Genomic DNA, 55555 nt, shown 5'->3' with positions numbered 1-55555 from the left:
AGTCGCCTCGCACGAGGGTGGCGAGGCGTGCGTCTGCGACATCTCCGACGTGGGCGTCTCCCAGCCGACCGTCTCCCATCACCTGAAGAAGCTCAAGGAAGCCGGACTGCTCTCCTCCGAGCGGCGCGGCACCTGGGTCTACTACCGGGTGGAGCCTACGGTCCTCGCGGCCATGGCCCAGCTTCTGACCCGCGCAGCCAGCGTGTAGGTCGCTGCCCACTGCCGGTCAGTCGTGACGGGCGAGCTTGACCGCGGAAGCGAGAAGGGTCAAGGCCAGCGCGGGGATGAGCACGAGGTCCGGGAACACGCCGAGGAGCAGCCCGCCCAGCACCGCCCCGGCGATGGAGCCTGCGGCCATGACCAGGGTGAAGCGGAGGTTCGCGCCGAGCACCGCGAAGCTGCCGTCACGGCTGTAGCGGGCGAAGGCCACGAGCATGGTCGGCAGGGATACCAGCAGGGATAGGCTTCCGGCGGTCTTGATGTCGACGCCGAACAGCAGCACGATCGTCGGGATCAGCAGCTCGCCCCCGGCCACGCCCATGATCGCCGCGACCACCCCGGCCGGCCACGACGGGCTCCGGGAGAGCCTCTCCGGGCCCTTGACGTTTCCCAGGTATGACCAGCTGGGGTCAGCTTTGCCTGGACCAATGCTGACTTTGGTGACAGCCCATCAGGTCGACGGATGTCTTCCGATGGTCTCGAAGGAGCCGTGGACAGGCGTCCTCGGGGCCCGGTGCAGCAGGTTGTACGGAGCGTAGTCGTCACAGGTTTCGTCGTACGGCCTGGAGAGAGGGCGCGTGCGGCGTTCGAGTGGTCACGCGCGTAGGCCGTCGCTTTCGGATCATCCTTGGCCGCGTAGCTGACGATCACGGCAGCGTCGGAGCGGGCAGCCCGTCCCGTGGTGGGTCGGATGCGGGTTACCCGGGAGGAGATGGCGATGCACCGCGCGGTCGAAGAGCTCGTACGACTGCTTCCTCCGCCATCCAGCGGCGGTGACATGGTGGACTGCGCGCGGATCCACGCTGGCGGGGTTGGGGATGTCGATGAGGTTCCCCTGGTCCAGCACGTCTGGGGCGAGGTGTCCGTTCATGTCTGCGTGGATGAGGCCGCCGAGGGGGGCGTGGATGTGGCGTGGGCGGGTGTCGGCCGTCGGCGCGGCGTATGGAGAAAGAATCGATTCATCCAATTCGCCCTGCTCTAGCCTCCTCTTGGGCGTTTGCCCTGGGTATCGGATGAGGGGCCGTTATGGCCGCGAGGAGCCGGCACGGCAAGACGTGTCGACCGTTGTGCAAGACGGGGACAGGCATAGGGCTCGGTTCCTGGACTGACGGTCGCCACAACCGACGTGGCCAACCTCCCGGCTTCGATGGCAGCACGCCCCCGGGGCGTGCCGCACGGCCTACCACTCCGCCACTGCCCGCCGGGCCGCCTTCGGCATGACCAGCCACACACGCTAGGAGTCGTCGCACTATGTCCACGCCTGTTGTCAACATCTGGGACGCCCGTACCCCGGGAGCCCGATCCACCTCCTCGAAAGCACCCGCGAGCGACGCGACCTGGAGGCTCGAGAGTTCCAGGGCCCAGGGGACAGCCTGGGTGTACTACAGCTCACCGGAGCAGAAGCACCTCAGGCGGCCGGTGATCCTGGCCGACGGCTTCTCCATGGGCGCCAGCAGCCTCGACATGCTGTGGGACGGCCTGGAGAACGGGCAGTACCCGTTCGTGTCCAAGCTGCGCGAGCAGGGCTTCGACGTGATCCTCCTCGGATTCGACGAGCGCTCCGCGTCCATCCTCGACAACGCCGAGGTCGCAATCGGCTGCATCCGCAAGGCGATCGCCGAGCGCGAGGGATCAGCCAAGCTGACGGTGGGCGGCTTCAGCATGGGAGGGCTGGTCACCCGCTACGCCCTGGCCAAGATGGAGACCAACAACGAGGAGCACGAGACCTCCACCTACCTCTCCTACGACACCCCGCACCGCGGCGCGTGGCTGCCCATCGCCGTCCAGGCGTTCGCGCACTTCGTGAAGGACAACTGGGGCGACACCCCCAACTACGGCGAACACCTCAGCCGCTTCTCCCACATGGTCAACAGCCCGGCCGCACGCCAGCTGCTGCGCTGGCACATCGCCACGGTCGGCGCCGAGGCAGGCCAGGACCAGGAGCGCACCGACTTCCTGGAGGCCCTGGAGCGGGTGGGCACCTGGCCCCAGCGCCCCCGCCTGCTCGGCGTCGCCAACGGGGTGGGCACCGGAGTCGGCAACGGCATCCCCGCCGGCACGCCCGCGATGATCAGCCACGGCGAGCACCTGGGCGGCACGCACCTCGACACCCAGGCGGAAGGAAACGCTGTCGTCGCCCAGCTGTGCAAGGCGGGCGACCGCCCGATCGACATCACCACCCGTGCGATCCCCGACATCGACGGCGCCCCGGGCGGCCTGTTCCCGGAGGCCGCCCTCCTGCCGGGCCGTCCCGCCAACTTCGGGACCGCCGCCATGCTGGTCGAGCTCCTCGAGGGCCAGGCACCGGAACTGGTGTACAACGCCACCACGTTCGTGCCCACCGTCAGCGCCGTGGCGACGGGCGACATCGACAACCGCGACACGCTCTACAGCAAGGTCGACCGGGACTCCAGCGAGCTCCACGACTTCGCGTGTGCCGGCGACAACCAAGGGCACACCGTCATGACCGAAGAACTCGGCCAGTGGATCGTGGACCAGCTCCGCTGAGCAATCACCGGCAGGAACAACCCCCATCGGGGGAGTAAACGCAGCAGCGGCCCCCGGGACCTGCCCGGGGTCTGTCTGCAATTCACGCGGCCGGTCGGTCCACGACCGGCCGCGTCGACAGCCGGTTCCGCACGCGGTTCCGCACGCGGTTCCGCAGGGGGACCGCCCCACCGTACGCGGCCGGGGTCAACCCGGCGGTCACCTGAGCGCTGCACCGGCTGGACCTCCCTCGCCGCGGACCACCTACCCCGCTCGCCGTGCACTCTTGCACGCGCGTGCGGGTAGTAGGTTCGGTCAGCGACCCGGGTCATCGGCTCGCTGCGGCCGTCCTCGCGCCACGCCGCCTGGTCTGGGCGACCAGGTCCCTTGACGGCACGCGGACGAGTACCCGGCTCGTACGGAGCTCCTCTGCTCTCCGGACCGCGACGAGGTTCTTCCCGGAGCCGGCCCAGGGGCCGTCGGCGACAAAGAGGTCTACCGGGGCGACCACGCCGCCCGGAGATCCTGTGTCGGCAGATCACGGCCGGGCCGGCGACCAGAACGCGCTCGGGCTGGAGAACCCGTGGGAGGCGTGAAGGCTGGCCAAGACAGACGATCCCGACGATCCCCCTGTGCCGGCTTACCGTGTCCGCTCGGTTCGAGGGGTGTGTCTCGTGGGGACCGGACGGTGGATGTTGTCGGCCCATAGTCCCGAACTGTCGAGGGTGACGTCGAAGAGGACCGTCTCGCCCTGGCGCAGGCGGCCTTCCTTTTCGCGAATTGCCGAGGCTTCTGCTTGGACGTCAGGTCCGGCGCCCTCCTGGCTGATGAGACCGATACCCCGGTCAGGGTCGAACCACTTCACGACACCGCAGGGTGACACGCTTCCCGCTCTCCGCTTAGGTCGGATCCGGAAGCCGAACTGTCCGCCCGATCGCTGCCGGTGGGGAGGGCGTGAGCAGGGGCGTGAAGCAGCGGTCCACGGAGCGAGGGCACGCCGACGGGCGCCCGTGGCGGACAACGCGCCGTAGCGGCACGCCTTGTGCCGTACGGCCTCCTCACACGAGCTCCGCGGCGAGACGGGCCCGGCGGCCGGACGCCGGCTGAGCGGGGGATGTCGGCGCCTCTGGCATATTACGCAGCAATGTGCGCGGAAACCGGCTAGTACCCGGCCACGGCTGGGGACCACCGCCGTACCCGGCAGGGGCTGGATGCCGGTCCTGGACAGTGTCTGCGGGCGCTGGCGCTTGTCCGGCGACGATGGGGTACCGGCTCCGAGGTCGTAGTCCGCCATCCGTACGACGCAGGGGCGACACGCGACGTTGTGGGCCGCTGGCTACTCACGCTGTCGCAGGGTGCGGTGATGAGTGAGCGTCCCTCGGCCCGCGGCTCACCAACTCAAGACCGGCCACGTGATGTTGGATCCAGCCATTTCATCTTTCGGAAGTTGCGATGGGCGTGTTGCCGGTAACCGCCTTGGGCGGCGAAGCCCGGCATGCCCAGCTCGCCGCCCCGCGCGAGGTCCATCTCGCTCACGGTGTAGGCGAGCGCACTGGCGCAGCCCGTGAGCGCGGATATCGGCTGGATTTCTCGATGCTCGGGTCATGCCCCATCCCCCCATCCTGCTGTGCAGGACGCCGCCGCCACCTCCTCCCCGCGTACCGCGGCCCTTCCCCGCCAGGGGGAACCGGACCGACGCGCCGGAGCTTGTGCGCTGACACCGGAGAGATGGGATGTTGCGCAAGTATCCGCTCATGCAAGATCGTTGACGGCTTGTCAGTCTCACGTCCTCATGTGAGTGCGTTCAACGAGGGGAAGTTCTTCATGAGCACCGACGGATCAGCGAAGCACGCCACCAGCCGGCGCGGGTTCCTCAAGGCGGGCGGAGGTGTGGCCGCCGCCGTGCTGGGCGGCGCCGCACTGCCCCTGTTCACGGCTTCCCCCGCGAGCGCGGTCGTGCCCGACTCGCCGCAGTTCAAGCTCGACGGGGCCGGTGGCAATCCGGTCTGGAAGAAGTCGCTGCACGCCAACTGGGTGATGCAGTCCTTCGGATACGACAACGTCCACCAGCACGTGTACTTCCTGCAGACGAAGACCGGGAGCAAGAACGGCGACCTGTGGGTCACCCAGACCGATACGGCGGGCAACCAGCTGGGGTCCATGGCTCTGCACAGCTTCGGCCACGGTGTCTCGATAGCGGTGGAGCCGTACGGCGGGCAGGTCTTCCTGTGGACCGAGTGGAAGACGAGCACGAGCGGATTCGGCACGCGGATCGGCCGGTTCCCCTTCGTCAACGGGGGCGTGCTGGAGCAGGACGACCCCTCGGTCCAGGATCGAACGCCTTCCATCGGCGACACGATGATCAACCCGCAGCCCGTGATCGACCCGTCCACGGACCGGCTGCTCGTGCGCTACAACGTCGGAACCGACCAGCGCCGCATCGTCGCCTTCACGCTGAGCGATGCCCGCGCCGGGCGGCTCACCAGCGCGCACCGGCTGGTCGAGAGGGCCCTGCCGGCCCGCGGCGACTGGGGCACCGCCAACCCGTTCCAGGGCTTCGCCGCCTACGGCCGGTACGCGTACCTGCTGGAAGGCCCCGTAGGGAACCCCTCCTACCTCACCACGGTCGACCTGAACGACGTCGGCAACTCCACGGTGGTGGACCGGTTCGCGACCACGGCCGGCGCGTCCCTGTCCGGCCGCGAACCGCAGGGCATGGCGATCTGGCAGTCCCCGGACGGGCCGCGACTCGCCTTCGGTTTCTACTCGAACACGTCGGATGTCCGCCAGGCGAGCGTCTTCTACAAGAGCGAGCTCGTGTAGGCGGCGCCCGAGAGGGATCGGGCGAACGCCGGGCTGTCCGCGGCTGTCCCGTGGACCGGTCGGCGGCCACCGGCGCCGGACACCCCCTCGACAGCGTCTTGTCGAGCACTCGTCGAGCCAGATGAGTGTGCCGCGAGGGCGATCGCTGCCTGGTGTCGGTCGGGGTGTTTGGCGTAGCGGGTGGCGATGCCGCGCCATTGCTTGAGGCGGTGGAAGCAGCGTTCGACGACGTTGCGGCGCCGGTGGACGGCCTTGTCGAAACGGCAGGTCGGCTCCCGGCGCCGGGCTCGGCCAAGGAACCGGCGGCTTGGTCAGTCGCTCGTGGTGGGGTGGCTTTGCCGCAGGGCTGCCCCGAGAGCGCGCAGGGCGGGTGCGGCGTCGTTGAGTGCGGCCCGCTGGTGGACGGGCAGGAGGGCCAGGACATCGGCGAAGATCTCGGCCCACGCGTTCTCGATCTGTGCCATGCCGTGCTGGGCATCCATCGTCGGGTACAGCTGAACGGCCCGGCGATCGTGGGGGTCGGCCTCGCGGCGGAGCAGGCCGAAGGCCACCAGTCCCCGTACGCCGGTGCTGACGTTGCTGGCGTGCAGTCCGATTTCCCGGGCTGCCGCACCTGTACCGGTACCGGGGTTGTCGAGTACGTAGCGCAGCAGTTCCAGGTCTGAGGGGGGCAGTGGCGGCAGGCCCGCCTCGGCGACGCCGCGGAGGCGTAGAACGCGAGACAGGGTGTAGAGCGCGGGAGCCAACTGGCGTGCGTCGCGCAGCAGATCGTCGTCTTCCGGGGCAGCGTCGGCTGAGGTCATCCACCCATCCTACTTATTCTTATAGTTATATAGTTATAGGTATCTGTTGGATGTGGATGTCCGTGCCTACTCGAGGAGACCCGTGACGACCAGTCATGCCCACTTGTTACGCCCGCCGAAGCCGCCAGCTGTTCCGCGCGGACTGCTGACGACGACCCTCGCGTTGCTCTCGTTCGTGGTGCCACTCTCGACGGACATGTACCTGCCGGGATTTCCCGCGATGGCGAAGGAACTGGCCACGGACGCGGCCGGAGTCCAGCTCACGCTCACCGCGTTCTTGGTCGGGCTCGCCGTCGGCCAGCTGACCTTCGGACCTCTGTCCGACCGCCACGGCCGACGGATGCCGATCCTGCTCGGTACCGGCGTGTGCGTCCTGGCCACCGTGCTGTGCGCCCTCGCCCCAACCCTGGAGCTGCTGATCGCATTCCGGTTCGTCGCGGGCTTCACCGGCGCCGCAGGCGTCGTGGTGGGCCGGGCGATGGTCGCCGACCTTGCGACCGGCGCAGTCGCCGCGCGAATATTCGGGATCCTGATGGCCCTCGGAGGCCTGGCTCCCATCGTGGCACCGCTGGTCGGCGGAGTCGCGGTGAGCGGTTCTGGCAGCTGGCGAGCCGCCTTCTGGGTACTGGCCTGCGCGACCGCGCTCGTGCTCACCCTCGCCTACTTCACTTTGCCCGAGAGCCTGCCGACCGAGCGCAGGCAAAGGACCGGCAGCCCGGCTTCCGCCCTCTCGGGCCTTGCCGACCGTGTCTACCTCGGTCACACCGTCGTCTTCGGCTTCGCGAGTGCCGCCCTCTTCTGCTACATCGCGGCCTCCCCCTTCGTTCTGCAGAACGTGCTGGGCTTCAGCGTCGGCGAGGCATCGGCGGTCTTCGCCGGCGGCGCGCTCACCGCCACCGTGTCCAGCGCCGCCGCCACCCGCCTCGTGGTCCGTCACAGCCCCGGACTCCTCCTGCGCATCGGCCTCGGGCTACTCCTCGCGCCAAGCGCCACCGCCCTGCTCATCACTTTCATCGGACAGCTCAGTCGGGTCACCGCCCTGCCCCTGGTCGCGATCGGCTTCGTGGGCCTCGGCCAGGTCTTCGCCACCGCTCCCGCACTCGCCCTCGAACGTGTCCCGCACGCCGCCGGAGCCAGCTCGGCAATCCTGGGCACCTTCCAGAGCGTCCTCGGCGCCTCCGTCGCCCCCCTCATGGGTATCGCCGGAAGGTACACCGCCCTCCCCCTCTTCCTCGGCATGACAGGGTGCTCTCTGATCGCCGTACTCGCACTCATGTGGACCGGATGGGAACGCGGCCGCAGGGGCGCGCGCCGATACGCACCACCGAGCTCGATTCATGCCCGCCAGGGAGACAGCCCCCACGAGGGTGGCACTCCACCTGACGCGGCACCACCGCTGACGAGCCCGCCGCACCAGTGATCCGGACATCAGGAGTGGGAAGCCGCAACATCGGCATCTGAGCCGCCCCACGACCGCCTCGGAGACCCCAGCGTGGCCGCCACCACTCGGCGGCGGCCGCCTCCCCCGTGCGGGGGAGGCGCCCGCGACCTTCGGACGATGCCCGGACGCCGGAGAGGCGGCGACGATCAAGGCGCATGACATCACACGCCGAGATCGGAGCCTCGCCGTGCTGAAGTGGACCCTGCGGGCCGTTGCTGTCCTCGCCATCGCCGCCGCCATCGCCGCCCCGGTCGCCGTGACCGCACCGGAAGCAGTGGTCGCCGTACCCGCCGTTGCCACACCCGTATCCACACCCGTATCCACCCCCGATGCCCCTGTTGCGGCCGGGCAGGCCGCCTTGCTGCGCGAGCGCGTCTAGACCTTCGCCCCCGTTCCCTGAGTTGCTCGGAGGCCATACCCGCACACTGACCGGAAGACCGTCGCGGGCTGCCACGAAAGCCGCGGACTGGTATCAGCGGCCGGTCGAATTCTGTGGGGTTCGGCCGGATTCTGGTGGCGCCCAGCGGCAGCATGCCTCCGCTCCCGCCTCGACTACGCCCACTGACGCAGGCGATGACCGCGCATCGTGAAGGTCGAAGCGCCGCCCTGCAGCGGGGTTGCGGAGACGGCGGAAATCCAAGCGTGCCAGCCCTTCCGCCGCCGGCCGTTACCATCCTCCGGGAGGGACTGTGATCCGCATTCTGCTGGCCGAGGACATGCACATGATCCGTGGGGCGCTGGCCGCCCTGCTGGACCTGGAGCCTGACATGGAGGTCGTGGCCGAGGTGGCCCGCGGGGACGCCGTCGTCCCCGCTGCCCTCGCCCACCACCCCACCGTTGCGGTGCTCGACCTGGACATGCCCGGCGCCGACGGAATTTCAGCTGCCCGCGACCTCGCAGCCGCACTTCCCGACTGCCGGACCCTCATCCTCACCGCATTGGGCCGGCCCGAGGCGCTGAGGTCCGCACTCGCCGCCCGGGTCGGCGGGTTCATGCTCAAGGACGCCCAGCCGGACCAACTGGCCGCCGCGATCCGCAGCGTGGCGGCCGGGGAGCACGTCATCGATCCGAAACTGGCCGCTGCTGCGCTCACCGCCAAGGAGAGCCCGCTCACCCCACGCGAAACCGATGTGCTGCGGCTGGCTGCCGCCGGCTCCGAACTCCACGAGGTCGCCCGCGAATTGCACCTCACGCAGGGCACCGTACGGAACTACCTCGGTGCGGCCGTCACCAAGCTCGATGCCCGCAACAGGCTCGACGCGGTGCGGATCGCCCGGGAGCACGGCTGGCTGGACTGATACAAGGTCATCCGACGGTGGAGACAGGAGCGGATTCCAGACGGACGGTCAGGACGTAGCCGCGGCCATGCGGAGCCGGCCCGGCCTCCAGGACCCCGCCGAGCGCGGCTGCACGCTCACGTAGATTCCTCAGCCCGTTGCCGCCGGGACCCGCTCGGCCTCCTTGCTCCCCTGACGGTCGGGGAACCACACGGCCGTCGTCCGCCACCCGCAGCAGCCCGGGACCGAAATCCACCTCGCACCGGCGAGCTCCCGCCGCGTGTCGTAGCACGTTCGTCACCGCCTCGCGCAACACCGTGGCGAACAGTGCCCCCGACATCCCGTCCACCTGGTCCAACACGCCCCGCACCTGCACGACGACGCCCGCGGCGGCCAGAACCTTCCGCGCAGAGGCCACTTCCTCGCTCAGCGTGAGCTTCGGGCCTTCCCCCGGGATCGCCCGAAGGTCCGCCAGAGCCTGGTCCGCCAGCGCAACCGCGTCGGCCATATGACGGTCGGCCCGCTCCCGGTCAGGGTCGCGGACCGCCAGCTCGCCCTTCAGGGCAATCGCCGACAGCCCGTAGCCCAGCAGGTCGTGGACGTCCCGGGCGATGCGCCGGCGCTCTCGCGCCACGGCCAGCGCCACCAGTGCTCCGCGAGCCTCCCGCACCTGGTGGACAAGGCCGGTGAGCAGGGCGAGGCCGTGGAAGACCAAAGCGATCACCACGATGTCCAGCAGCAGGAGAACGGTGCCACCAGCCCCGGGCCCGTCCCTCCGCAGCAGCGTCACGATCGCTGCCAGTATGGTCAGCGCCCCGGCCGCCGGCCAGGCGGTGCGCCCGGGAAGGACGATCAGCACCGAGGCTGCCGCGAAACCCACCAGCTGGGGGTACGGCCCGTCCGGAGCGGCCAGCATGCCCAGGGCGAGGGCGAGCTGCACGCCCAGTGTCCAAGCGACGTACGGGGGACGCACACCCGGCGGACGCGGCAAGGAATGGTACGCCTGCAGTCCGACCACGGCCGCCAATGCGGCCGCGTACGCGACAACCCGCCCGCCCCGCACCCCGGTACCGAGCAGGAACGCAGTACCCACGATCAGGTACTCGAGGTGGGTGGCGACCACGATGGGCCACACCAACCGAGGCGCCAGGCCACCCGAAGGGATGTCCGCCCCGTCGGCCGACTGTGCGGGCGGCGCCGCCCGTACGCGCTCCGTCGCCGCCCGCGCGACCCTCACGAGCTCTCCCGCCGCCCGCCTGCCCTGCCCGGCCAGCCGGGTGATCTCCGCCAGGGCCGTACCCAGCACCGCGTCCAGGTCGCGCCCGGCGCGCTCCCGCTCGGCCGTGACCCGGGCCCGGGCCAGTGCGCCACGCGTGGCGCGGAGTTCGGCGTAGAGGTCGGTGAGCCGGGTCAGCGCATAGATGATCAATCCGTGGGCGAGGGCGTTACCGATGCCGTTGAGGACGGAATGGACACTGCCGTCGCCGGGTGCGAGCGGCCCCGCCGCCAGCACGACGACCGTGAACAGAGCCCATCGGACGGGCCGTTCGACGACCAGCAGCACGGAGGCGCCCAGAAAGCCGGGCAGCCCGGACCAGGGCGTGAGCAGGATCTGTGCGGCGAGGGTCCAGGCCCCGCGCAGCCGCCACGTCGAAGGCAGACAGGTGGCCAACTGGAGCAGCAGCATCGGCACGGCCGCCGGGCGCGGCAGGACGACACCGGGCTCGAAGGAGAATCCGAGAATGACGACGACGAGGATCACCGAGACGACCGCCGGCGTCGGACCGGCATCGGAGTCGGCGACCTCGGCAGCATCGCCATCGGCATCCGTATCGGTGAACGGGCCGGATCCCAAGGAACGGTCCTTCGGGGCCGGGCCGTCGGCCGGCCCGCCCCCCGGCCCCCTGGACTCCCCGTCTCCCGGCCCGGTGCCCCCAGGCCCCCGCCCGCGCCGAAATCCCCAGTTCCACCCGCTCATGAGGTCACGTTAGACGCACGCCCGTGCACCGCACCCGCCCCACCCATGTGAAGTGCACATGGGCCGATGCGCCTCGCACTGCCGCCGACCGGACCCAGAACGAGATCGTCGACGCATGCGTACGACGTCGACACGGACCCCCACCACAATGGCCGCCACGATCACGATCACCACCGCCGCGCTGCTCTGCGCCGCGGCCCCCGCCCACGCAGCCGCTCCACTCCGTCTCGACTCCCTCGTCGACGCCGCCGTCGCCGACTACCTGGAGGACGACCGCATCCCCGGCGCGGCCGTCACCGTCGTAGCCGACGGCCGGACCGTCCTGGCCAAGGGCTACGGCGTCGCCGACGTCCGCACCCGAACCCCGGTCGACCCGCACCGCACCGGCTTCTTCCTCGGCTCACTCGCCAAGCTGTTCACGGCACAGGCCGCCTCCCAACTCGTCGCCAAGGGGAAGGTCGACCCGGAGGCAGACGTCAACGACCACCTCCGTGCGCTCACCGTCCCCGACACCTACCCCGGACGCCCCGTCACCCTGGACCGGCTCCTCACCCATACCGCGGGTTTCGACAGCGACCTCGTAGGCCGCAACAGAACCCGTGCGAACGACGTCGAACCCCTCGCCGAAAGCGTCGTGACGCGCCGTCCTCCCAGAGTCCGCGCCCCGGGCACGACCGCCGCCTACGACAACTACGGCTACGCGCTCGCGGGCCAACTCGTCGCCGACGTCTCCGGCCAGTCCTTCCCCGACTACGTCGCCGAGCACATTCTGGGACCCCAGGGCATGACCCGTTCCACGTTTGCCCAGCCGCAGCCGGCCCCGATAGCCGCCGACCTCGCTCGTGGCTACCGCCCCGGCGGCACGTCCGGCTGGACGCAGGACGAGGGGCAGTACGGCGCGTGGAGCCCGGCCGGGCCCGGTGCAGTCAGCACCGCCGCCGACATGGGCCGCTGGATGACCGGGCAGCTCGCCGACGACACAGCGGCGAACCGCCTCATGCAGCAGGTGCACTACCGGCAGGATCCCCGCATGCCCGGCCTCGGCTACGGATTCGAGGAGTGGCGACGCGGTGGGCACACCGGTTGGTTCAAGGACGGCGACATCCCCGGCTTCCACTCCAACCTGCTGCTCATCCCCGGCCACGACGTGGGTGTCTTCGTCGTCTTCAACGGCGACGGCACGCACGGACGCGCCTCCTGGGACGGCAGGGATCTCATCAACCGGATCGTGGACGCCCTCGTCCCGGACCAACCCGCATCCGAAGCCCCAGGCACCGCGACCGATCCGTCCCTCGACTCCTACACCGGCACCTACCGCCCGGCCCGGGTCAGCCGCACCAGCCTCATGGCGGTGGAGGGCCTGGTCGCCAGTGTCACCGTTCGCAAGGACGGCAAGAACGGGCTGCGCACCACCGGGCTCTCCCTCGACCCCGGCCGGCCCGAACAGAGCTGGCTCGCGCTCGGCGACGGCCTCTTCCAAGAGCGCGGCGGAAACCGCGCGACGCTGGCCTTCACCAACGGCGGCGTGCTCGTCTCGTCGGCGGTGCCGTCGACCGCGTACGAGAAGCTGACCTGGCGCCAGTCCCCGTCCCTGCACCTGGGATTGCTCGGCATCAGCACGGGCATGCTGCTACTCGCCGCGATCGCCTTTCCCGTAACCGCCCTGGTACGGCGGCTTCGGGGCCGGACCGCGCACCCTCGCGCAGCACGGGCCGCACGCGCTACGGCCGCGGCGACCGGGCTGATCGCGGCCGCGTTCGCGGCCGCACTCGCCGCGGTCGTCTCGGACAGCAACGCGATGATGGAAACGGTGCCACTGGGAGCGCCGCTGCTGTCCACCGTGACGATGCTGGGCACGGCGCTCTTGCCGTTGACGCTGGGCGTGGTGGCGGGGGCGATCGCGGCCTGGCTCCGCAGCTGGTGGAGCGTCACCGGCCGCATCCTGTTCACCGTCACAGCGGCGGCCGCGGTCACGATGGCGAGCATGCTGCTCCAATACCACCTGGTGGGCCACCCGTTCGCCTGGCTGGCCAAGTGAACTCGCGGCACGCCGCCACGCGGTCACACGGTGTCCCGGCCCCTGCGCCGTCCGGCCGCTCCTGAGCCAACCGCCAACCCGTACGAGGCACACGACCATCCGATGCCACACCAAGCAGAGGAGCAGATCATGAGCACGTGGACCAGGCGCGGTCTTCTGACCGCCGGCACGGCGACGGGAGTTGTCGCACTCATCGGCGCCGGGCCGCCGTCGCCGCGGCGGCCGCAGCCGCTCGACATCGTGACCGGCGAGGACGGGTTCAGCACGCCGGCGACCGCGGCCGCCGGCGCGGTGACCTTCCGGGTACGGACGACCAGTACCCGCACCGGCAACGTCGGCATCGCCCGACTCCGCCGCGGCATCGGTGAAGCCGCCTTCCGCAGGCACCTGCGCGACGTCTTCGAGAGGGAGAGTCCGAAGGACGTCATTCAGGCGTCCAAGGAACTGATGGCCGACGCCGAGCTGTTCGGCGGCGCAATGGCGGTACCCGGTTCGCAGTCGTCCTTCACCGCCTGGCTGCCGCCCGGCCCGTACCTGGTCCTGGAGTACAAGGACTTCGAGGGCCCGTACATCGGACGCGATCCCCTCCCCGGCGCAGAGTACGTCCGTCCGCTCCTCGTCCACGCGGCGGACCACGCCGGAGCCGGGCGCCCGCGTCCCTCCGCCACCGTCACCGCCGTCGACACGGGGCGGGGCCCGCGCTTCGTCCTGGGCGGACGCGTACACCGGGACCAGCCCTTGCGCTACGTGAACGCGATGCGAGGACAGGCCGACGAGCTCGCGGTGTACCCCCTCACCGACGACTCCGTCACCGAGGCCGACATCCAGAGGTTCTTCCAGGACACCCGGCACACGCCCAAGCCCTTCGACCTCGCCGCGCAGCTGGGCACGCCACCACTCTCCCCGGGCCGGAGCACGGTCATCGAGATGCCCCTTGACCAGGGCCGCTACGCCCTCACCAGCTGGGTCACCAGCATGAAGGACGCACAACACCTGTCCGCCCACGGCCAGGTGCTCATCGTCTCCGTTCCCTGACCCGCCCCGCTCGTGGCCCGCGCTCGAACCCGCTGCGGGGTGAACCGGCTTCCGGCTCCCCCCGCAGCGGGCCGGCGGCAGCCGCGACCGCGACGGCATGGCCGCCTTGTCCTTCTCCGAGGCCGCTGACTCCGGACGGTCAGGCCCGCTGAAGCAACGTCGAATAGGCCCGCTCGATGCCCTGCGCGTAGCCGGTCCCCAACTCGACGTAGACGTGCCCGCTGGCGGTACACGCTTCGCGCAGAGCAGCGCTCCGCTCCCTGACCCACGCGGCGATCTCCCGGTAGGTGGTGTCATCGGCTTCCGCAAGCCAGTCCGGGGCGGCCCGCAGGTGTTCGGGGGTCAGCTTCGTGTTTCCGAGGAATACGGAGGTCAGCGGTATCCCGAGAGCGGCGGCGGCCGTGGCGGCCACCGGTGTGACGATGTCGCCCTCGACCACATAGCCGTCTTGGGGATCGGAGGCGTCGAGAGCCTCGGCAGCCGCACGGATGAACTCGATGAGAAACGGCTGGGCGAGCACTGCCTTGTCCGGATGCGTACCATGCCGCACGCCGTGCTCGGGGGCAGCGCGTTGCAGCATCGACACCAGAGCGTCGGTCGGGCATCCCGGGAGGCCCTCTCGCTCGAGCAGCATCCATGCCAGGGTGCTTTTTCCCACTCGAGGCGGGCCGCCGATCAGATAGATCATATGAAGACCGTACTCCGGCCGACCACTTGGAGGGAGCTGACGGATCTCCCCCGGGCAGGCCCAGCAAGCTTCCTCCCTCGGGCACCGACGACCTGCGGGCTGTTCTCCGAGCCGCTCGGACCCGACGCACGGCGGCGGTATTGGCGGTGGTGCTCTGCGCCCTGCTCACCCTCGGCGCCTGTGGTGGGAGCGGGGGCGGTACGGGTGGTACCTCGGGTGGCAACGACGAGCCCGGTGTCTCGGTCGGCGGCGCCTCCGCCGACCGGGGCCGGATCCCCGGCATCCCGGCCGCGCTGATCGGAAGTTGGAGCGGCGGCAGCTCCGACTGCTTCCAGTCCTCGGTGTACAGCTTCTACCCGGACGGCTCGTTCAGGATGGACATCCGCAATGTGCGCATCGCCGGTCGTTTCACGGTCGACGGTAACCACCTCACGACCTACGCCCAGGGGGGATCACCACAGACGTACCTGTGGGGGATCGGCCCCCAGGGGTACCTGTTCCTCAACGGCGAGAGCAACGTTCCGTTCAACTGACCCGGTCACCCTCCGCTACCGAGGTGGTGGTCAGCCACTTCTGGAATTCACGGTGGACAGCTTCCACGGGATCCCGTTGAGGACCTGACGGCGGTCCCGTACCGGCCGCCCCATCCGGGGCGGAGCCAGCAGCGGCCCGATGACTTCCCAGGCCTGATCAGTCAGTTCATGACGTCGCACCACGAACGGAGCAACGACCGACCGACATTGCGGACACGCTCTAGCCGCTTAGCTGCCTGCACCAGAGGCCACAGATTGTCTCGTGGCTGCTAGAGGCTCCGCGCGTGGCGCCGCTGGAGGCTACTGATGTCAACCCGACCGGTGAGCCTTCCAGGTCAGAGCCAGGTCTGCTACAGCCGGTGCAAAACCAAACCCCAGTTTGCCAGTTCCCGTCATTCCGTTGGTCACTGGAAATATGAACTGGTCGAGCGTTGCGATCAAACGACGATAGCCGGGCTCGAGTGGGGATGGCGCCCACAGCACTAGATGTTGCGCGGCCGCCTCCCACTCCCAATCCCCCGCGGCATGCAACGCCCCCACGAGCAGAGTGAGATCTCCCCACCACTTGTCTGTCGGCCGAGGATCCGCGAGCTTGGTATCGTCCCATTGGATATCGATCATGGTCGTCTGGGGAATCCAGCTTGGAAAGATCTCCACATTTGCGCCGGACATAGTGATCGCCTCCGTGTCGTGATTACGGCGCATTGCGTTCCCTGGGGAGGTCATTAGATGCCGCTGGCGCCACCAAAAATGGTGCCGATGCCTGTCCCAGTTGGGTTGCCCTCACCATCCGCGGTGTCACACGACGGTTTTGTATGCAGATCTGAGAGTCGAGCAAGGCGCTAATCGGCGAGAGCGTCGACGCGGTGCCACTGCCATGTGTGCTAGTTATTGAAGGGGAATGAGGTGACTTCAAGCACATGCCACTCAATTGTCGACAATTCTGGTATGGCGTAGGTGGATGGAAGAAAAGAGCCCTGCCCTCGCTCACCGGCTTTGATGCTGTCCATTTTGGAGACAGCCCACAATGTGGCGACCTTTCCCTCTGTCGCGGTGCTTAGCTCCAAGTCCCAACCAGGGGGGCTTTCAGCGCCGAATTCCCATGTTCCATCAGCAGGGAAGAGCTCCGGTTCGGGAGATATTCTGTCCCACACGTCAGTGAAGCTGAGCCTTACGGTTCGCACGGCTACTTTGACCGTCACTCCGTGGCCGCCCTCGATCTCGAACAGTACAATCACAGCACCCTCCATAGGTGAGGAGGCGTCATGAGCGCCGGCGTTGCGCGTTCCGCGCGTGCAGGAATAACGAACAGGGGGTCGCGCAGCAGAGCGCTTGGTTTCTGGCAGCAGGCCCGCGACTACCTCAACGGCTCACCGCCGAGCTGCCGTAGCGTCGGCGACGCACCGCCCCGTTCGGTCGACCCTGCACGGATGCACCCCAGCTTCGTGCCGGTACTGCAAGACGGATCGCTTCGGCCCGGGTGCGGCCGGTGTACCGGTCCTGGGAGGTGCCTCGCACGCGCAGAATTGCGGCATCTTCTCAACGGGCCCGGTGAGTCAACGCAGGTCTGTGCGGCCGCGAGGGGTTCGGCGAACACCTGAAGCCGCGGGTGTAGGGCCGGCCGTAAGTGCCCACACCTAGATACTGATAGTGCTCGGTTCGAATCTACACCCGAGGTTGGGCGGGCGCATCCCTGCAAAGCATGCTTGGTGACGCGAGGTTAGACGTCAATTGATGACTGATCAACGGCTGGTGGGCTCTGCGTCGAGCAACTCATTCCCCCACGATCGCATGTCGTGAAAGGTGTTCAAATCCTGCTAAGGGATGTCCCGCGAATGATCTCCCGGGCGCCTGAGGCGTGTTTGGCCGCGGAGCGGCCCGATGCCTTATCCGGCGAGGGTGAGGTTGTGCATCCGGGCGATGCCGAGCATGGCGTGGTGGACGCCGGCGCCTTTGAGACGGCAGCCGCGGAGGACCTTCCGGGTCTTCATGGAGCGAAGACGTCCTGACGCGAGAGCGGACCTGCTTATGGGGCCCATCGTGCTCCGCCTCCCGCCGCTGTACGGGGCGCTGAGGCAGATGAAGATCCCGAACAGACCCGCATGCGTCCTGGCCGCCAGCATCCACCTCACCTGGTCGGTGCTGTTGCTCTTCAACCTGTTCCCCTGGACCGCTCCCAACCAAGCTGAGGTCACCAGTGTGATCGCCATCTTCGGGAGGGGGCCACCCAGCCAGTCCGGCTCGCTGGCGGCACTTGCCGATCGCGTACGGCATGGGCGCCCGCCGGTTTCCCGAGAGCGTGCCCGCCGGTCGAAGGCGCGGCCAGAGGCTCGGGCATCCGGGAGAGGGGCAGCGCCGCCTCCCTTTCTGGCCGTGCAGGCGGTTCGCAAGGGCCGCCGGATGCGTAGAACGTGAGGTTCGTATCCGGCGGCCAGGGCCCGGGTCCTGATGCCTGACGCGTTCCGTTCCTTGCTGCTGTCGCTGGGGGAAGGACGTCGCCGTTCGTGGTGGTGGCTGCGTCGGGTGTCAGGACCAGTTTCCCGGGCTGTGCTTCGACCGGTGCGGGTGGCGGTTAGGGTCGTGGCCAGCCCGCGCCCATATGGCGTGCGTGGGTGAGGCCCGATGCCCGGAGCGCTCGGGGGGCAGCAGTACCACCGGGCCGCCCAAGCCCCCCAACGTCACCGGCCGCCGATCGGCTCGTGTCCCAACCCCGTCCTCGCGAAGGCCGCAGGGACGACATGGCGAGCTGGTCTCACGCCCGTGTCACGGTGGTGGGGTCGGCGTGCGCCGCGCTCCGGCGACATGAACGCCACCGTGTGCCGTCGGCGGCCGTCGGGCGGGTCGGAGGGGTTTCCCATACTGCGAGGTAGCCGCCGTATCCGCTACAAGAACGAACCATGATTGGCCCGCCGAGTGATGGTCAACACTCCTGTTATCCCCATTCAAAGAACGGGAACGGAGAGTAGGCATGGCGCCAGTCATCCCCAGAACTGAGGACGAGGACGGGATCCCCTTCGGGCGGGAGGAGTTGATCCAGGCGCGAGCTCAGATGCTGCAGGAGCTGAACGACCTGAGGGAAGTCATCGCAGACGCACCAGAAGCCGGCGGGGGTCCCGGTTGGGACAAGCAGAGCGTGCTCACCAGGCTCGACCAGCTGCCGATCCGTTAGCAGCAACCGAACTGTGCGGACGACGGTCGCCCCGAATTACTGCCCAGCCCTTGCCATCCAGGGAGCATGAGTAAGGGAGAGGCGTCGAGGTGCCGCCGGTAAAGCCTTTCATGAGGAGATGTTAATGCTGCACGGCGGAAATGTGAAGATCATTCCGAGCTGGGTTCCTCAGGCAACGATCCTCGACTTTCAATGGGACGACACCAACCTGTCGGCCTCCCAGCCGACGGGCCCGTGGTGGGGCGAGCTCGCTTTCCTCGTGCAGCGTGCCGCCAGCAACCAGGGCGAGTGGCAGTGGGAGGCATCTGCCAGGCACCTAGAGTTGTGGGTTCCGGACCCCGACGTCCCCGGATATCGACATCTGGTGGCGACACTGGATCAGTTCACACTTCCGCTGAGCAACCCACCAACGTCGGGCACAGGCAAACTGGCGGCCGGATTGGCGCCGGTTACCGGAGACTTGCCTTTGACTTGGGAAGGCAGCTCTACGTTGTGACTGTTCGACGCCCCTGTGGACACCGCGGGATGGGAAGCAGCCTGCCGCCTCTGATGGGTGCCATGGGTCCCTGTGTTGCCGAAGGCAAGACCGCACACACCGGTGACACGCTCGCAGTGATCGGGCCCCCCGGCAGCGCTCCTCGCACAGGTGCATAAGGTCCGTATTGGACGGGTGCCGCGCCGTCGGCTCGCTAATAGCTCTCGGCAATTATTCGGAAGCGGCAGCAGGGTCTCGGATTCGATGGCCTCGAACACCGTTATCGGGGCGGCTCCCTGCAGTGGCCTGCACCGGCGTCGGCCGGCACCTTCTGGCTCCAGGTCACGGCCTCGGCCTGCATATGCTCGATCGAAGTGGACTCCCGCCCTCGCCAGAACGAGTCCCGGGCCCGGACGGCAGCCGGTTCCGTCGCCTCACCATCCAACCTACCCGTGACGCGGGTGCAGGCGGTAAGGAGATGGCGTGGGGTCATCGCCAAAAGGACTCAAACACGTTCCAGGACGGCGGAATCAGCGCCATGGGCCTCTCGGACGTCGAGATCGGCGATATCGATCATCTCGACCTGGCCTTCTGAAGCCGGACATACGTGTGCGTCGAATGCCCTGTTGTGCCTGAGTGGCACAGGCGGCCCGTCTGGCCAACTGCGGTGCTCAGGGCATTGGCGCTTCAGGCAGTTCTTACAAGGGCGGGACGCTGAACGCTGGCGCATCAGGCCCCTCGCCGCACCGCCGCTGACGCACCCGCCACGAGTCCCTCGATGCGGCCCGGGGAGAGCCCCGTGCCCGGCAGCCGCTGGTCTGTCAGATCCCGCGCCTAGGCTGTCCGTAGAGACTGCGGGCAGGTCCGGCCGCCGCCACACGTCGCCGGTCACCGCCCCGGTCGGCAGCATCAAACCCGGCCCCGACCCCACCGGACACCGACCCCGGGTGAACCCCTGAAGGACGGCTGCGGGCACTTCGAGGCCCCCTGCTTCACTGGCCGCATGACCAACGTCCACGCCCCCTTCCCGCACGTCAGGGAGGTACTGGAACTGCGTGCGGTCAGCGACGGCTGCGCCTTCCTGGCCGGGAGCACGAGCTGCACCGTGGAGGCCGCGCAGCTGGTCGAGTCGGGCTGGGCCCGGCCGCTGGTCGCGAGCCGCGAGCCGCGAGCCGCGAGACGGTTCGGGCCTGCGCGCCCCGGATCCGCACCGTGGGCGACGAACTGCTCGCCCGCGACGAGGCGGCCCGCGCCGCGCGACTGCCGAGCCTGGCGTGGGAGACCGTACGGGAGGGGCTGAAGAGCGGACCCGTGCTCGTGCAGGTGCCGCGGCGGGGCTACGTGCCCCGGCTCGCGTGCGAGCGGTGCCGCACGCCCTTCCCGCTGCAGGGTCTGCGCGGGCCCGCTGGAAGCCCCCGACGAGCGGGACCTGCAGTGCGGGTGGTGCGGGCGCGGCGAGCCGTCCTGGCACTGCGAGGAGTGCGGCTCGTTCCGGCTGCGCGCCCAGGTGGTCGGTGCCCGGCGGTCGGTCGAGGAGCTGGGCCGGGCCTTCCCGGCCGTGCCCGTACGCACCTCCGGTCGGGCACCACGTCCTCGACGAGGTGCCCGACCGGCCGGCACTGGGGGTGTGCACGCCCGGTGGGTGGCATACGGGGCGCAGCACGGCCTTGGCACCCGGCATAGGCCCTTGCTTCTGGGGCGTGGACCCGGGTGGCACCCCTGCCCCGCGTGTCGTCCTCCGGACTGTGGCGTGCCCTGCTCCGGACGGTGGGGCTGAGCCGGAGCCGGTGCGGCAGCACGGGGCGCCGCCGAAGTCCGGTGATGACCCACGCTGGTGTACGGCGATTGCTGGGGGTGGGGCAGGCGCCGGGCGATCCATGCAGGCCTCTTGCCACGAGACTGCTCTATCGGTGCTTCTTTACCTCATCGATGGCAGAGAGCGCGCTTCGCTTGTCCCAGTTGGGGCCGCCGCCATCCTCCGGGGCATCAGCGATCATCGACTCCAAGTCGACAAGCTTCTTCATCTGCCCGCCGGAGAGAATTCCCGCCCACTCCTCAAGCTCAGTCGCGTCGCCAACGTCGCCGCCACCGCTGCCATCACTGGGACTCGCCATGCGCACTCTCCACTTCACTCGTATTGCCTCCGGAAGCATGAGTATTGACCATCGAGGCTGCGCGGAACCGTCATTCGTTCGAATGGAGGACTCGATGGGTGCTGTCGACGCCGCCACGGCTTCGGCGGCGGACTGTTTCGAAATACTTGGCTCGCTACCGCGACGGATGTAGGTAGGAGCTCGGCCGAGAGCGGGTGTCTACTGGCCGGCATGGGCTCGGATGGAGGACGGCTGCGCGATCCTGTAGGAACTCGGCGGAACAGCGTCATGGCGCCCTTTGCGACAATGACGAATCGGCGGCCTGCCTCCTGCGGTCGGGGGAATTCCTCAGAGCGTGCGCTCGGCAACCTGGCTTCCGGCTCCTGGAGTAACCGCAGGCCAGCTAGTGTCCTGGCCGGCCCGTGACCGCAGTCGACGCCCTCCAATCGGAGGAACACGGGTTCCTCCACCGTTTCAGCGGTCAACACTCAAGTAGTCCAAGTCCCACACGCAGGAACGAAGCGGAGAGTGATGATGGAACCGGGTCACCCTACAGAAGACGAAGACGGCATCCCCTTTGGGCGGGAGGAGGAGTTGGTGCAGGCACTGGTCGACTTGAGGACGATGATCGCAGATGCCCCGGAGGAGGGTGGCGGCCCCAACTGGGACAAGCATGGCGCGCTTACGGCGATCGAGCAGGTGCACTTGAACCCCAACCGCTAGGCCATAGCAATCCTGACGTTGCCCCAGGTACGCCGACGGAAGGGCGCGGCGAGAATGGGGTGCGCCAGGAGGCCGACCAAGTCCTGCGGCGGATGGGCGTCGAGGATTCCCTGTCCACGACTACGCTGCCTTCCTGTGGCTTTCGCATGAGGCGGAGGCGTCGTTCTCCGGAATGGGTCTACCGCGGGCTGGCTGGGCGCACGTGTGATTTGGGGGCGATCTCACGCGCGGATACACCGACTGTCCGTCCTGCAAGCTCCAGTTAAAGCGCTACCGTCTTACGGTGCAGCCTGCGCTAAGGGCTTGCAGATCATCAAGGTGTTGCTTCCCGACCTGGGGCTCGTTGGTCTGGTATGCGCATCCCGGACGAGACCCGTGACCAACTCTCCGCGAAGTTCGCGGTGTTGTTCCCGCATCTGGACGAGCGGCAGCGACGGCTGTTGATGGGGGCCGAGGCCCGGCTGCTGGGGCATGGTGGCATCCGCGCTGTCGCTCGGGCGGCCCAGGTCAGTGAGACGACGGTCCGCGATGGCGTGTTCGAGCTGGAATCCGGCGACGAGCCGTTGGGGCGGGTCCGGCGTCCCGGCGGAGGACGCAAACGGGTCGCCGATCTGGACCCGGGGCTGCGGCCGGCACTGCTGGCGCTGGTCGAGCCGATGAGAGAGGCGACCCGATGTCGCCGCTGCGGTGGACTGTGAAATCGACCCGTACGATCGCGGCGGAGCTGGCCCGGGCCGGGCACCGGATCAGCGCCGATACCGTGGGCGACCTGCTGCGGGAGGAAGGCTTCAGCCTGCAGGCCAACGCGAAGACGCTCGAGGGTAACCAGCATCCGGACCGGGACACCCAGTTCCGTTACCTCAACGAGCAAGCCCGCAACCACCGGGACGCCGGCCAGCCGGTCATCAGCGTGGGACACCAAGAAGAAGGAACTCGTCGGCGACTTCAAGAACAGCGGCCGCCAGTGGCGTCCCGCCGGCGAGCCCGTCCCGGTCAGCGTCCACGACTTTCGCCGGCCCGCAGCTGGGCAAGGCCGTCCCCTACGGGATCTACGATCTGACCGCGAACACCGGCTGGGTCAACGTCGGCACCGATCACGACACCGCCGCGTTCGCCGTGGAATCGATCCGCCGCTGGTGGCACGACCAGGGCCAGGCTGCCTACCCGCGAGCGACACGGCTCCTGATCACCGCCGACGCCGGCGGATCCAACGGCTACCGCACCCGGGCATGGAAGCTCGAGCTGGCTCAACTCGCCGCTGAAACCGGGCTGACGATCACTGTGTGCCACCTACCACCGGGCACTTCGAAGTGGAACAAGATCGAGCACCGGCTGTTCTCGCACATCACCATGAACTGGAGCGGCCGCCCGCTGACCAGCCACGAAGTCATCGTGCAGTCGATCGCCGCGACCACCACCCGCACCGGACTGCGCGTGAGGGCCGAACTCGACACCAACACCTACCCGACCGGAGTCCGTATCAAAGACGCGGAGATGGCCGCCCTGCCGCTGACCCGGCACGCGTTCCAGGGCGCCTGGAACTATGCACTGCACCCCCAGCCATCACCTGTAATCCCGGCGACCCGGGCCCCGCAGACGCCGGATCCGGAGTGGAACCAGGCCTTGCTCTCTGATCCCGCACTGACCGGGATGACCCTCCAGCAACTGAACGACCTCACCGAGACCCTGGCCCCGGACGGGGATATCCGGCGCGGCCGCCCGCCCCGGCTGGCCTTCCCCGACCAGGTCCTGGCCACCGTGCTCCACCTACGGGCCGCCCTGGCCGCGGAACCCCTCGCCGTGCTGTTCGGCACGAGCCGCACCGCAATGCACCGCACCCTCTTGAAGAACCGGCGACTGCTCGAGACACACGGCATCACAATCCCACCGGCGACAACCCCACCCACGGCCCTCGCCGCCCTTCAGGCCCGGGTCCAGGCACAGACCAGCGAGGACAACAAGATCAAGACGACGTGTTAATGATCTGCAAGCCCTTAGGTGTACAGCGTACGTCTCGTACGGGACAACGGATCCGTCTTCGGCATTTCGGTCTGTCGTGCCGGTGCGGCTGAAGCCAGCTTTGGCCAGGACACGGCCGGAGGCCAGGTTCTCGGGGTGGTGCATGGCTTCCAGGCGGTCGAGACCGGTGGCGGCGAAGGCGAAGGTGACGACCTGCTGGGCGGCTTCGGTGGCGTAGCCGTTGCCCCACATGTCGCCGCGCAGGACATAGCTGATGGTGCCCACGGTGGGCGACTTGCGCCGCAAGGTGATCAGGCCGATCATCTCCCCCTTGACGAGGATGCTCCAACTCCATTGTGCCGGGGGATTCTCGGCAGCCCGGGTCAGAGCCTTGCGGATCTTCTCCTGGGCCTGGTTGATGGTGAGGGCCCAGGCGGTGTAACGGACCGAGGCACCGCTGTAGATGTGGGTAAGAGCCGGGGCATCGTCGGGGGACAGGGCACGCAAGGTCACCATGCTGCAATCAGCTCCTTGGCAGTGGGGCGGGCAGCGAGGTCCAAGGCCAGGAACGGAGGCGGTATGCATGGGAGACGGCGCGAGGGCCGTCTGCGATGCTTGCCTGCGCGTGTTGCCACGCTAGGCAGATAGTTCCGACCTGCTTACCCCGACCATCGTCCCCCGAACTCAGAGTGGACGCTACGCCGTGGCGGCCATCGGGTTGCTCCCTGAGCTTGCGTTTGTGCTCCGCTGTCGAACAAGACTCGAACTTGTTCGACGTCTTCCCAGTTCACCCGGGGTCGCGGGGGAGCGAACCTCCAGGGCAATCCTCTGATGAGCTGAAACTTCCTGCGTGACGCCGGAGGGGACTGAGGCTGAGAGATTGTTGTCTTTCCGGGCTTGAGGACTGCGTTCTCGCTGGTCAGGCATAGGGTCGGCGGTCTCGTGGCAGTGGTGACGTGTCGTGTCGTTGCTTTGGTGGAGGTCGAGGATGCCGTCGGTCGTGGGACTGCTGGAACAGCGTGAGCTCACCGCTCGCCGTCGTGTCGACGATCTGCGGGAGGAGGCCGACCGCCTCCAGGCGGAGCTGGCCGTGGCTGAGCGGGAGTGGAACGAGTGGGTCATCGCCCGCTCACGTGTTGGCGAGGTACTGGCCCCGGGCAACGACGCCGTCGTCGGCCCCGCCGCCTCCGAGGGTCTGCCGGCTCCCGGTGTGCAGCCGGCGCGGCCCGAACCGGCGGAGGCGGCGAAGCCGAAAACAGGGGTGCCGGTGTGGCGCGCGGGGCTGGCCTGGTCGGCGCTGTCGGTGGACTACCAGCGCATCCTGCAGGCCCTCAGTGACCGTAACCGACTCGGTCAAGGAGCTTTGACGTGCCAGGAGATGGCCGCCTGCTTCGGCCTGGACCCCGTACCGGGAAGGTGGAGGCACTGCGATCGAAGGCCAAGCGGCTGACGGCGCGCGGCTGGCTGATCGAGCCGGCACCTGGCCGATTCACGCTCGCGAAGGCGCGCTTGGGGTCGTACTGAGGTGGCTTGACGCCCAGGAGGGGGTTGTCGTCGAAGAGACCCAGGCGATGATCGTCGAGGAGTAGCGACTTCAGCTTGTCGTAGGCGCTTGACTGGGCTGCGACGCCCACGCCGTTGCGTTCCATCGTCCGGATGAAGCCGTCCACCACCTTGTGGTCGAACGTGCTCCTTCGACGAGTTGCGCGGGTGGGGAAGACGTGGTGCTGGAGAAGAAGGTCGAGGTGACTGAGCGACGCTGCGGCAAGGTGACGCTGGTCGGCCCGCCGCTCGGCGGTGTACTCCCGAAACCGCATCTGTCCGTACTTCTGTATGCGTTCGGCCTTCTTCGCTTTGTAGACACTGGTCAGCCGATCGATGGCCTCGTCTTGCGTGAGGAAGCCCGACTCCTCGACCTCGTAACCGCTGGGGCCCCGGGCAGTCGAGGTCTCCCGTGCGTGACCGGCTGGGGTCACGCCTGAGGCCGTCGACGTGACGCTGGTTCGCCGTTGTTGACGCCTCCGGAGCTTCTCGGTGTCGGCCCGCAGCGCCGCTGGGGCCCGGGGCCAACCACCCCGCGCTGCGCCATGACGGCGCACTGGACCCCGTAGTCCTCGCGAGCCTTGGGTCTGTGACACGGGCGGCAGGCCGGTTCACCGTTGTGGAGCAGGATGGTCCGCCAATCGGTTGATCTGTGTGGCGGGTCGCGGATCCGCCCTCCGGGTTCGCTGGGACGATCCCGCCCATGGCATCAAGGGCAGGCTCTGTCGATAGGTCGGCCACAGCGCAGGTCGTCCTGCTGACGCTTTCGGCCGGTCAGTTCCTGATGGCCCTTGACAGCTCGGTCATGAACGTCTCGATCGCGACGGTGGCCGAGGACGTGGGCACGACCGTGTCGGGCATCCAAGGCGCGATCACCGCCTACACCCTCGTGATGGCGATGTTCATGATTCCCGGCGGCAAGGTCGGGGCGCTGATCGGCCGCAAACGCGCGTTCCTGATCGGCTGCTGCATCTACGGGGCCGGCTCCCTCACCACGGCGCTCGCACCGAATCTGCCGGTACTCCTGTTCGGCTGGGCGCTCCTCGAAGGCATCGGGGCGGCGCTCATCCTGCCCGCGATCGTGGCGCTGGTGGCCGGCAACTTCGTCGCGGAACGCCGTCCCGCCGCCTACGGACTCGTCGCGGCGGCAGGAGCCGTGGCGATCGCGGTCGGGCCGCTCATCGGCGGCGTCGCGACGACGTACTTCTCCTGGCGGTGGGTGTTCGCCGGTGAGGTGCTGGTGGTGCTCGGCATCCTGGTGCTGGCCCGCCGCATCGCCGACGCCCCGACCGGCGAACGCCAGCCCATCGATCTCGTCGGTGCCGTGCTGTCCGCGCTCGGGCTGGGGCTCTTCGTCTACGGCGTGCTTCGCTCGGACGAATGGGGCTGGTTCCAGCCGAAGCCCGACGCGCCCTCGTGGCTCGGGATCTCGCTGGTCGTGTGGCTGATGCTGGCGGGTCTGCTGCTGATCTGGCTGTTCCTGCGCTGGGAGGCCCGCCTCGTGGAACGGCGCAAGGACCCGCTCATCGACCCGGCGCTGCTGCAGAACAAGCAGCTCACCGGCGGGCTGACCATGTTCTTCTTCCAGTACCTCGTGCAGATGGGCGTGTTCTTCGTCGTGCCGCTCTACCTGTCGGTCGCCCTCGGACTGTCCGCCCTGCAGACCGGTGCCCGCCTCCTGCCGCTGTCGGTGACCCTGCTGGCGGCCGCGGTCCTGATCCCCCGCTTCCTCCCGGACGTCTCGCCGCGGCGGGTGGTACGGCTCGGGGTCCTCGCCCTGCTCGCGGGCGCGGTCATCCTGATGGCCGCGCTCGACACGGACGCCAGTGCGGAAGTAGTCACCGTCCCCCTGCTGCTGATCGGTCTCGGCATGGGCGCGCTGGCCTCCCAGCTCGGGTCGGTCACCGTGTCCGCGGTACCGGAGGAGAAGAGCGCAGAGGTCGGCGGCGTGCAGAACGCCGTCACCAACCTCGGCGCCTCGATCGGTACGGCACTCGCCGGGTCGATCATGATCGCCGCGCTCGCCGGTTCCTTTCTGACCAGCGTCGAGCAGAATCCGGCGATCCCGGAGAGCGTCAAGAGCCAGGCGACCGTCAAGGTCCAAAGCGGCGCACCGTTCCTGTCGGACGCCCAGCTCAAGACGGCCCTCGACGAAGCCGGCACCAGCAGCGAGGTGACCCAAGCCGCGCTGGACGCGAACGCCGCAGCCAGGCTCGACGGGCTCCAGGCCGCGCTCGCCATCCTCGCCCTCGCCGCCCTTCTCGCGATGTTCTACACCCACCGCATCCCGACGACCCAGCCCCGCTCGACAGAGCCCTAGCCGTGGGCACGCCCCTGCCGCGCCGTATATCTGGGGCGTGGCAGGCCGGAAACCGCGCAATCCGGCTACCGCGGTAGGTGAGGTCGTGTGCATACGACCAGCGGGCTCATTCAGCATCTGCGATTCATTCGCTACGGATGATGCGGTCGGTCGGTGCCCCGTGAGTCTGGGGGACGCCACCGATGCCGGCAGCCGGTCGGCTTCTCCTGCCGCGGTGGTTCCGCGACAGGAGAAGCCGAAGGGCACCCGTCAGGTGCGGTACGCGTAGTAGATCGCGTCCGGGTAGGACGCGATGATGCTCGCGAGGGACTTGCGGTAGGTGTTGGTGGAGTGGTAGGTGAGGTAGGGCATTCCTGCGCCGCTGCGGTACGTCACCATCATGGAGTGGTCCTTGGACCCGTCCTTGTTGAAGTCCACCTGCACGATGTCACCGACGTCCGTCTGGTAGACGTTGGCCAGATTGGCGGCCCGCTGGTTGGACAGCGTGAACCATGCCCACTCGTTCGCGCCGACCCAGGAATCGGACTGGCGGGCTCCGTCGTACCACCAGTTGCGGTAGTCCGACGTGGAGCCCGGAACGGCCTTCCAGCCGCCCGCCTTCAGAGCCTGGCTGATGAAGTTGGTGCAGTCGCCCCCGGCGCCGTTGAACTTGCGGTACGCCGGGTTGTAGTTGCTCCAGTACTTCTCCGCGTACTTCGCCATGGCGGCGTAGTCGTAGGTACCGCCGGTCTTCGCCTTGGGCTTGGCCGGGGCGGGGTACTTGGTGGACGCGGGCGTGCCGTCCGGGTACTGGTTCCCGTCGTCCTTGACGACGTTCGCCTTGGCAGCCACCGGCTCGTTGATCGCGACGGGGCCGCTGTCCTGAGACTTGATCGATGTCAGTTCCCAGCCACCGCCCCGCTTGCTGGTGAGGGTCAGTTCGTAGCGCGTCCGGAAGTCGGTGGTGGCCGGCTCGTCGCCGCGCAGTTTCTTGTAGGTGAGCGTGGTCTGCTCGGTGACCTGGACGGTCGCCTTCCCGCCGGTGACCGTGGCACGGTCGACGGCGACGCGGGTGTCGGCGTCCGTGTAGGCCTCGCCGAGATCCGCAAGCCGTGTTCTGCGGGACCGCAGCGACGAGATCGCGGTCTCCTCGTCCTTCTTCAGCTGCGCCGACATCCGCGTCTTCGCAGGGGTCTGGCCGGAGTTGCGGTGTCCTGGCTGGTCCTCGACCAGGGCCCGGGTGCGCTGGGAGAGCACGTCGTCGGCCATGCGGGCGAAGGCGTCGGAGGTGGCGCGATCGGCCGCCTCGGGCCCGGTGCCCGCACTCGCCGAGTACGCGAACATGCTGCCGGTGGCCAAGGCTACGGTCAGGGCCGCAATGGCGGCGGGCCTGAACCTCTTAGGTATCACTGTGGTTCCCCTTGTCACCCGGTACACACGAACCGGGGGACGGCATCGTCGCACAACTGGGCGACTCTTTCGTTGCGTTCCGTTTCGTCGCCGGCCGCAGGCGCAGTCGCCCCGCCCGTGGGGCGGCAGTCGCCCCCCAAGTAGGGCGGTGTGCCTCCGCTTCGCCACAGGGGGCGAACCGCCCCCGCTCGCGGCGGGGATGCGACCACCACCCGGCCGGCCCCGCAGCAAATACATCTAATGTGTGCGGGGAAGCACAGCACAGGGGGCATTCGGAGTGGGTAGGCAGGATTCGGCTGCAAGAGGGCGAGCGCGGGGCGGGCGGGCGGCTCCGGAGGACACAGGCGCGGTCCGGTCGGGCCGCCGGGGCAAGTCGGGGGCGCGCCGCCGTCCCCGGGAGGGAGCCGGCCGGCTCGGTGCCCTGGCACCGGCCGTCGATGTGGCGCGTACGCAACTGCGGCGCCTGCGGCCCGCCTTCCCGAGACCGGGCCGCACCGGCTGGCGCCGGTGGATACCCTCGTGGCGCCAATGGCTGGGTGCCTGCCTGTACGTGTTCGTGGCCCTGACGGGCTTCGTCACGTACGCCTACGCCACCACGGACATACCCGATGACATCAACTCGTTCGCCACGCAGCAGGACAACGTCTACTACTGGGCCGACGGCACCACGATGGCCCGGACGGGCTGGGTCAGCCGGCAGGAGATGCCGCTGGACAAGGTCCCTCCCAAGGTCCAGGGAGCCGTCCTGGCAGCCGAGAACGCGAGCTTCTACTCGGATCCCGGAGTCTCGCCGGCCGGCTTCCTGCGCGCTGTGAGCGCCGCGGTGACCGGAGGCGAGACCCAAGGCGGCTCCACCATCACGCAGCAGTACGTGAAGAACGCCTACCTGAACCAGGACCGCACCCTCTCACGGAAGTTCACCGAGATCCTGCTCGCAGTGAAGCTGGACAACCAGAGGGACAAGAAGCAGATCCTCCAGGACTACCTCAACACCAGCTGGTTCGGGCGCGGCACCTACGGCATGCAGCGCGCGTCCCAGACGTACTACGGCAAGGACGTCTCGCAACTCAACGTCAGCGAGGGCGCCTTCCTGGCCTCCCTGCTCAAGGGCGCCGGACTGTTCGACCCCGCCCTCAGCCCGGAGAACCACGAGCGGGCCGTCGAGCGATGGTCGTGGATCCTGGACCGCATGGTCGAGACCGGCCGGCTCACGCGCGCCGAGCGAGCGACCTACACGGAGTTCCCCGAGCCCACGGGCGCGTCCCTTCCCGGCGCTCCCGGCGCGCAGACCGGCTACCTGGTCGAGCTGGCCAAGGCGTACGCGATCAAGACCGGCCACATCCCGGACGCCGAGTTCGACCTCGGCGGCTACCAGATCTACACGACCTTCGACAAGGACCGCATGACGGCCCTGACCGGTGCCGTCCAGGAGGCGCAGAAGGACTTCGACGCCGTGCGGCGCCCCGACACCGACAAACACGCCAGGATCGGCGCGGCGAGCGTGGCCCCGGACGGGCGGCTGCTCGCCGTGTACGGCGGCCCCGACTACCTGAAGCAGGGCTTCAACGAGTCGAACGCGACGACGATCCCGGTCGGCACGGCGCTCACGCCGTTCGTCTACGCCGCCGCGCTCGAGGAAGGGGTGGTGCGCACCCGCGGCAAGGACCGCACGCCCGTCCTCCCTTCCACCACGTACGACGGCAACGACCAGGTGACCGTGCAGACGCCCGAGGGCCCGTACTGGGACCGCAGCGGCAAGGTGGTGAAGGGCCGCAACGACGGCGGCCGCGACTGGGGTCAGGTGCCCTTGAGTCAGGCCGTCGCCAACTCCATCAACACCCCCATGCTGCAGCTCGGCCTCGATGTCGGCCTCGACCGGGTGGAGTCGTTCGCCGAGCGTTCGGGCTTGCTCGGATCGAGCCTCGGGCCGCGGATTCCCACGTTCGCACTCGGGGAGAACTCGACCCCCAGCGCGATCCGCATGGCCGGCGCTTACGAGACGTTCGCCGCCGACGGCATGCACACCGACCCCTACTCGGTGCGCTCGGTCACCCGCAACGGCGCCGCGGTGCCGCTCGATGCGCCGAAGCCGACCCGGGCCGTGAAAGCCGAGACCGCCCGCGCGGTGACGGACGCCCTGCGGTCCGCCGTCACCGAGGGATCGGCGAAGGCGGTGGCCAAGGCACACCCCGGCACGGCGGGCAAGACGGGAACAACGGCCACGAACACGGCGGGCTGGTTCGTGGCCAGCACCGAGAACGAGTCCACGGCCGTGGTGGTCTACCGGATGTCGCTGACCGACCTGGTTCCGCAGCCGCTGACGGGTCTGGGCGGCGACACCGCGAACACGCCCGGCAGTGACCGGGCGCTGCGCCTGTGGGCGAACTACATCAAGGCGGTGAAGTAGGCCGGGCGGCGCGCGCCGCCCCGGAGGCTCGGCAGCCGCGGCCCCCCGGCCCGGCCGCCGCCGGGGCCGACTACTTGACCAGGGCGGCCCAGTCCGGCACCTGTGCCGGGTCGAGCATGCGCAGCTGGCCCAGGACCTTCGGGTCCTGGGCGTCGAGCCAGTCCGCCAGTTCCCGGAACGACACGCAGCGAACGTCCTGGCGCGGGCAGACGTCCTTCATGACGTTCTCGACGGCCTTCATGTAGATGCCGCCGTTCCAGTCCTCGAAGTGGTTGCCGATGAACATCGGCGCCCGACTGCCGTTGTAGACACGGTTGAAGCCGTTCATGTACGAGCCCCGGACCTGCGCCTGCCACCCTGCGAACTTCGCCGGGTCGCCCTGGGTGCTGTCGCCCGACTGGTTGTAGAGGAAGTTGAAGTCCATGGAGAGGACCTGCACCTCTTTGCCCTGCAGCGGCACGAGCTGGAGGGGAAAGTTCCATATGCCGTCCTGCTTGGACGGCCACAGCTGGAAGTCCCCCGAGGAACTCGCGTCGTAGCGCCAGCCGTACGGCTTGATCGCTGTCAGGAGGTTCTTCTGGCCCTCGAGGCACGGGGCACGGCCGCCGACCATTTCCCGGTCCGGGTCGAAGGGCAGCGGCGCCTCCTTGGCGAAGCCGGTGTTGGTCTTCCAGTTCTTGATGAACGAGTACGTCTGGTCTGTCTCGCTCTTCCATTCGGTGGGGCTCCACTCCCCGCCGCCCTTGGGCCCGCAGAAGTGCCCGTTGAAGTGCGAACCGATCTCGTTGCCGTCGTTCCAGGCGCCGCGCAGCTGTCCGAGGGTGGACTTGATGTGCGGCACGGTCGGGTACGAGATCGCGGCCTCCCCGGCGCTGTGCTGCGGCGGGTGGTAGAGCGTCTTCTTGTTCTCCGGCAGCAGGTAGATGCCCGTGAGGAAGAAGGTCATGTGGGCCTTGTTCTCCCGGGCCACCTGGCGGAAGTGGGAGAAGAGGTGGTCGTCGCCTTCCAGTGCGCCGTCCCAGGAGAACACCACGAACTGCGGCGGCTTCTCACCGGGCTTCAGCCGCTCGGGCTTGAGCTGTCCCGGCTGCGGTCCGGTGTAGGAGGTGGAGCCGTCTCCCAGGACCTTGACCTTGCCGTCCCAGGCCTCCTCCGTCGCCTTGGCGGCGGCGGCCCCGTCGGCCGCAGCACCCGGTGCCGCGAGCTGCGTGTCGCGCTCGGTGGTCCCGGAGGAGCCCGCCATGAAGGCGTACGCGGTGGCGGCGGCGGCCCCGCCCAGGGCGATCACGGCCGCGCCTATGCCCAGGCGCTTGCGGTTCTGTGCCTTCCTGCGGACCTTGCGGCTGCTCCGGGATTCCGCCCGGGTGCCTGCAGCGGCGTCGTTGTCGGCCATCGCTATCGTCTCCCCCCTGCTCACCGCAGCAGGGCCGCGCGTGGATGGTTCGTACGAATATAGAACTTGTCGGCACTCATCCCGCACCCCGAGCCATCCCGTACGACACTTCACAGCCAAACCACAGCTCGGGGGAAGGCGGTTCGGCGCAGCCGGCCGCGGGCTTCCACGCTGGCCGGGGCGAACTCGGGAGTCTCGTCGGAGGGGTCGTGCCCCGACCGTACGACGGGTTACGGACAACCGGCCCCGACGCGACGCACCGACCGCCCGGGCGTGGTGGCGCCGCTATGCCTACGGCGCACGGAGGCCCAAGCGCTTCGACAGCTCGGGCCTGGTCTCTACGCCCTCCGGGCCGGCAGACGACTACCGCGCACCGCAGGGCAGGAGTACGAGCACACCCGCCGCATCCCGGGGAGTCATCGCGCACCCGGCGACCCTTGTCCCGGAGACGAGCCCCAGGCGTAGCATGAAGAAAGGGTCACTGCACTCTCACGTGCGGCGGCCTGAAAGGGCGGCCCCGGCGGGTGAATGTGCCGGGGCCGTTGTGGAGCGTGTTCGCGACGCAGGACGACAGCGACGTGGTCGACGTGAAGGGCACGCGAAGGGCCCGCGAAGGGCCACGGAATCGGCCGCTGAGGCTTGAGGGCGGTGTCGTCACCGACCGGGTCGGGTCGAGGTGCATGACCTGGCCGTCGATGACCAAGCGGGGCGGGAGGCCGTTCCAGGCCGACGCGTCCACACCCACGCGGGTGATCGGGCCGAGATGGCCGGTCAACACGCTGATCAGGGCGGGCAGCTCGGTTGCGATGTCGCGGGTGCGGGGCCACCAGGCGCCGTCCAGGAGGCCCTCCCGGGACCGCGTGGTCTCCAGCCGCAGCAGGGCCGTACCCGGTTTGATCGCCGGGTGGATCGCGTCCGGCAGGAGCAGTGGGGGCGTGTGGGGAGGTCGGAGTCAGCCATGTGGGTCCGCCGTCTATGGGTGCGGCCGTACCGCATCGCAGGTCGGCACCGGTGCCGGCCGGACGATGTGCGCGGGCCTGCCGTGCTTTCACGGTACTCCCGCCGCGCGCTCCACCACCCGCCGGGAAACACACTGGTCAGACCGGCCATAGCTCGCTGAACAGGCGTACAGTTGAAGCACCGGAAGTACTTCGCACACCGGCTTTCACGCGGGTGTCGTTTCCGGCGATCGCCTAAAAACCGGGCTACCGACGGGCAGCCCGGGGGCAGGTCCGCACCATGACCACCATCCTCGACCGGACCGCGCCCCGCGACCTCGCCGCAGAGCTCCCGGCACGCTTGTCCCTCACTCCGAAGACCACCCTCGCAGGTCAGCTGGACGGTGCCTGGTGGCCGCGCTCCCGTGACCTCGAAGCCGAGCTCCCGGCATTGGCCGCCGCCCTGGACGAGCCCTGGGGGCGCATCACCCGCGTCACCGTGAACCCCACCCGCTGGCCGGTCGTACCGCACACGGTTGCCGTGGCCGGGCGCATGCTGCACGTGGGCTGGTTCACCGAGCAGGACCCCGACAAGCTGATCCTGCTCTCCTACACCGTCGGCCGCTGGGACCTCCTGGTGATCCCGCCCGAGACCGAGCCCGTAGCCGCGGCCCGGCTGATGGCCGCCGCCGCGGTCCCGGGCAGCGTCCTCACCGCCGACGTCCTGATGGCCAACGAGACCGTCATCGGGCGCGGCATCCGCGACGCCCGCCGCCGGGAAGCCGCCTGGGAGGGCGAAGGCGGGGCCTGCATGTCCCCCTTCGGGAACCCGATGGGCCGGTCCGCCCTGCCGCTGCCCGGAAAGGGCTGGAGGTGAGCTCCGTGGAGACCATCGTCCTCATCGCGGTGATCATCCTCGTGATCGGCATCGGAATGCGCTGGATCCACCTGCTGAACGCCCAGCACGACGCGCGGATAGAGGCCTACCACTTCAGCGACCCCCTGCCGAGGCCTCCCGGCCTGCCGGACGACACCGGTCGTCGAGCCCACCACACGGGTGCCGACCGGTGAGGAACAGACCTTCCTCCGACCGGGGGCAGCGGTCGGGGCGCCACGGCGTCCCGACCCGCCGGGCTCCCGCCCCGAAGGCGCCCGAGCGGTCCCGGAGGCGCTTCGCCGCTGCTTCGCAGGCGCGGAACAGCGCAGCTACCCGGCCCTCGACGGCAACACCCGCCTCCACCTCACCGTGGACACGGCAACCCCCGCCTCCACCTCACCGTGGACACGGCAACCCCCGCCGGCCCTGTCCGCACCTGGCTGGCAGCCAGGAGGACCCCCGCCGGCAGCGGCGCCCACTCCGACGAGATCTGAGAAGCCCCGACCGGCTCTGGAGCCCACCGCATACACGAAAGGACGCGGTCATGGCCACACTGCGCGAACGCAAGACCTACCGCGATCAGGTGCTCCGGGTCCTGTACGAAGCCGTCGAAGGCAACCGCCTCCTCGGCATCACCGGGGCACAGCTGCGGCGCGACCTCCACGTGCCGGAACAGGATCTGGCCGCCGCCTGCACCTACCTGGCGGGCGAAGGGCTGATCACCGTCGACTGGGAGCCGGGCAACACTCCCGCGATGGTCACTCTCACCCACGAGGGAATACGGCGCATGGAGGCAGAGGAGGAAGGGACGGGGCCGCCATCGGCCGCTGACCGCGGATAGCACCCTCTCAATGCCGGGCCGGTACACCCGCTCGGTCGGTGGAGTACATGACCTGCGCTGCGTCCCACTCCACGAAGGTGTCGACCAGTCGCATCCCGATGGACTCGAGCAGCAGACGGGAACGCTCGTTGGCCTTCTGGGTGACGGCGACTACCTCAGGCCGCTGGGACGTGACTTCGTTCAGGGCCCAGGACACCGCGGCGACGACCGCCTCGCGGCCGTATCCGCAGCCCCAGTGCTCCGGCAGCAGCTGATACGACACCTCTGTCCGGCCGCCCCGGCGCGAGCATGGTTCGACCGACACCAGACCGACCACGGACATGTCCGTGGTCAGGACCACGCTGAACGCGCCGAAGGCCGCGACGCACCCCTCCTCGCGGGCACGGAGTGTCTCCCCGGCCACGGGCCCACCGAGATAGCGGCGCACCTCAGCGTCGGTCCAGAGCCGAGACAGGGCAGTGACGTCACCGCGCTCGATCGGGCGTAGGACAAGTCGGTCCGTGCTCAGCGAAACGGGCCAAGGGCCAGGGTTCGAAGACGAAGACGAAGACGAAGACGAGGAGAAAGGCATGTCACTGATCCTGGCAGCTGAAGATCCACAGCGCCCCATCGCTGCGGCCGACAGACCAAATAGGGCTGCCGGCCGCAGGTTTGCTCAGAATGCCGGAGAACGTTCACACGTCGCGCCGCCGCACGACGACCAGGGTGAGCGCCACTGCGAGTGGGGGCCACAGCATGAAGCCCGTCCAAGCCTCGGCGGCGGAGGGCAGGGCCGCGGCCTCCTGGGGGTGCAGCTGGGACAGGCAGCTGCGCCAGCCGTAGTAGGGGAAGTAGCCGAACAGCTCGTTCGCCCATTGACGGACGGGCGGTTTGAAGAAGCCCGGTAGTACGACGAGTACGCCGCAGGCCGAGACGACGGACAGGGCGGTGTGCCGCAGGAGTGCGCCGACGCCCATGCCCACCAGGGCCGAAACGGGCGCGAGTGCCGCGTTCGCCGCGAGGACGCCCGGGACGCCGGGCTCACCGAGCGAGATGCCGATGTCGCGGCCCGACAGGATGGCCTGGCTCACGACGAACGTGGTGAACGAGACGGCCATGCCGACGGCGAGCATGACGGCCGCGACGACGAACGCCTTGGCCAGTACCACCCGGTGCCGGGCCGGTACGGCGGTGAACGTGGTGCGGATCAGGCCGGAGGCGTACTCGCCGACGATCGTCAGGGCCCCGAGCGTGCCCGCGCCGATCATGAGGAGGGCGACGCCGGCGCCGCTGAGCGCCTCGCTCATCGGGTCGTAGTGGGATCTCTCCTGGGGGCCGAAGTCCGGCCAGTTGTCGTACGTGTCGAGGCTGCTCTGCACGGCGAGCCCGATCAGCATCAGCACGCCGAGCCCGAGGACCCAGCGGGCGGAGCGCAGGGACCACAGGGCACGGGCACGGGCACGGGCACGGGTCGCCGACCTCAGCCGGCTGGTCGCGACGACGGCGCATGCGGGAGTGCACGTGGAGGTGCGGCACGGTGGGGAACTACGTGGACTGGCCGAAGCCGTCGACCGGTCCGCGTTCCGCGTCATACAGGAGTCCGTGACCAACGTGGTGCGTCACGCGAACGCCCGGCACTGCCGGGTGACGGTCGACTGGCGCCCCCGCGATCTGTCCGTCGAGATCGTCGACGACGGCCCCGGCCACCCGGACACCGGCAGCCCCCGAGGTGCGGCCGGAACCGAGACCGGCTACGGGATCCGCGGCATGCGGGAGCGCGTCGCCCTCCTCGACGGCGACTTCACCGCCGGGCCGCGCCCGGAGGGCGGTTACCAGGTCGCTGCCCGCTTCCCCCTACCCCCCACCGAGGCGCCATGACGACGATCCGCGTCCTCCTCGCCGACGACCAGCCCCTGGTCCGCACCGGCCTGCGCATGGTCATCGACAGCACACCCGGCATGGACGTCATCGGAGAGGCGGAGACCGGGTCACAGGCGGTCGCCCTGGCCAGAGAACTCGCCCCCGACATCGTCGTCATGGACATCCGAATGCCCGGGATGGACGGCATCGAAGCCACGCAGATGATCACCGCCGAGTCCCCGGAGGCCCGGATCGTCGTCCTCACCACCTTCGACAGCGACACCCACGTCCACGCTTCCCTGCGGGCCGGAGCGAGCGGCTTTCTCGTCAAGGACATGGATCTTGACGCGTTCCTCACCGCCATCACCGCGCGAGAACGCGAGGTGCTCACTCTCGTCGGCCGTGGCCTGTCCCACACCGAACTCGCGACCCACTCCACATCAGCCCCGGCACCGCCAAGGCTCACGTCGCGAGTCTGCTGTCCAAGCTGGGCGCCCGCGACCGCGTCCACCTCGTCATCGCAGCCTACGAGGCAGGACTGGTGTCGCCGTCCCGCTGAGGGACGGGGCGCCGCGCCCGGCGGGGAACCCGAGCTCGTCGTGGAGTACCGCGACGGCGCTTTCGCGGTACGCACGCCCGAGCGTTCTGACACAGCCCCCTGGGCGCAACCCGCCCGGCAGGGACCGCGACACGCGTTGTGCCATATCGCTGGGTTTTGGTCGCTCCGGTACCAGCCCTTTCAGGGTTTCGCCCAGGCCGCGACTGCTGGGGGCTGCCTGCTCTGGGAAGTGGCTCGTTCGGGGAGTCACTGCCTTGTTGCCGGGGCAGGCGCGCGGCAAGAGGGCACGGATGCGGTGCTCTCGCGGGAGGCCGGGCACGTCCGAGACGGCCGTCTTCCCGCCGCCATAACCAGACCGAAGGAGACAGGCATGTCGCAGGTCAAGGAATCCATCGAGGTCGACGTCCCGGTCCGTACGGCGTATGACCAGTGGACGCAGTTCGAGTCGTTCCCGGAGTTCATGGACGGAGTGGAACGGATCGAGCAGCGCACGGACACGCTTACGCACTGGGTGACGAAGATCGCTGGTGTCGAGCGGGAGTTCGATGCGGAGATCACGGAGCAGATCCCGGATACCAAGGTGGCGTGGGTGACCGTGGGAGGCGAGAGCGATCAGTCAGGCCTGGTGACCTTCCGGCCCATCGATCCCACCCACACGCAGGTCACGCTGATGATGGACTTCGACCCCGAGGGGATGGCGGAGAACATCGGCGACAAGCTCGGCTTCGTCGACCGGCAGGTCAAGGGCGACCTGAAGCGCTTCAAGCACTTCATCGAAGACCGCGGCTCAGCCACCGGCCAGTGGCGGGGCCAGGTCTGACCCGCAGCCCGGACCCGCAGCCCCGCAAGGCCGCGCGCCGGGTGAAGGAATGACCCGGCGGCCGCCGCGCAGTACACGGCGCGGCGGCCGCCGAACGGTGCACGGGGAAGCCCCTGGACCCGCCGCGCGAGAGCTGCCCGAGGCGTCCGCACGGGACGAGATCCCTGGCGAGGCCGACGACACCACAACCCCCGCTCCAGGACGGGCACCGTGCCGTCAGGCCTGCGCCGCGAGGGTGAACTCCTTCACGAGCGTGGTGCAGAAGACGTCGAGGTCATCGGGCTTGCGGCTGGTGATGAGCGTCGCCGGAGCCGCGCGGCACACCTGCACTTCCTCGTCGACCCAGGTGCCTCCCGCGTTGCGGATGTCGGTCGCCAGGCTGGGCCACGACGTGAGTGTCCTGCCGCGTACGACGTCGGCCTCGATCAGGGTCCAGGGCGCGTGGCAGATCGCCGCGACCGGCTTGCCCGTCTCGAAGAAGTTCCGGACGAAGCCGACGGCCCGGTCGTTCATGCGCAGTGTGTCCGGATTGGCGACACCGCCCGGCAGCACGAGCGCGTCGAAGGCGTCCGAGGTGTCGCCGGCCAGCAGGTGGTCGACGGGGTAGGTGTTCGCCTTGTCGAGGTGATTGAACGCCTGCACCCGTCCGGGCTCGGTCGATACCAGCTGCGGGATCCAGCCGGCCGTCTCGACGGCCTTCCAGGGCACGGTGAGCTCGACCTCCTCCACACCCTCCGGAGCGGTCAGAAACGCGATGCGCATGGCGCTCACTCCCTTCGTCGGGGCGTCGGTCACCCCTGTGGACCGCCGCTGCCGCATCGGAGCAGGCTCGGCGGATGCCGCACCGGCTCGCGTCCGGCGTTCGACTCGGTCCTTGCGCGCCTTCCCCGGCCGGCGGTCCTGAACCGGAGCGCGGCAGATCCGTCCGCGCCCGAGCGCCGTTGACGCCCGCCCGGTCCGTCGGATGAGCAGGTGCGGGTGCCAAGTGACGGAGCGCGGCCTCGGGGCTGGCCGGTCGTACGATCGACTGAGGGCTCCTGGAAGAACGACCGCCATGACGCCAGAGCGACGACACGTCGTCAAGGAAGGGCACTTCGTCCATCGCGGCGCACGCCTGGTCTTCGACGACGCCGGTGAAGGGCCGCTGGCCGTGTACGCCCACGGTGGCTTCGTCAGCCAGTCCGTCGAGGACCGGATGGGACTCTTCGACTGGGCGCCCGTCCTGCGTGCCGGGCGACGACTGGTCCGATACGACGCGCGGGCGCACGGAAGGTCCACGGGCGGGCGGTCGCCCTCCGAGTACACCTACCCTTCCCTCGCCGACGACCTGCTGGCCCTGCTCGACCATCTCGGCGCCGGCCGGGCCGTCGATGCCATGGGGGCCTCGATGGGATGCGGCAGCGTGCTGCACGCGGCGGTCCGGGAGCCCGAGAGGTTCTCCCGTCTGGTCATGCTCATCCCCCCGACGGCATGGACGACCCGGGAGGCGTACGCCCGGGCCAACAGGAGCGCTGCCGAGATGGTCACGCGCGAGGGGCTGGGCGCCTGGCTCGCCGGCAGGCGGCGGCAGCCGCCCGCGGCGGTGTCCGACGTCCCCGCGTTCCCGCCGACACCCGCGGAACCGATCCTGCCGGCCGTTCTGCGCGGCCTCGCCCGGTCCGATCTGCCGTCGCCCGCGCAGATCGCGGGTCTGCGCCTGCCGGCTCTGATCCTCGCCTGGGCGGACGATCCCGGTCACCCCCTGTCCACCGCGCGGACGCTGGCGGGGCTGCTGCCCGGGGCGGCACTGCACGTTTCGGAGACCCGCGCTGACATCCGTACCTGGGGCGAACGCATCGCGGAGTTCCTGGTGGCGTCACCCTGACCTGGGTGGACGGGCCCGGTGCCCTGTCCGGCGCGGCGCTGCGGCGGCGACCGTCTGATTCCTCAGAGGTGGCTCCTGCTGCCGCCCGGTTCGGCCAGCCGGCGATGAAGGGTGGCCTTCGCACGTTCGGGGAGGGCGTGCGTGGCCAGCTCCTGCGCCCGGGTGTGCAGCGAGCCCGCCACCACCTGGGCGCGGCCGGAGACCAAGGCCTCGTACGCCTGTCGGGCCACCAGGGCGGGATCGTCCTTCCGCGAACGGCCGAGCCGCGTGCTGAGCAGGCCCGACCGTACGAAGAAGCGGGTGTCCGTGGGCCCGGGCATCAGCACGGTGACCGTGACACCCGAACCGCGGAGCTCGGTGCGCAGCGCCAACCCGAAGGAGCGCAGGAACGCCTTGGAGGCGTTGTACACCGCGTGGTACGGACCCGGGATCTCCGCCGCGACCGAGGACGTGATGAGGAGCCGCCCTTCGCCCTGAGCCACCAGATCCTCCAGCAGCCGCCGGCACAGATGGACCGTCGAGGTGATGTTGAGATCGATCACACGGGTCAGGTCGGCGAGGTCGGCGTCCAGGAAGGCGCCGCCGTGGCCGATCCCGGCGTTGAGCACCACGGTGCGCATGGGCCGCCGCAGGGCCCGTACCTGCCGGACGAGGGTCTCGGCGCCCGCGGGCGTGCCGAGGTCCGTCTGGACCGCACGGACCTCCACCCCGTGAACCTCCAGACGGGCGGCCGCGTCCTGGATCGCGTGCTCCTCGGCGCAGATGATCAGGTCGTGGCCGTGGACCGCGGCCTCCCTTGCCAGCTCAAAACCGATCCCGCTGGACGCGCCGGTGACGACGGCCAACGGACGCAAAGTGTTCATACGCGGCGCCTACCCTCACCGGGACAGCCCACGCCCGGGCGGGGCCGGGGACCCAGGCCCCCACCCGGTCACGACCCGTCCACGTAGAGGGGCGTCGGCCGGGCCGCGGCCGCGGCCGGGGCGGGGCCGGAGTCGGGCCGGCGCATGCCCGTCGGCAGCAGCCGCCCCGTCCGGGCTCAGCGGCCCAGGGCCTGCCTGAGTTCGGCCTTTTCCATCCTCGAGCGGCCCTCGATGCCCCGCTGCTCGGCCTCGTTGTAGAGCTGCTCCTTGGTGGGTCCCCTCCGGGACGGGCGCGCTCCTTGTTGACGGCGCGCGCTGCGATCTCCGCGGCGCGCTTGGTGCTTTCACCGCGCTGCTCGGCGCTCTCCTTTCCCGTCGGGCAGGGCGTACGCCCGCTCCGGCACGGTGGCGGCCACGGACCTGGCGGTGCCGGAGGTCTGGCAGGACTCCTGGCAGACCTGTACGACGGCCGGGTCGCGTGGCTCCGGGGTGGGCCGGCGGCCATGAAAGGCAGACGCCAAAGACGCGGACGGCATGCACGACGCCTCGGCGGTCACCGGAACCCCCCGATCCGGCAGGAGCCCCACACCGGCCGTCGCGGCTGAGGGTTCGGCCCGCGCCCGGGCCACCCGTCGGCTCGAAACAGCACCGGATGGCAGCACCGACCTCGGCGGCCGGTCCTGTCCGAACCTCCGGCCGAGGGGGCCGCCATCAACAACCCGCTGGAGCCCGCCGCCTCGGATCCGGGTCTGACCGGGCGGTCCCGAGGAGTGGGCCGCCAGGCGGCGGGTAGGCGCCGGACAGCCCCGGCCGACCTGCCGGAAGGGCGGGTCCGGCCTTCGCGGCGAGGAGGCAGACATGTCCGCACACGTTCCCGACCCAGGCCCGCGGAACACGCCCCGACCGTACGGCGGGGTACCGCCGGGCGAGACTCCGCCCGGCGAGTCGAGCACCGGCTCCGGTGCGGGTCCGTACCGCCCCCTTACCCGCGGCTGGGCCAAGGGCCCCCTCCTGCTGATCTGCCTGCTGGCCCTGGTCTGCGCCCTGTTCTTCCTCGCCTACGCCATCATGCTGGACATCTGAGCGGCACCGACGGGAGCCCGGCACCGCCGGATCCGCAACAGACGCGGCCGAACGAGGGCAGGCAAGTGGCCGTGAACCCGTCCTGCGGCGAAAGAGATGATCATGTCCTCAGGTCCCGCGCCACACGCGACGTCCTCGTCCTCCGACTCGGCGGCCTCAGCGGCAGGGTGTCGATTGCTGCTGGTCCGCCACGCGAAGGCCGTGCCCAAGCACGTCGCCGAGGACTTCGAACGCTCCCTGAGCGACCGCGGACGAGCTGATGCGCCGGAGACGGGCCGTTGGCTCGCCGAATCGGGCTTCGAGCCCCATCTGGTGTTGTGTTCCCCGGCCCGAAGGACGCGGGAGACATGGGAGCTGATCGCCCCGGCCCTGCCGGACGTGCCGCCCGCCGTATACGACGAGAGGCTCTACGACGCGGCCCCGGACGCCTTGGCCACCGTACTGGCGGAGCAGGGAGCGGGGCTGAGCCACGTGATGCTGGTCGGCCACAACACGGGCATCCACGAGCTGGCCACGTCGCTGTGCGGCACCGGCCCGCCGGACCTGCTGGAACGGCTGAGGGAAGAGCTCCCGACGTCGGGCGTCGTGGTGGTGGACCTTCCGGGCGGGTGGGAGGACCTGACCCCGGCCGATGGTCACGTTGGCCACCTGACTGCGTTCTGGGCACCCGCCCACCAGGCTCTGTCTGACCAGTGATCACGCGCCGGGTTCGCTGATGGCGCCGGGCTCCTCGACGACCGGGTACCGCGTCCAAGACGAGGCGAAGACGTACTCGGAATTCGGAAGTCCGGCTCTGCTACGGGCGGCGGCGGAACGTGGGCGCCTCGCGGCACCGTGCGGTGGTCACAGGAACCGGCGGATGGGGATGACAGCGAGCTCTCGCAGCCGTTGCACTGTCGAGCGGCGGTTCCAGCGCGCCGGATCCATCTGCTCGCTGGCCTGCAGGTCCTCGTCGAAGTGGCGGTCCAGGGTTGCGGTGAAGTCTTCGTCCAGGACCGCGAGCATGACCTCTTCGTCGTGGTCCAGGGAGCGACGGTTGAAATTGGTGGAGCCGATGAGTGCCGCGATCCGGTCGACGGTGATGACCTTGGCGTGCATCATCGTCGGCTGGTACTCGAATATCCTCACCCCGCAGGCGAGGAGGTCCGCGTAGAAGTTCTGGCCGGCCAGCAGGCAGACGCGCTTGTCGGTGTGGGGGCCGGGCAGGAGTATCTCGACCTCGATGCCCCGGCGTGCTGCTGCGCACAGCAGCTCGATGAAATAGGCGTCCGGGGCGAAGTAGGCGGTGGACAAGCGGAAGCGTTGCTGGGCGGATTCGATGGCGACCCGGATCAGGGTCTGCATGTCCTGCCAGCCGATGCTGGCCGAGCCCCGGACCACCTGCACCACTGCCTCGCCCTGCGGCGTGTGGCCGGTGAAGCGGTCCCGGTCGTCGAAGAGGGTGTCGTGGCACTCGGCCCAGTTCTGTGCGAAAGCGGCGGCAACGCCGTCCACGGCGGGCCCGCGCAGCCGGACGTGGGTGTCGCGCCACTCGTTCTCGTTGCGGGCGTTGCCGCACCATTCTTCGGCGATGCCGACTCCGCCGGTGAACGCCGTCTGTTCGTCGACGACGAGCACTTTGCGGTGGCAGCGGTGGTTCTGCTTGAGCGGGGAGAGGTAGAGGGGCTTGCGGAACCACGCCACGTCGGCCCCGGCGTCCTCCATCAGATCGAGCAGGTCCTGCTCGATGAGCCGGCTGCCGAAGCCGTCCAGCAGCAGCCGTACCCGGACGCCCGCGCGGGCCCGGTCCGCCAATGCCTGGGCGAACTGCCGGGCTATCTCGCCGCGCCAGTACACGAACGTCATCATGTCGACGGTGTGTTCGGCGGCGCGGATGCTGTCCAGCATCGCCGTGAAGATCTCGTCCCCGTTGCGCAGGGCAAGCAGCGAGTTTCCTTCGGTGGCGGCGATGCCGATCAGCCGCTCGAGGCGGCGACGCATCCGCTGTTTGCGCTCGGCCACCGACAGCACCGGGCCGACGGTCGTGCCGCCGGACGGTCGCGTCCCGCTGGTTGCATTCGTCATGACTCCACCTGACCGGTCGGGGACGACCGCCCCGCACGTCCGGCAACCGCCGGGGCGAGCCGACTGTACACAGCCGCAGACCGGGAGTGGGCGCGGGTCTCCCCTCGTCACGCGGTGAGGACGCTGAGCAGCAGGCCGCGGCGCCGCTCCCTCGGGGCCGATGCCCGCCCGCAGGCTGCCCGGTGTGGTCTTGCCGCCTGCCACCGTTGCTGTTCGAGGCCGATCCCCACCGCCGAACACGCGAAAATCTATGCTGGCCAGAGTAGACATTGAGTGGTGGTCTGGGTACGATTTCTCTCGTAGCCCAGAGAGACAGCAGGACCCGGCAGAGACGAACTGCCGGGCAGGGGCCGCCGTGAGCGGTGTTCAAGTCGGGCATGCTGAAACAGAAGGCCGGCTCGGAACTGCTGCCGGCAGATGGTGTAGAAGTTTCCTCGGGGCCCTGGTGCCGTACGGCACCAGGGCCCCTCCACGTGTTTCAGAGAGAGGTGCAATGACAGCAGAGAATCCGACAGGCCCGCTCGGCGGCCACCTGGACGACGACGACTACCCCGCGTACACCATGGGCCGCGCCGCAGAGATGCTCGGCACCACCGCGGGCTTCCTCCGTGCCATCGGCGAAGCGCGCCTGATCACGCCGCTCCGCTCCGAGGGCGGCCACCGCCGCTACTCCCGCTACCAGCTGCGCATCGCGGCCCGTGCCCGGGAACTCGTCGACCAGGGAACCCCCGTCGAGGCCGCCTGCCGCATCGTCATCCTCGAGGACCAGCTCGAGGAAGCCCAGCGCCTCAACGCCGAGTACCGCCGCGCCGCCGGGTCGTCCGGTCCGCCGACCGCCGTCTGAGGTGAGCGGGCCCGCCGGTTGCGGCGGGCCGCGCACCCGCGCGTGCCGACGTGGTGGGTGCTCCTTTTTCTCTCTGTTCGAAAAAGCGTTGCGCCCGGGCTGCCAATATCTGTCACCGCGATGTAAGGATTTAGCGGTCCATGCGGAGAGGCTTTTTGCCGCAGCGACCAGGATGAATTGCTTTTCGCACGCAGACCGCTACGGCATGCTATTGTCGATCTCAGTTGCAGTCGTGGTTCCCAAAACTTCAAGTACCTCCCGCCGGCCCTCGTGCCATATGGGAGTGCTTTGTATTTCCGGGTCATTTTCCGGGCGGGGCATCATCGCGGCGACACGGTGTCCGTACAGTGCGGATGCTGGTGTACTGCCCCAAAGGAGATTGAAATGGCATCTGGCACCGTGAAGTGGTTCAACGCGGCAAAGGGTTTCGGCTTCATCGAGCAGGACGGTGGCGGCGCTGACGTGTTCGCCCACTTCTCGAACATCGCCGCCCAGGGCTTCCGTGAGCTGACTGAAGGCCAGAAGGTCACCTTCGACATCGCGCAGGGCCAGAAGGGTCCGACGGCCGAGAACATCGTTCCCGCCTGACGCTGACGCGCACTTCGTAGCTGGGGCCCGCATCCTTCGGGGTGCGGGCCCCAGCTGCAGGCATCTCCCGCAGGGTTTCACCCGCGGTGTGCCCGCCCCACCCACGAACCGCTCCCGGGGTGCAGACCGCTTCGCAGCTGCACCAGTCGAGGTCTTGCATTCCATGTGAGCCGGGTTCGCATTCCATTCGGCCCGTTCTTGCGATTCCCGCGCTGTTCTTCTGCTGCCGGAATTCCTTGATGCGCGCCGTATCAAGGAAGGTTCTGAATGAACCCCGTACGTACGAACAACCGCTCCGCTCGCACCCGCAGCCGCACCGGCGGCCCCGCTTTCGGTTCCGCCGCCGGTTCCGGCCGGGGCAGCCGCTTCGGTTCCTCCGCGCCGAGCCGTTCGGGCGGTCCGAGCCGCTCTGGCGGCAACGGCCGGCGGCCCGCCGCGGTGCAGGGCGAGTTCGCCCCGCCGAAGACGATCACTCCTGCCCTCCCTGCCGTCGAGGCCTTCGTCGACCTGGCCATGCCCGGGGAGTTGCTGGCCGCCCTCGGCGCGCAGGGCGTGAGCGTGCCGTTCCCGATCCAGGCCGCCACCCTGCCCAACACCCTGGCGGGCCGTGACGTACTGGGCCGCGGGCGCACCGGCTCCGGCAAGACCCTGGCCTTCGGCCTCGCGCTGCTGGCCCGCACCGCCGGGCAGCGCGCCGAGCCCCGCCAGCCCCTCGCCCTGATCCTCGTACCGACCCGTGAGCTGGCGCAGCAGGTGACCGACGCGCTCACTCCTTACGCCCGCTCGGTGAAGTTGCGCCTGGCCACCGTCGTCGGCGGGATGCCGATCGGCAGGCAGGCGGGTGCGCTGCGCGGCGGCGCCGAGGTCGTCGTCGCGACGCCCGGACGGCTCAAGGACCTCATCGACCGCGGCGACTGCCGGCTGAACCAGGTCGCGATCACCGTCCTGGACGAAGCCGACCAGATGGCCGACATGGGCTTCATGCCGCAGGTCACCGCCCTGCTCGACCAGGTGCGCCCCGAGGGCCAGCGGATGCTCTTCTCCGCCACCCTCGACCGCAACGTCGACCTGCTCGTGCGCCGCTACCTGACCGACCCGGTGGTCCACTCCGTCGACCCCTCCCAGGGCGCCGTCACGACGATGGAGCACCACGTACTGCACGTCCACGGCGCCGACAAGCACCGGACGACGACGGAGATCGCCGCGCGCGAGGGCCGGGTGATCATGTTCCTCGACACCAAGCACGCCGTGGACCGCCTCACCCAGGACCTCCTCAACAGCGGAGTACGCGCGGCAGCCCTGCACGGCGGGAAGTCGCAGCCCCAGCGCACCCGGACCCTGGCCCAGTTCAAGACCGGGCACGTGACGGTGCTGGTGGCGACCAACGTCGCGGCGCGCGGGATCCACGTCGACAACCTCGACCTCGTCGTGAACGTGGACCCGCCCACGGACCACAAGGACTACCTGCACCGCGGCGGCCGTACCGCCCGCGCCGGCGAGTCTGGCAGCGTCGTCACCCTGGTCACGCCGAACCAGCGCCGCGACATGACCCGCCTCATGGTCGCCGCCGGCATCGTCCCCCAGACCACCCAGGTCCGCTCCGGCGAGGAGGCACTGAGCCGCATCACCGGCGCCCAGGCCCCCTCCGGCATCCCGGTCACCATCACCGCGCCGCAGGCGGAGCGGACCGGGCGCAGCCCGCGTTCCTCCCGCGGACGGCGCGGTCCCGCTTCGGCGGCCCGGCGCGTGGACGGGCGCCAGTCCGCCTTCAACGCGGCGGCGGCCTGAGAACCACGTGTTCAGGAAACTGACCCATCTCTGCAGGAGGCACGTTTTGACGCTGGTCCAGATGCAACCCCGCTCGGTGAGTGCCAACCCTGTGCCCCAGGCGGTGGTCGATGCCATGGAGGCCGCAGGGCCGCAGGTCTGTGACGACATGACGGTCGAAGTGGCCTTGTCCGTCATGGCCAGCGCCCGTGCGGGACATCTGCTGGTCTGCGACGAGGACGGCCTGTGCGCCGGGCTGGTAACCCCGGCTCAGCTCGCCACAGTCCGTGACGGCGACGCGTACACGGACCGAGTCCGGCTGCGCGAGGTCCTCGGTGACCGCGGGCCGTTCACCTCGCCTCTCACCGCGATGGCCGAGGCCGAGCACGCGATGCGCTACCGCCGGCTCGATGCCCTGCCCGTGGTCGACGAACAAGGCAGTGCCCTGGGCGTCCTCGCCCTCGCACGCTGAACCGCCCCCCTCGGTCGGACCGTTCCCCCTTCTCCCTGTGAGGCTTCATGCGCTGCGTCATCGCCCGCTTCCCCTTCGACCTCACCAAGAGCGGCGTCCTGGAATCGATGAAGGGCGTCAAGCCCGAACAGGTCCTCGGCGAGTCCGTGATCATCGGCCGCCGCACCTACCCCGTCAAGCAGGTCGGCCAGGTCATCACCCGCCAGGACCGCCGCGACTTCAGCGCAGGCGAAGTCCTCCGGGCCATGGCCCAGCTCGGCTTCACCTGCCGCGGCCTTCCCCGGGCCGCCGCGCCCACGCGCGTCCTCAGTCCGCTACAGCAGGCATCTTTGATGCTCGGCGCCCCGGTGACCGTCTGACCGACGGGACCGGCGTGAGCCGACCCCCGATTGCGTCGGCAGCGCTGACGCTCCAGACCAATGAACAGGATGACCGGATGAATATCCTCCGCAGGAACAACGTGAAGGTCAGCGGATCACCCGGCAGGCCCGTGGTGATGCTGGCGCACGGGTTCGGCTGTGATCAGAACATGTGGGGCCTGGTGGCCCCGGCGCTGGCCGAGGATTTCCAAGTGGTCCTGTTCGACTACGTAGGGTCGGGCGGCTCCGACGCGTCCGCTTGGAGTGCCGAACGCTACGGGTCGCTGGACGGTTACGCCCGCGACGTGGTCGAGGTGTGCGAAGCCCTGGACCTGCGGGACGTGGCCTTCGTCGGGCATTCGGTCAGCGCGATGATCGGGGTACGTGCGGCGGCCACCGCCCCCGAGTGGTTCTCCTCCATGGTCATGGTCGGCCCTTCCCCCTGCTACGTCGACGACGACAGCTACCGCGGAGGCTTCAGTGCCGAGGACATCGACGAGCTGCTGGAGTCGCTCGAGTCGAACTACCTCGGCTGGTCGGCCGCGATGGCTCCGGTGATCATGGCCAACCCCGAACGCCCGGAACTGGCGGAGCAGCTGACCAACAGTTTCTGCGCCACCGATCCGGCCATCGCCCGCGTCTTCGCCCGCACCACGTTCCTCTCCGACAGCCGTGACGACCTGAAGTCGGTGGGCGTACCGACGCTGGTACTGGAATGCGCCCAGGACGTGATCGCGCCGCGAGAGGTCGGCAGCTACGTCCACACGGCCATCCCCGGAAGCCGCCTGATCACCCTGGACGCAACGGGCCACTGCCCCCAGCTGAGCGCTCCCGAGGCCACCACGTCAGCCATCCGCGCGTTCCTGCGGGAGCTACGGTGATGGGTCGCACCGCCCACAACCCTGAACGGCCCGGGGGCGAAGAGTCCGCTACCGACGCGGTGTTCTCCTCCCTGCTGGAGGACACCGCCGAGGAACTCTACGAATCCGCCCCCTGCGGCTACCTGTCCACCCTGATGGACGGCACCATCGCCAGGATCAACGGAACGCTCCTGGACTGGCTCGGCCTCACGCGCGAGGAAGTCGTGGGCCGTAGACGCTTCACCGACCTCCTCACGATCGGCGGCAAGCTCTACCACGAGACGCACTTCGCGCCGCTCCTGCGGATGCAGGGAAAGATCAGCGAGATAGCGCTGGAACTCAAGGCGTCGGGCGGCGGGCGCCTCCCGGTCCTGGTCACCTCCAGCGTGAAGACAAGCGGCGACGGCGAGCCGACGCTGATCCGCACCACCGTCTTCGACGCACGACAGCGCCGCGCCTACGAAGGCGAACTGCTGCGCGAGCGTCAGGTGGCGGAGGAAGCACGCCGGCAGGCCGAGGCGGACAGGGAGCGGCTGCGCGAAGCACTCGCGGTGCTCCAGCAGAGCCTGCTTCCCGCCGACCTGCCCGCGGTGCCCGGAATGGAAGCGGCCTCGTACTACCACACCGCCTCCGTCGACCGGCTCGGCGGAGACTTCTACGACCTGTTCCCGCTGGACGACAAGCGCTGGGCGTTCTTCCTCGGCGACGTCTGCGGCAAAGGCCCCCAGGCCGCCGCGGTGACGTCCCTGACCCGCTACACCCTGCGCGCCGCGGCCCTCCACGATTCCGACCCCATAGCGGCGCTGACCACCTTGAACACCGTGCTGCACGAGCGGTTCACGAACGGGGACCCGCGCTACTGCACCGCGATCTTCGGCATTCTGGAACCGGACGCCACCGCCGGAACGGTGGCCGTGCAGCTGGCCTCCGGCGGCCATCCCCCCGCGCTCGTCGTGCGTGCCGACGGCCGGGCCGACTACCTCCCCACCCCCGGCGGCCTCCTCATCGGAATCCTGCCCGACCCCTGCTTCATCCCCGCCGAGACCACACTCGGCCCCGGTGATTCCCTCCTCCTCTACACCGACGGTCTCACCGAAGCCCGCGTCGGCACGAAGCGTGAGCTCTACGGCGAAGACGCCCTGCGCACTTTCACCGCCGGCCTCGCCCCTGCAGGGGCGCAAGAGCTGATCACCGCCCTCACCGGTCTCCTGGACGGCTTCGGCGAAGGCCTGGACGACGACACGGCTCTGCTCGCCCTCGGCGTGCCACATCCCGCCCCCGTTGCGCGAGAGCACGATCTGACATGAGCGCCCTGACGATCACCACCCGAGACGCCACCACCGGCCCCGTACTGGAAATCGCCGGCGACCTCGACTTCGACCACGCCCCCCGCCTTCGACAGGCCGTGACAGCCCTCAGCCTGGAACCAGGACAACGCCTCGTCCTGGACCTCTCCCAGGTACAGTTCTGCGACTCCAGCGGTATCACCGCCCTCATCGTCGCCCGCAACCACGCCGTCGCCGCCCGGGCTGAGATGGCCCTGGCGGCCGTCCCCGACAACACGATCCGCATCCTGCGCATCGTCGGCCTCGACAGGGTGTTCACCGTCCACGCCGACGTCGACACGGCCACAACTCACCGACCGACCAACGGATGTCCCTGACGACGCCGGTCCCGGCACCCAGGAGAGGGTGCCGGGACCGGCGTCATCATGCGGGAACGGGATCAGGCGGGGCGGCCGCCGAAGGGGGCGCCGGTGCCGTAGTAGGTGCCCAGCTCTTCCCGGTATCCGGTGTCGCCGAGGTGCTTGTCCCGGTGGAACTCGGGGGCGTTCTTGATCTGTTCCTTGGTGCGGTCGACGAAGATCTTCTTGTCCTCCGGGTCGACCTTGACGACCGTGCTCGCCGGCAGCAGGACCTCCTTGCCGAAGATCCATACGCCGGTGTCCACGACCAGGTAGGCGTCACCGACCTCGTCGGAGTGCTTGTCGACCTTGCCGATGCTGCCGTCGGTCGCCTCGACCTTGTAGCCGGTCAGGTCCGTACCGGCCAGGTGGCCCGACGTCGACTTGTAACTCCACACATGTTCAGTCACGCGAAAACAACTCCTCGGTCAATGGAGGACGGCGGGGAAATGCTTCTCCGCCGATCCTTCTTGTTCCGTACGTCATCCGCGGCGGTCGTGCGTTCCGCCTGGATTTCGCTTGCCCCCCGTTCACCGTTTCACGCACCCGGATCGTATGCGGGACCGGCCGAGTGCCGAGTCCGGACGCTGACCGGGTCGGGGGATTGCCCCGGGGGACCGCCGCCTTCAGCGATGCGCGGTTCGGTGGCCGAACCAGCGGCCCCGACCGCGGGGGGCGTCGGCACCCGGAGCTCCTGTCTCGGTGCGGGCGTCGTCGCGCTGCTCGATCAGATCGTCGCGCTCGCGCTCGTGCTCGCGGTCGACGGCGGCGGCCTCACGGCGTGATGTGCCGACTTCCCGTCGGGCCCGCGCCGAGCGACGGGCCGAACGACGGGCGCCCATGATGACCAGAGTCAGACCCAGGAGGGCTACGGCTCCCACAATCATCCCGCTCAGGAAGAGCGATCCGGTCGAGCCGGTTGCGTGGTAGCCGAAAATCGAGAAATCGCCGCCGGCGCCGAGATCGTGCCCCGCGCCGGTATTCCCGAATATTCCGGCCAAGCCGACGACGAGAGCGGCGATCAGAAGGATGAGTCCGAGGATGAGAATCATGGAACTGCTCCTTGGATCCGCGCCCGGACAAGCCGCCGGACACGCCTGGCGCCTACCCCGGCTGTGAACCGTCAAGCCAATACGGAGGACATTCCGCTTGTCCTCCGGAAGCGCCGTCAGGGGACGCGCAGCGCCAGCACGACGACGTCGTCTCCGGGAGCCGGGTCCGCCGGCCTGTTGCTGATCCGGTGGAGCAGCTCGGGCAGCGGACGGTCACCGTGGCGGGCGAGCAGGGCGACGAGTTGGGCGATGGAGGCATCGATGTCGTGGCCGCGGCGTTCGATGAGCCCGTCGGTGTAGAACAACAGCGTTGAGCCGGGGGGAAGGTCGCGCCGGGCCTCGGTGCGGTGGTACGGCCCGAGGCCCCGGTGGAGGAGGATGTCGTGCTCCACCAGGGTGGTCACCCGGCCGTCGGGAGTACTGAGCAGCGGCGGTGGGTGGCCGGCGTTGGACCAGGTCAGCGTCGAGCCGGAACCGCCTTCGGCGAGGTCGAGGCGGGCGTGGACCAGGGTGCCGCTGGCGTCTATCGGCAGGACCGAGCAGGCTGCGTCGAGGGCGGTCAGCGCGGTGGCAGGGCTGTACGGGGGGTGGTCGAGCGTGGCCTGCCGCAGCATGCTGCGGATCTGGCCCATGATCGTGGCGGCGTGCATGTCGTGGCCGGTGATGTCGCCCACCGTGACCATGAGTGCTCCGGGCTCACCGCCGGGCGAGGCGGACGGCAGCCGGTAGGCGTCGTACCAGTCCCCACCGATCATTTCGCCGTCCACGGCCGGCTGGTACAGGGCGCTGATCTCGACGCGGTCGGTGAGGGGAAGATCGGTGAGCATGGCCTCCTGGAGCTGCCGGGCCACGGAGACGCGTTCGTCGAGGTAGAGGGCGCGCTCCACCGCCTGCGCGATGTAACCGGACGCGGCGGTCAGGGTGGCCCGCTCGGTGACGCCCACCTCGTGCCGCTTGGCCCAGCAGACCGCGAGTACGCCCAACAGGGCCCGGCTGCCCCAGAGAGGCAGGCACAGCACGGTGGTGAAGCCCATGCGGTCGAAGAAGCCGACCGCCTCGGGGCTGTAGCCGGCGACGAGCGCCTCACGGTCGGGCACGAAAACCGCCCGCCGTTCCCGCATGGCCCGGGTGCTCGGGAACGCTGCGTTCACGGGCAGCGTGAGGACCTCCCGTTCCACCGAATTCTCGATGTCAGGGTCGGCAACCCGGTGCAGTTCGTCCTTGTCGGCGACCAGCAGGCCCACGTAGGAGGGTTTGCCGGCGCCGACGAAGAGGTCCCGCACTCGTCGCCGGACGTCCTCCAGCCCGGACGTCTGGGCCAGCTCCTCGGACGCCCGCAACAGCAGCTCGGCATGGTCCATGCCGGCTTGAGCCTCCCTTTCCAGACGCTGCGCGTCGCTTCTGGCGTGTTCGGCGGCGGCCCGCGCGGTCTCCAGCACCTGCTGCGCGGATCGGCCCTGGGCCGACAGGATGCGCAGACGCAGCTCGGCGGAGCAGGCCGCGGCCAGATCCTCCAGGTCGGCCAGCTCGCCGTCACCCCACGTCCGTGGCTGATGGTCGATGGCGCACAGGGAGCCCAGGACCAGGCCGTCGGCGTCGGTCAGCGGCATTCCGGCATACGCGACGACCCCGAGGTCCGCGACGGCCGGATGGGTCCCGAGCCGCTCGTCGGCGCGGGCGTCCGGCACGACGAGGGGCTGCCCGGAGGCCACCACGTAACGGCAGAGGGAATGCGACAGCGGCAGCGCCCGGCTCCCCGCCCAGGGCTCCGGCAGACCGAACAGTCCGGGCAGGACCTGCCGGTCCTCCTCGACCAGCGAAACGAAGGACACCGGCACGCGGAGCAGTCGTGAAACCAGCCGGGCGAACCGGTCCATTCCGGCATCGGAAGCTGCCGAAAGACCGGCCAGCTTCACGGCCCGCCGCTGTGCGCTGCCCGGGTCCGCTCGGGATTCCCGGCCCTGTTCCGGCATCTGCCCTCCGGTTGCGCTGTCCCGAAGCCCTCAACGGCATCGTAGGCCAGCGGAGACCTGCTTCGCCGGTCATGGGCCGACCTCGACGTGGCCCTGCTGCTGGTCACCGAGCCCTCTGGAGCCGACGCGACCGCATGGACGAACGGTGGGACGATGGCAGAACCAGCGGTAGAGGCGCTCGCACCGGTGCGCCCATCCCGAGACAGACAGCAGGCCACGCCATGACCAAGCAGCCGAAGCCGTCCCAGCCCGCCCACGGCAAGGGTGTGAGTCGCCACGAGGGCACCAAGCAGCACGGCTGGTCGCCGGATGTGGACGAGACCCGTCAGCAGGACAACCCGAGCGCCCACCGTTCCTTCCATCCGGACGAGTACGCCCCGGACAAGGGGGCCGGCCGGACGGTTTCCAAGGAAGAGTCCGGAAACCCCCACGGCGAACCGGTGAAGAGCAAGGGCACACGGGGGGAGGACCAGAGCAAGGGATCCGGGGAGAAGGGCATGCACGACCTGGGCCCCAGGGGCCGGTCGCAGCGTCCCAGCGGAACGAAGGATGCCTCCGCCTCCACGGGCGTGGACCCGCAGGACCCGCCCGGCAAGCGCAGCGGCGGGTAGCCGGCGTGGGGGCGCGGCGTTCCGTACGGCGAAGGGCCTTCGCCCACCGATCCGGGTCACCGTCCGCCGGCCAGGAGACCGCAGGCCGAGGGGGAAGCGCTCGCGGTCCCGGCACACCGTCCGGTGGAAGGACTCTCTCATGGCCGTCCGAAACCAGCTGATTCATCGGGCCCCGCAGGCGGTGTGGTCCGTGCTCGCCGATCCGACCCTGTACGGGGAGTGGGTGGTGGGCCCGTCCGAGTCCACACCGCTCGATCAGGCCTGGCCGGACGTCGGATCCCGGCTCCGCTACACCGTGCGGCTGGGGCCCTGGTCGACCGAAGGGGTGACGACCGTACGCCACCGGGAACCCGGCCGGGAGCTGGAACTGGAAGCGTCGTTCAAGGCACTGGGCACCGCGAGGATCTTCCTCCAGCTCCGGCCGTGGGGCGAGGAGACCCTCGTCGTCTGCGACGAGCACCCCCTCCGCGGCATCGGCGGCACCCTTCACAACCCCGCCGTCGAAGCCCTGCTCCAGCTCCGGCACCGCGGCATGCTCGCCCGTCTGGCCGACGTCGTGGAACGGAACCATGCCGGGGCTCGCCATGCCTGACGCGGTGGTGATCGGCGCGGGCCCGAACGGGCTGGTGGCCGCGAACGTTCTGCTCGACGCGGGGTGGAGCGTGGAAGTCCTGGAGGCACAGCCGGAGCCCGGAGGTGCGGTCCGTAGTGACCGCGGCGTCCACCCCGACTACGTCTCGGATCTGTTCAGCGCCTTTTACCCCCTATCTGCGGCCTCCCCGGTCCTCGCCCGCCTCGACCTCGC

53 protein-coding genes and 8 pseudogenes (2 of these 61 cut by a window edge) are annotated in these 55555 nt (G+C 69.4%); 38 read left to right on the top strand and 23 right to left on the bottom strand.

All coding sequences use genetic code 11. The annotated features are described in order from the left end of the window. A protein-coding gene (locus RIU97_RS05225) for an ArsR/SmtB family transcription factor (protein WP_385903284.1) crosses the window boundary here: on the top strand, positions 1–208 show its 3' portion. It extends 158 nt beyond the left edge of the window; the window shows 208 of its 366 coding nt (coding positions 159–366); its start codon lies off the left edge, out of view; it ends in the stop codon at positions 206–208. A gap of 18 nt (positions 209–226) precedes the next feature. Here the strand turns inward: RIU97_RS05225 and RIU97_RS05220 are convergent, their stop codons facing one another. Beyond that, positions 227–556, bottom strand: coding sequence for a TSUP family transporter (locus RIU97_RS05220; protein ID WP_404953599.1), 330 nt, complete (start codon positions 554–556; stop codon positions 227–229). A 914-nt stretch (positions 557–1470) separates the two neighbouring features. Between RIU97_RS05220 and RIU97_RS05215 the strand changes: the two genes are divergently transcribed. Continuing rightward, positions 1471–2727, top strand: a complete 1257-nt coding sequence (locus RIU97_RS05215) for an esterase/lipase family protein (protein WP_404953597.1) — start codon at positions 1471–1473, stop codon at positions 2725–2727. A gap of 619 nt (positions 2728–3346) precedes the next feature. Here the strand turns inward: RIU97_RS05215 and RIU97_RS05210 are convergent. Then, a complete protein-coding gene (locus RIU97_RS05210) occupies positions 3347–4000 on the bottom strand; it encodes a cold-shock protein (protein WP_404953595.1) in 654 nt (217 codons plus the stop codon). Between the two features lie 530 nt (positions 4001–4530). On the opposite strand from RIU97_RS05210, the gene RIU97_RS05205 reads away from it, so the two are divergent. Continuing rightward, on the top strand, positions 4531–5529 hold the full coding sequence (locus RIU97_RS05205) for a twin-arginine translocation signal domain-containing protein (protein WP_404953593.1): 999 nt from the start codon (positions 4531–4533) through the stop codon (positions 5527–5529). Positions 5530–5840: 311 nt separating this feature from the next. Here RIU97_RS05205 and RIU97_RS05200 read toward each other — a convergent pair whose 3' ends face one another. Continuing rightward, entirely contained in the window at positions 5841–6332 is a 492-nt protein-coding gene (locus tag RIU97_RS05200; protein ID WP_404953591.1) for a MarR family winged helix-turn-helix transcriptional regulator, read from the bottom strand. A gap of 52 nt (positions 6333–6384) precedes the next feature. Between RIU97_RS05200 and RIU97_RS05195 the strand changes: the two genes are divergently transcribed. The 3 genes from RIU97_RS05195 (at position 6385) to RIU97_RS05185 (ending at position 9071) form a co-directional block, all read left to right on the top strand. Further along, a complete protein-coding gene (locus tag RIU97_RS05195) occupies positions 6385–7752 on the top strand; it encodes a multidrug effflux MFS transporter (protein ID WP_404962761.1) in 1368 nt (455 codons plus the stop codon). Between the two features lie 208 nt (positions 7753–7960). Further along, entirely contained in the window at positions 7961–8152 is a 192-nt protein-coding gene (locus RIU97_RS05190; RefSeq protein WP_404953589.1) for a hypothetical protein, read from the top strand. A gap of 310 nt (positions 8153–8462) precedes the next feature. Beyond that, positions 8463–9071: a DNA-binding response regulator gene (locus tag RIU97_RS05185; protein WP_404953587.1), complete on the top strand. Its 609-nt coding sequence runs from the start codon at positions 8463–8465 to the stop codon at positions 9069–9071. Between the two features lie 7 nt (positions 9072–9078). Here RIU97_RS05185 and RIU97_RS05180 read toward each other — a convergent pair whose 3' ends face one another. Continuing rightward, on the bottom strand, positions 9079–10905 hold the full coding sequence (locus RIU97_RS05180; RefSeq protein ID WP_404953585.1) for a sensor histidine kinase: 1827 nt from the start codon (positions 10903–10905) through the stop codon (positions 9079–9081). A 271-nt stretch (positions 10906–11176) separates the two neighbouring features. On the opposite strand from RIU97_RS05180, the gene RIU97_RS05175 reads away from it, so the two are divergent. After that, complete coding sequence (locus RIU97_RS05175; RefSeq protein ID WP_404953583.1) at positions 11177–13066, top strand: serine hydrolase domain-containing protein; 1890 nt, start codon at positions 11177–11179, stop codon at positions 13064–13066. A 129-nt stretch (positions 13067–13195) separates the two neighbouring features. Next, positions 13196–14101: a twin-arginine translocation signal domain-containing protein gene (locus RIU97_RS05170; RefSeq protein ID WP_404953581.1), complete on the top strand. Its 906-nt coding sequence runs from the start codon at positions 13196–13198 to the stop codon at positions 14099–14101. A gap of 139 nt (positions 14102–14240) precedes the next feature. On the opposite strand, the gene RIU97_RS05165 is transcribed toward RIU97_RS05170, so the two are convergent. Beyond that, positions 14241–14789 (bottom strand): hypothetical protein, encoded by a 549-nt coding sequence (locus RIU97_RS05165; RefSeq protein ID WP_404953579.1) that lies wholly within the window; start codon positions 14787–14789, stop codon positions 14241–14243. A 140-nt stretch (positions 14790–14929) separates the two neighbouring features. Here RIU97_RS05165 and RIU97_RS05160 point away from each other — a divergent pair, with 140 nt between their 5' ends. Beyond that, entirely contained in the window at positions 14930–15322 is a 393-nt protein-coding gene (locus RIU97_RS05160; RefSeq protein WP_404953577.1) for a hypothetical protein, read from the top strand. 51 nt (positions 15323–15373) lie between these two features. Here the strand turns inward: RIU97_RS05160 and RIU97_RS05155 are convergent. From RIU97_RS05155 to RIU97_RS05140, 4 genes and pseudogenes are all read right to left on the bottom strand, one after another. Next, positions 15374–15505 (bottom strand): annotated as a pseudogene (locus tag RIU97_RS05155) (IS5/IS1182 family transposase); the annotation flags it as partial. 126 nt (positions 15506–15631) lie between these two features. After that, positions 15632–15994 (bottom strand): hypothetical protein, encoded by a 363-nt coding sequence (locus RIU97_RS05150; RefSeq protein WP_404953575.1) that lies wholly within the window; start codon positions 15992–15994, stop codon positions 15632–15634. Between the two features lie 212 nt (positions 15995–16206). After that, a complete protein-coding gene (locus tag RIU97_RS05145; RefSeq protein ID WP_404953573.1) occupies positions 16207–16560 on the bottom strand; it encodes a hypothetical protein in 354 nt (117 codons plus the stop codon). 648 nt (positions 16561–17208) lie between these two features. Continuing rightward, positions 17209–17368, bottom strand: a pseudogene (locus RIU97_RS05140) (IS5/IS1182 family transposase); the annotation flags it as partial. Between the two features lie 922 nt (positions 17369–18290). Between RIU97_RS05140 and RIU97_RS05135 the strand changes: the two are divergent. The 3 genes and pseudogenes from RIU97_RS05135 to RIU97_RS05125 all read left to right on the top strand — a co-directional run. Beyond that, a complete protein-coding gene (locus tag RIU97_RS05135) occupies positions 18291–18491 on the top strand; it encodes a hypothetical protein (protein WP_404953571.1) in 201 nt (66 codons plus the stop codon). Positions 18492–18609: 118 nt separating this feature from the next. Continuing rightward, complete coding sequence (locus RIU97_RS05130) at positions 18610–18987, top strand: hypothetical protein (protein WP_404953569.1); 378 nt, start codon at positions 18610–18612, stop codon at positions 18985–18987. Between the two features lie 994 nt (positions 18988–19981). After that, positions 19982–20606, top strand: a pseudogene (locus tag RIU97_RS05125) (primosome assembly protein PriA); the annotation flags it as partial. Between the two features lie 264 nt (positions 20607–20870). Here RIU97_RS05125 and RIU97_RS05120 read toward each other — a convergent pair. After that, positions 20871–21080 carry a hypothetical protein gene (locus RIU97_RS05120; protein ID WP_404963116.1) on the bottom strand — a complete coding sequence of 70 codons (210 nt, stop codon included), beginning with the start codon at positions 21078–21080 and terminating at the stop codon, positions 20871–20873. A gap of 507 nt (positions 21081–21587) precedes the next feature. Between RIU97_RS05120 and RIU97_RS05115 the strand changes: the two genes are divergently transcribed. Together RIU97_RS05115 and RIU97_RS05110 are read left to right on the top strand one after the other, a co-directional pair. Beyond that, positions 21588–21782: a hypothetical protein gene (locus RIU97_RS05115; protein WP_404953567.1), complete on the top strand. Its 195-nt coding sequence runs from the start codon at positions 21588–21590 to the stop codon at positions 21780–21782. A gap of 353 nt (positions 21783–22135) precedes the next feature. Then, a pseudogene (locus RIU97_RS05110) lies at positions 22136–23762 on the top strand (ISAzo13-like element ISStsp1 family transposase). Positions 23763–23864: 102 nt separating this feature from the next. On the opposite strand, the pseudogene RIU97_RS05105 reads toward RIU97_RS05110, so the two are convergent. Beyond that, positions 23865–24257, bottom strand: a pseudogene (locus tag RIU97_RS05105) (GNAT family N-acetyltransferase; N-acetyltransferase); the annotation flags it as partial. 472 nt (positions 24258–24729) lie between these two features. On the opposite strand from RIU97_RS05105, the pseudogene RIU97_RS05100 reads away from it, so the two are divergent. Beyond that, positions 24730–25265, top strand: a pseudogene (locus RIU97_RS05100) (hypothetical protein). A gap of 721 nt (positions 25266–25986) precedes the next feature. After that, positions 25987–27603, top strand: coding sequence for an MFS transporter (locus RIU97_RS05095; protein WP_404953565.1), 1617 nt, complete (start codon positions 25987–25989; stop codon positions 27601–27603). Positions 27604–27852: 249 nt separating this feature from the next. Here the strand turns inward: RIU97_RS05095 and RIU97_RS05090 are convergent, their stop codons facing one another. Then, positions 27853–28926, bottom strand: coding sequence for an amidase domain-containing protein (locus RIU97_RS05090; protein WP_404953563.1), 1074 nt, complete (start codon positions 28924–28926; stop codon positions 27853–27855). Positions 28927–29431: 505 nt separating this feature from the next. Between RIU97_RS05090 and RIU97_RS05085 the strand changes: the two genes are divergently transcribed. After that, positions 29432–31399: a transglycosylase domain-containing protein gene (locus tag RIU97_RS05085; protein WP_404953561.1), complete on the top strand. Its 1968-nt coding sequence runs from the start codon at positions 29432–29434 to the stop codon at positions 31397–31399. 70 nt (positions 31400–31469) lie between these two features. Here the strand turns inward: RIU97_RS05085 and RIU97_RS05080 are convergent, their stop codons facing one another. Beyond that, positions 31470–32792 (bottom strand): hypothetical protein, encoded by a 1323-nt coding sequence (locus tag RIU97_RS05080; RefSeq protein ID WP_404953559.1) that lies wholly within the window; start codon positions 32790–32792, stop codon positions 31470–31472. Between the two features lie 478 nt (positions 32793–33270). Then, complete coding sequence (locus tag RIU97_RS05075; protein ID WP_404962760.1) at positions 33271–33633, bottom strand: DUF5994 family protein; 363 nt, start codon at positions 33631–33633, stop codon at positions 33271–33273. A 398-nt stretch (positions 33634–34031) separates the two neighbouring features. Between RIU97_RS05075 and RIU97_RS05070 the strand changes: the two genes are divergently transcribed. The 3 genes from RIU97_RS05070 (at position 34032) to RIU97_RS05060 (ending at position 35448) form a co-directional block, all read left to right on the top strand. Continuing rightward, on the top strand, positions 34032–34607 hold the full coding sequence (locus RIU97_RS05070; protein ID WP_404953557.1) for a DUF5994 family protein: 576 nt from the start codon (positions 34032–34034) through the stop codon (positions 34605–34607). 5 nt (positions 34608–34612) lie between these two features. After that, on the top strand, positions 34613–34801 hold the full coding sequence (locus tag RIU97_RS05065; RefSeq protein WP_404953555.1) for a hypothetical protein: 189 nt from the start codon (positions 34613–34615) through the stop codon (positions 34799–34801). Positions 34802–35151: 350 nt separating this feature from the next. Then, positions 35152–35448 (top strand): hypothetical protein, encoded by a 297-nt coding sequence (locus RIU97_RS05060; protein ID WP_404953553.1) that lies wholly within the window; start codon positions 35152–35154, stop codon positions 35446–35448. A 7-nt stretch (positions 35449–35455) separates the two neighbouring features. Here RIU97_RS05060 and RIU97_RS05055 read toward each other — a convergent pair whose 3' ends face one another. After that, complete coding sequence (locus RIU97_RS05055; protein ID WP_404953551.1) at positions 35456–36019, bottom strand: GNAT family N-acetyltransferase; 564 nt, start codon at positions 36017–36019, stop codon at positions 35456–35458. Between the two features lie 103 nt (positions 36020–36122). After that, entirely contained in the window at positions 36123–37019 is an 897-nt protein-coding gene (locus RIU97_RS05050; RefSeq protein ID WP_404953550.1) for an ABC transporter permease subunit, read from the bottom strand. Positions 37020–37029: 10 nt separating this feature from the next. Between RIU97_RS05050 and RIU97_RS05045 the strand changes: the two genes are divergently transcribed. From RIU97_RS05045 to RIU97_RS05030, 4 genes and pseudogenes are all read left to right on the top strand, one after another. Continuing rightward, on the top strand, positions 37030–37305 hold the full coding sequence (locus tag RIU97_RS05045) for a sensor histidine kinase (protein ID WP_404953549.1): 276 nt from the start codon (positions 37030–37032) through the stop codon (positions 37303–37305). Beyond that, a pseudogene (locus RIU97_RS05040) lies at positions 37302–37592 on the top strand (response regulator transcription factor); the annotation flags it as partial. The gene RIU97_RS05045 and the pseudogene RIU97_RS05040, both read left to right, overlap by 4 nt. A gap of 134 nt (positions 37593–37726) precedes the next feature. After that, entirely contained in the window at positions 37727–37846 is a 120-nt protein-coding gene (locus RIU97_RS05035) for a hypothetical protein (RefSeq protein ID WP_404962759.1), read from the top strand. A gap of 370 nt (positions 37847–38216) precedes the next feature. Next, entirely contained in the window at positions 38217–38666 is a 450-nt protein-coding gene (locus tag RIU97_RS05030; protein WP_404962758.1) for an SRPBCC family protein, read from the top strand. A 216-nt stretch (positions 38667–38882) separates the two neighbouring features. Here RIU97_RS05030 and RIU97_RS05025 read toward each other — a convergent pair whose 3' ends face one another. Further along, positions 38883–39428 carry a type 1 glutamine amidotransferase domain-containing protein gene (locus RIU97_RS05025; RefSeq protein ID WP_404953548.1) on the bottom strand — a complete coding sequence of 182 codons (546 nt, stop codon included), beginning with the start codon at positions 39426–39428 and terminating at the stop codon, positions 38883–38885. Positions 39429–39720: 292 nt separating this feature from the next. Here RIU97_RS05025 and RIU97_RS05020 point away from each other — a divergent pair, with 292 nt between their 5' ends. After that, positions 39721–40530, top strand: coding sequence for an alpha/beta fold hydrolase (locus RIU97_RS05020; protein WP_404953547.1), 810 nt, complete (start codon positions 39721–39723; stop codon positions 40528–40530). 62 nt (positions 40531–40592) lie between these two features. Here the strand turns inward: RIU97_RS05020 and RIU97_RS05015 are convergent, their stop codons facing one another. Both RIU97_RS05015 and RIU97_RS05010 read right to left on the bottom strand, forming a co-directional pair. After that, positions 40593–41393 (bottom strand): SDR family NAD(P)-dependent oxidoreductase, encoded by an 801-nt coding sequence (locus RIU97_RS05015; RefSeq protein WP_404953546.1) that lies wholly within the window; start codon positions 41391–41393, stop codon positions 40593–40595. A 176-nt stretch (positions 41394–41569) separates the two neighbouring features. Beyond that, positions 41570–41763: pseudogene (locus tag RIU97_RS05010) on the bottom strand (plasmid stabilization protein); the annotation flags it as partial. 488 nt (positions 41764–42251) lie between these two features. On the opposite strand from RIU97_RS05010, the gene RIU97_RS05005 reads away from it, so the two are divergent. Together RIU97_RS05005 and RIU97_RS05000 are read left to right on the top strand one after the other, a co-directional pair. Beyond that, complete coding sequence (locus tag RIU97_RS05005) at positions 42252–42476, top strand: DUF6480 family protein (protein ID WP_404953545.1); 225 nt, start codon at positions 42252–42254, stop codon at positions 42474–42476. A gap of 102 nt (positions 42477–42578) precedes the next feature. Beyond that, positions 42579–43172 carry a SixA phosphatase family protein gene (locus RIU97_RS05000; protein ID WP_404953544.1) on the top strand — a complete coding sequence of 198 codons (594 nt, stop codon included), beginning with the start codon at positions 42579–42581 and terminating at the stop codon, positions 43170–43172. A gap of 147 nt (positions 43173–43319) precedes the next feature. Here RIU97_RS05000 and RIU97_RS04995 read toward each other — a convergent pair whose 3' ends face one another. Then, the gene (locus RIU97_RS04995; protein ID WP_404962757.1) at positions 43320–44456 is read right to left on the bottom strand and encodes a phospholipase D-like domain-containing protein; all 1137 of its coding nucleotides are present in this window, start codon (positions 44454–44456) and stop codon (positions 43320–43322) included. A gap of 577 nt (positions 44457–45033) precedes the next feature. Here RIU97_RS04995 and RIU97_RS04990 point away from each other — a divergent pair. The 8 genes from RIU97_RS04990 to RIU97_RS04955 all read left to right on the top strand — a co-directional run bounded on the left by RIU97_RS04990 (position 45034) and on the right by RIU97_RS04955 (position 51093). Beyond that, complete coding sequence (locus RIU97_RS04990; protein ID WP_404953543.1) at positions 45034–45384, top strand: MerR family transcriptional regulator; 351 nt, start codon at positions 45034–45036, stop codon at positions 45382–45384. Positions 45385–45768: 384 nt separating this feature from the next. Beyond that, positions 45769–45972 carry a cold-shock protein gene (locus RIU97_RS04985; RefSeq protein WP_399923613.1) on the top strand — a complete coding sequence of 68 codons (204 nt, stop codon included), beginning with the start codon at positions 45769–45771 and terminating at the stop codon, positions 45970–45972. A 267-nt stretch (positions 45973–46239) separates the two neighbouring features. Then, entirely contained in the window at positions 46240–47760 is a 1521-nt protein-coding gene (locus RIU97_RS04980) for a DEAD/DEAH box helicase (RefSeq protein ID WP_404953542.1), read from the top strand. A gap of 46 nt (positions 47761–47806) precedes the next feature. Then, on the top strand, positions 47807–48211 hold the full coding sequence (locus RIU97_RS04975) for a CBS domain-containing protein (protein WP_404953541.1): 405 nt from the start codon (positions 47807–47809) through the stop codon (positions 48209–48211). A gap of 47 nt (positions 48212–48258) precedes the next feature. Further along, the gene (locus RIU97_RS04970) at positions 48259–48570 is read left to right on the top strand and encodes an SCO5918 family protein (RefSeq protein ID WP_404953540.1); all 312 of its coding nucleotides are present in this window, start codon (positions 48259–48261) and stop codon (positions 48568–48570) included. 77 nt (positions 48571–48647) lie between these two features. Then, entirely contained in the window at positions 48648–49451 is an 804-nt protein-coding gene (locus RIU97_RS04965; RefSeq protein WP_404953539.1) for an alpha/beta fold hydrolase, read from the top strand. Then, positions 49451–50737, top strand: a complete 1287-nt coding sequence (locus RIU97_RS04960) for a PP2C family protein-serine/threonine phosphatase (RefSeq protein WP_404953538.1) — start codon at positions 49451–49453, stop codon at positions 50735–50737. Before RIU97_RS04965 ends, RIU97_RS04960 begins: the two co-directional genes overlap by 1 nt. Then, positions 50734–51093: an STAS domain-containing protein gene (locus RIU97_RS04955; RefSeq protein WP_404953537.1), complete on the top strand. Its 360-nt coding sequence runs from the start codon at positions 50734–50736 to the stop codon at positions 51091–51093. The genes RIU97_RS04960 and RIU97_RS04955 overlap by 4 nt, the downstream gene beginning before the upstream one ends. A gap of 62 nt (positions 51094–51155) precedes the next feature. On the opposite strand, the gene RIU97_RS04950 is transcribed toward RIU97_RS04955, so the two are convergent. The 3 genes from RIU97_RS04950 to RIU97_RS04940 all read right to left on the bottom strand — a co-directional run bounded on the left by RIU97_RS04950 (position 51156) and on the right by RIU97_RS04940 (position 54043). Continuing rightward, entirely contained in the window at positions 51156–51524 is a 369-nt protein-coding gene (locus RIU97_RS04950; protein ID WP_362854145.1) for a PRC-barrel domain containing protein, read from the bottom strand. A gap of 216 nt (positions 51525–51740) precedes the next feature. Continuing rightward, positions 51741–52166, bottom strand: a complete 426-nt coding sequence (locus RIU97_RS04945; RefSeq protein ID WP_404953536.1) for a hypothetical protein — start codon at positions 52164–52166, stop codon at positions 51741–51743. Positions 52167–52282: 116 nt separating this feature from the next. Continuing rightward, positions 52283–54043, bottom strand: a complete 1761-nt coding sequence (locus RIU97_RS04940) for a SpoIIE family protein phosphatase (RefSeq protein WP_404953535.1) — start codon at positions 54041–54043, stop codon at positions 52283–52285. 317 nt (positions 54044–54360) lie between these two features. Between RIU97_RS04940 and RIU97_RS04935 the strand changes: the two genes are divergently transcribed. The 3 genes from RIU97_RS04935 to RIU97_RS04925 all read left to right on the top strand — a co-directional run. Next, a complete protein-coding gene (locus tag RIU97_RS04935; protein ID WP_404953534.1) occupies positions 54361–54750 on the top strand; it encodes a hypothetical protein in 390 nt (129 codons plus the stop codon). 139 nt (positions 54751–54889) lie between these two features. Next, positions 54890–55342, top strand: a complete 453-nt coding sequence (locus tag RIU97_RS04930) for an SRPBCC family protein (protein WP_404953533.1) — start codon at positions 54890–54892, stop codon at positions 55340–55342. Continuing rightward, positions 55335–55555, top strand: partial view of a phytoene desaturase family protein gene (locus tag RIU97_RS04925; protein WP_404953532.1) — the beginning only. Its footprint extends 1369 nt past the window's final position; 221 of the gene's 1590 nt are visible here — the first part of the coding sequence; it begins with the start codon at positions 55335–55337; the stop codon falls past the right edge of the window. The genes RIU97_RS04930 and RIU97_RS04925 overlap by 8 nt, the downstream gene beginning before the upstream one ends.

The organism is Streptomyces sp. 147326, from assembly GCF_045000215.1.
Taxonomy (GTDB): Bacteria; Actinomycetota; Actinomycetes; order Streptomycetales; family Streptomycetaceae; genus Streptomyces.
This window is presented reverse-complemented; position numbering and strand designations above follow the sequence as displayed.

Coding starts and splice junctions, on each gene's coding strand:
- RIU97_RS04990 (WP_404953543.1), top strand. CDS start 45,034: ATGACAGCAGAGAATCCGACAGGCCCGCTCGGCGGCCACCTGGACGAC.
- RIU97_RS05055 (WP_404953551.1), bottom strand. CDS start 36,019: ATGCCTTTCTCCTCGTCTTCGTCTTCGTCTTCGTCTTCGAACCCTGGC.
- RIU97_RS05095 (WP_404953565.1), top strand. CDS start 25,987: ATGGCATCAAGGGCAGGCTCTGTCGATAGGTCGGCCACAGCGCAGGTC.
- RIU97_RS05120 (WP_404963116.1), bottom strand. CDS start 21,080: ATGGCGAGTCCCAGTGATGGCAGCGGTGGCGGCGACGTTGGCGACGCG.
- RIU97_RS04980 (WP_404953542.1), top strand. CDS start 46,240: ATGAACCCCGTACGTACGAACAACCGCTCCGCTCGCACCCGCAGCCGC.
- RIU97_RS04935 (WP_404953534.1), top strand. CDS start 54,361: ATGACCAAGCAGCCGAAGCCGTCCCAGCCCGCCCACGGCAAGGGTGTG.
- RIU97_RS05050 (WP_404953550.1), bottom strand. CDS start 37,019: ATGACGCGGAACGCGGACCGGTCGACGGCTTCGGCCAGTCCACGTAGT.
- RIU97_RS04945 (WP_404953536.1), bottom strand. CDS start 52,166: ATGATTCTCATCCTCGGACTCATCCTTCTGATCGCCGCTCTCGTCGTC.
- RIU97_RS04970 (WP_404953540.1), top strand. CDS start 48,259: ATGCGCTGCGTCATCGCCCGCTTCCCCTTCGACCTCACCAAGAGCGGC.
- RIU97_RS05210 (WP_404953595.1), bottom strand. CDS start 4,000: ATGGCGGACTACGACCTCGGAGCCGGTACCCCATCGTCGCCGGACAAG.
- RIU97_RS05205 (WP_404953593.1), top strand. CDS start 4,531: ATGAGCACCGACGGATCAGCGAAGCACGCCACCAGCCGGCGCGGGTTC.
- RIU97_RS05150 (WP_404953575.1), bottom strand. CDS start 15,994: ATGTCCGGCGCAAATGTGGAGATCTTTCCAAGCTGGATTCCCCAGACG.
- RIU97_RS04960 (WP_404953538.1), top strand. CDS start 49,451: ATGGGTCGCACCGCCCACAACCCTGAACGGCCCGGGGGCGAAGAGTCC.
- RIU97_RS05130 (WP_404953569.1), top strand. CDS start 18,610: ATGTTAATGCTGCACGGCGGAAATGTGAAGATCATTCCGAGCTGGGTT.
- RIU97_RS05060 (WP_404953553.1), top strand. CDS start 35,152: ATGGCCACACTGCGCGAACGCAAGACCTACCGCGATCAGGTGCTCCGG.
- RIU97_RS04995 (WP_404962757.1), bottom strand. CDS start 44,456: ATGCGTCGCCGCCTCGAGCGGCTGATCGGCATCGCCGCCACCGAAGGA.
- RIU97_RS05215 (WP_404953597.1), top strand. CDS start 1,471: ATGTCCACGCCTGTTGTCAACATCTGGGACGCCCGTACCCCGGGAGCC.
- RIU97_RS05165 (WP_404953579.1), bottom strand. CDS start 14,789: ATGATCTATCTGATCGGCGGCCCGCCTCGAGTGGGAAAAAGCACCCTG.
- RIU97_RS05015 (WP_404953546.1), bottom strand. CDS start 41,393: ATGAACACTTTGCGTCCGTTGGCCGTCGTCACCGGCGCGTCCAGCGGG.
- RIU97_RS05000 (WP_404953544.1), top strand. CDS start 42,579: ATGTCCTCAGGTCCCGCGCCACACGCGACGTCCTCGTCCTCCGACTCG.
- RIU97_RS05170 (WP_404953581.1), top strand. CDS start 13,196: ATGAGCACGTGGACCAGGCGCGGTCTTCTGACCGCCGGCACGGCGACG.
- RIU97_RS05090 (WP_404953563.1), bottom strand. CDS start 28,926: ATGTTCGCGTACTCGGCGAGTGCGGGCACCGGGCCCGAGGCGGCCGAT.
- RIU97_RS04930 (WP_404953533.1), top strand. CDS start 54,890: ATGGCCGTCCGAAACCAGCTGATTCATCGGGCCCCGCAGGCGGTGTGG.
- RIU97_RS05135 (WP_404953571.1), top strand. CDS start 18,291: ATGGCGCCAGTCATCCCCAGAACTGAGGACGAGGACGGGATCCCCTTC.
- RIU97_RS05005 (WP_404953545.1), top strand. CDS start 42,252: ATGTCCGCACACGTTCCCGACCCAGGCCCGCGGAACACGCCCCGACCG.
- RIU97_RS05025 (WP_404953548.1), bottom strand. CDS start 39,428: ATGCGCATCGCGTTTCTGACCGCTCCGGAGGGTGTGGAGGAGGTCGAG.
- RIU97_RS04955 (WP_404953537.1), top strand. CDS start 50,734: ATGAGCGCCCTGACGATCACCACCCGAGACGCCACCACCGGCCCCGTA.
- RIU97_RS05020 (WP_404953547.1), top strand. CDS start 39,721: ATGACGCCAGAGCGACGACACGTCGTCAAGGAAGGGCACTTCGTCCAT.
- RIU97_RS05200 (WP_404953591.1), bottom strand. CDS start 6,332: ATGACCTCAGCCGACGCTGCCCCGGAAGACGACGATCTGCTGCGCGAC.
- RIU97_RS04940 (WP_404953535.1), bottom strand. CDS start 54,043: ATGGACCGGTTCGCCCGGCTGGTTTCACGACTGCTCCGCGTGCCGGTG.
- RIU97_RS05080 (WP_404953559.1), bottom strand. CDS start 32,792: ATGGCCGACAACGACGCCGCTGCAGGCACCCGGGCGGAATCCCGGAGC.
- RIU97_RS05070 (WP_404953557.1), top strand. CDS start 34,032: ATGACCACCATCCTCGACCGGACCGCGCCCCGCGACCTCGCCGCAGAG.
- RIU97_RS04985 (WP_399923613.1), top strand. CDS start 45,769: ATGGCATCTGGCACCGTGAAGTGGTTCAACGCGGCAAAGGGTTTCGGC.
- RIU97_RS04965 (WP_404953539.1), top strand. CDS start 48,648: ATGAATATCCTCCGCAGGAACAACGTGAAGGTCAGCGGATCACCCGGC.
- RIU97_RS05175 (WP_404953583.1), top strand. CDS start 11,177: ATGGCCGCCACGATCACGATCACCACCGCCGCGCTGCTCTGCGCCGCG.
- RIU97_RS05030 (WP_404962758.1), top strand. CDS start 38,217: ATGTCGCAGGTCAAGGAATCCATCGAGGTCGACGTCCCGGTCCGTACG.